Annotated in this window: 47 protein-coding genes and 9 pseudogenes (2 of these 56 running past the window's edge); 19 read left to right on the top strand and 37 right to left on the bottom strand. The window is 65.8% G+C overall.

The window, feature by feature from the left end:
- Window positions 1–501 (top strand): annotated as a pseudogene (locus tag IE326_RS20030) (transposase); its annotated part reaches 322 nt to the left of the window's first position; the annotation flags it as partial.
- Window positions 502–562: 61 nt separating this feature from the next.
- Here the strand turns inward: IE326_RS20030 and IE326_RS20025 are convergent.
- Window positions 563–1,309: a hypothetical protein gene (locus tag IE326_RS20025; protein ID WP_190042468.1), complete on the bottom strand. Its 747-nt coding sequence runs from the start codon at window positions 1,307–1,309 to the stop codon at window positions 563–565.
- 35 nt (window positions 1,310–1,344) lie between these two features.
- Window positions 1,345–1,740 (bottom strand): annotated as a pseudogene (locus IE326_RS20020) (IS5 family transposase); the annotation flags it as partial.
- Window positions 1,741–2,172: 432 nt separating this feature from the next.
- On the opposite strand from IE326_RS20020, the gene IE326_RS20015 reads away from it, so the two are divergent.
- The 3 genes from IE326_RS20015 (at window position 2,173) to IE326_RS40765 (ending at window position 3,542) form a co-directional block, all read left to right on the top strand.
- A complete protein-coding gene (locus IE326_RS20015) occupies window positions 2,173–2,484 on the top strand; it encodes a hypothetical protein (protein ID WP_190042467.1) in 312 nt (103 codons plus the stop codon).
- Complete coding sequence (locus IE326_RS40770; protein WP_229915519.1) at window positions 2,481–3,008, top strand: zeta toxin family protein; 528 nt, start codon at window positions 2,481–2,483, stop codon at window positions 3,006–3,008. Before IE326_RS20015 ends, IE326_RS40770 begins: the two co-directional genes overlap by 4 nt.
- Before the next feature lie 240 nt (window positions 3,009–3,248).
- Entirely contained in the window at window positions 3,249–3,542 is a 294-nt protein-coding gene (locus tag IE326_RS40765; RefSeq protein ID WP_229915518.1) for a hypothetical protein, read from the top strand.
- Between the two features lie 199 nt (window positions 3,543–3,741).
- Here the strand turns inward: IE326_RS40765 and IE326_RS20005 are convergent, their stop codons facing one another.
- The 7 genes and pseudogenes from IE326_RS20005 to IE326_RS19980 form a co-directional block, all read right to left on the bottom strand.
- Window positions 3,742–5,517, bottom strand: coding sequence for a pentapeptide repeat-containing protein (locus tag IE326_RS20005; RefSeq protein ID WP_190042466.1), 1,776 nt, complete (start codon window positions 5,515–5,517; stop codon window positions 3,742–3,744).
- 184 nt (window positions 5,518–5,701) lie between these two features.
- Window positions 5,702–6,151: a hypothetical protein gene (locus IE326_RS20000; RefSeq protein ID WP_190042465.1), complete on the bottom strand. Its 450-nt coding sequence runs from the start codon at window positions 6,149–6,151 to the stop codon at window positions 5,702–5,704.
- A gap of 325 nt (window positions 6,152–6,476) precedes the next feature.
- A complete protein-coding gene (locus IE326_RS19995) occupies window positions 6,477–6,857 on the bottom strand; it encodes a toxin Doc (RefSeq protein ID WP_190042464.1) in 381 nt (126 codons plus the stop codon).
- 2 nt (window positions 6,858–6,859) lie between these two features.
- A complete protein-coding gene (locus IE326_RS19990) occupies window positions 6,860–7,111 on the bottom strand; it encodes an antitoxin MazE7 (protein ID WP_190042463.1) in 252 nt (83 codons plus the stop codon).
- Between the two features lie 492 nt (window positions 7,112–7,603).
- Window positions 7,604–8,191: pseudogene (locus IE326_RS19985) on the bottom strand (zeta toxin family protein); the annotation flags it as partial.
- Window positions 8,192–8,203: 12 nt separating this feature from the next.
- The gene (locus tag IE326_RS41500) at window positions 8,204–8,338 is read right to left on the bottom strand and encodes a hypothetical protein (protein WP_268983030.1); all 135 of its coding nucleotides are present in this window, start codon (window positions 8,336–8,338) and stop codon (window positions 8,204–8,206) included.
- Window positions 8,335–8,631, bottom strand: a complete 297-nt coding sequence (locus IE326_RS19980) for a hypothetical protein (protein WP_190042461.1) — start codon at window positions 8,629–8,631, stop codon at window positions 8,335–8,337. Before IE326_RS19980 ends, IE326_RS41500 begins: the two co-directional genes overlap by 4 nt.
- Window positions 8,632–8,953: 322 nt before the next feature.
- On the opposite strand from IE326_RS19980, the gene IE326_RS19975 reads away from it, so the two are divergent.
- A complete protein-coding gene (locus tag IE326_RS19975) occupies window positions 8,954–9,565 on the top strand; it encodes an SMI1/KNR4 family protein (protein WP_190042460.1) in 612 nt (203 codons plus the stop codon).
- 81 nt (window positions 9,566–9,646) lie between these two features.
- Here IE326_RS19975 and IE326_RS19970 read toward each other — a convergent pair whose 3' ends face one another.
- Window positions 9,647–10,561 (bottom strand): transposase family protein, encoded by a 915-nt coding sequence (locus tag IE326_RS19970; protein WP_190043426.1) that lies wholly within the window; start codon window positions 10,559–10,561, stop codon window positions 9,647–9,649.
- Window positions 10,562–10,732: 171 nt separating this feature from the next.
- Window positions 10,733–12,355, bottom strand: a complete 1,623-nt coding sequence (locus tag IE326_RS19965) for a penicillin-binding transpeptidase domain-containing protein (RefSeq protein WP_190042459.1) — start codon at window positions 12,353–12,355, stop codon at window positions 10,733–10,735.
- A 253-nt stretch (window positions 12,356–12,608) separates the two neighbouring features.
- On the opposite strand from IE326_RS19965, the pseudogene IE326_RS42035 reads away from it, so the two are divergent.
- Window positions 12,609–12,807, top strand: a pseudogene (locus IE326_RS42035) (helix-turn-helix domain-containing protein); the annotation flags it as partial.
- 74 nt (window positions 12,808–12,881) lie between these two features.
- Window positions 12,882–13,685 carry an IS5 family transposase gene (locus IE326_RS19960; protein ID WP_190042458.1) on the top strand — a complete coding sequence of 268 codons (804 nt, stop codon included), beginning with the start codon at window positions 12,882–12,884 and terminating at the stop codon, window positions 13,683–13,685.
- A gap of 321 nt (window positions 13,686–14,006) precedes the next feature.
- On the opposite strand, the gene IE326_RS19950 is transcribed toward IE326_RS19960, so the two are convergent.
- Together IE326_RS19950 and IE326_RS19945 are read right to left on the bottom strand one after the other, a co-directional pair.
- Complete coding sequence (locus tag IE326_RS19950) at window positions 14,007–14,924, bottom strand: hypothetical protein (protein WP_190042457.1); 918 nt, start codon at window positions 14,922–14,924, stop codon at window positions 14,007–14,009.
- 742 nt (window positions 14,925–15,666) lie between these two features.
- Window positions 15,667–16,077 carry a peptidase inhibitor family I36 protein gene (locus IE326_RS19945; RefSeq protein WP_190042456.1) on the bottom strand — a complete coding sequence of 137 codons (411 nt, stop codon included), beginning with the start codon at window positions 16,075–16,077 and terminating at the stop codon, window positions 15,667–15,669.
- A gap of 550 nt (window positions 16,078–16,627) precedes the next feature.
- Between IE326_RS19945 and IE326_RS19940 the strand changes: the two genes are divergently transcribed.
- A complete protein-coding gene (locus IE326_RS19940) occupies window positions 16,628–17,377 on the top strand; it encodes a transposase family protein (protein ID WP_190041439.1) in 750 nt (249 codons plus the stop codon).
- 137 nt (window positions 17,378–17,514) lie between these two features.
- Here the strand turns inward: IE326_RS19940 and IE326_RS19935 are convergent, their stop codons facing one another.
- The 5 genes from IE326_RS19935 to IE326_RS19915 all read right to left on the bottom strand — a co-directional run bounded on the left by IE326_RS19935 (window position 17,515) and on the right by IE326_RS19915 (window position 24,404).
- On the bottom strand, window positions 17,515–18,420 hold the full coding sequence (locus tag IE326_RS19935) for a hypothetical protein (RefSeq protein WP_190042455.1): 906 nt from the start codon (window positions 18,418–18,420) through the stop codon (window positions 17,515–17,517).
- A gap of 53 nt (window positions 18,421–18,473) precedes the next feature.
- Window positions 18,474–18,932 carry a hypothetical protein gene (locus IE326_RS19930; RefSeq protein ID WP_190042454.1) on the bottom strand — a complete coding sequence of 153 codons (459 nt, stop codon included), beginning with the start codon at window positions 18,930–18,932 and terminating at the stop codon, window positions 18,474–18,476.
- Window positions 18,933–19,420: 488 nt separating this feature from the next.
- A complete protein-coding gene (locus IE326_RS19925) occupies window positions 19,421–19,819 on the bottom strand; it encodes a hypothetical protein (RefSeq protein ID WP_190042453.1) in 399 nt (132 codons plus the stop codon).
- Between the two features lie 88 nt (window positions 19,820–19,907).
- Window positions 19,908–23,906 carry a golvesin C-terminal-like domain-containing protein gene (locus IE326_RS19920; RefSeq protein WP_190042452.1) on the bottom strand — a complete coding sequence of 1,333 codons (3,999 nt, stop codon included), beginning with the start codon at window positions 23,904–23,906 and terminating at the stop codon, window positions 19,908–19,910.
- Between the two features lie 192 nt (window positions 23,907–24,098).
- Window positions 24,099–24,404 carry a hypothetical protein gene (locus IE326_RS19915; RefSeq protein WP_190042451.1) on the bottom strand — a complete coding sequence of 102 codons (306 nt, stop codon included), beginning with the start codon at window positions 24,402–24,404 and terminating at the stop codon, window positions 24,099–24,101.
- 476 nt (window positions 24,405–24,880) lie between these two features.
- On the opposite strand from IE326_RS19915, the gene IE326_RS19910 reads away from it, so the two are divergent.
- The 4 genes from IE326_RS19910 (at window position 24,881) to IE326_RS19895 (ending at window position 30,789) form a co-directional block, all read left to right on the top strand.
- Window positions 24,881–25,399: an AMIN-like domain-containing (lipo)protein gene (locus IE326_RS19910; protein WP_434093740.1), complete on the top strand. Its 519-nt coding sequence runs from the start codon at window positions 24,881–24,883 to the stop codon at window positions 25,397–25,399.
- A 70-nt stretch (window positions 25,400–25,469) separates the two neighbouring features.
- Entirely contained in the window at window positions 25,470–26,012 is a 543-nt protein-coding gene (locus IE326_RS19905) for an AMIN-like domain-containing (lipo)protein (protein WP_190042449.1), read from the top strand.
- A gap of 72 nt (window positions 26,013–26,084) precedes the next feature.
- Complete coding sequence (locus tag IE326_RS19900; RefSeq protein WP_190042448.1) at window positions 26,085–26,594, top strand: AMIN-like domain-containing (lipo)protein; 510 nt, start codon at window positions 26,085–26,087, stop codon at window positions 26,592–26,594.
- A 112-nt stretch (window positions 26,595–26,706) separates the two neighbouring features.
- Window positions 26,707–30,789: a golvesin C-terminal-like domain-containing protein gene (locus tag IE326_RS19895; RefSeq protein ID WP_229915517.1), complete on the top strand. Its 4,083-nt coding sequence runs from the start codon at window positions 26,707–26,709 to the stop codon at window positions 30,787–30,789.
- An 89-nt stretch (window positions 30,790–30,878) separates the two neighbouring features.
- Here IE326_RS19895 and IE326_RS19890 read toward each other — a convergent pair whose 3' ends face one another.
- From IE326_RS19890 to IE326_RS19880, 3 genes are all read right to left on the bottom strand, one after another.
- Window positions 30,879–31,262 (bottom strand): hypothetical protein, encoded by a 384-nt coding sequence (locus IE326_RS19890; RefSeq protein WP_190042447.1) that lies wholly within the window; start codon window positions 31,260–31,262, stop codon window positions 30,879–30,881.
- 463 nt (window positions 31,263–31,725) lie between these two features.
- A complete protein-coding gene (locus tag IE326_RS19885; RefSeq protein ID WP_190042446.1) occupies window positions 31,726–32,247 on the bottom strand; it encodes a hypothetical protein in 522 nt (173 codons plus the stop codon).
- 245 nt (window positions 32,248–32,492) lie between these two features.
- A complete protein-coding gene (locus IE326_RS19880) occupies window positions 32,493–34,325 on the bottom strand; it encodes a hypothetical protein (RefSeq protein ID WP_190042445.1) in 1,833 nt (610 codons plus the stop codon).
- A 505-nt stretch (window positions 34,326–34,830) separates the two neighbouring features.
- On the opposite strand from IE326_RS19880, the gene IE326_RS19875 reads away from it, so the two are divergent.
- A complete protein-coding gene (locus tag IE326_RS19875) occupies window positions 34,831–35,265 on the top strand; it encodes a hypothetical protein (RefSeq protein ID WP_229915516.1) in 435 nt (144 codons plus the stop codon).
- A gap of 156 nt (window positions 35,266–35,421) precedes the next feature.
- On the opposite strand, the gene IE326_RS19870 is transcribed toward IE326_RS19875, so the two are convergent.
- The 5 genes from IE326_RS19870 to IE326_RS19850 all read right to left on the bottom strand — a co-directional run bounded on the left by IE326_RS19870 (window position 35,422) and on the right by IE326_RS19850 (window position 39,924).
- A protein-coding gene (locus IE326_RS19870; protein WP_190043423.1) for an IS5 family transposase occupies window positions 35,422–36,353 on the bottom strand; the annotation gives its coding sequence in 2 pieces (ribosomal slippage) (window positions 35,422–36,017 and window positions 36,017–36,353; 933 coding nt in all).
- 177 nt (window positions 36,354–36,530) lie between these two features.
- Window positions 36,531–37,769 carry an IS701 family transposase gene (locus IE326_RS19865; RefSeq protein ID WP_190042315.1) on the bottom strand — a complete coding sequence of 413 codons (1,239 nt, stop codon included), beginning with the start codon at window positions 37,767–37,769 and terminating at the stop codon, window positions 36,531–36,533.
- A 29-nt stretch (window positions 37,770–37,798) separates the two neighbouring features.
- Window positions 37,799–38,830 (bottom strand): hypothetical protein, encoded by a 1,032-nt coding sequence (locus tag IE326_RS19860; protein ID WP_190042443.1) that lies wholly within the window; start codon window positions 38,828–38,830, stop codon window positions 37,799–37,801.
- A gap of 8 nt (window positions 38,831–38,838) precedes the next feature.
- Window positions 38,839–39,231: a DUF2690 domain-containing protein gene (locus IE326_RS19855; protein WP_190042442.1), complete on the bottom strand. Its 393-nt coding sequence runs from the start codon at window positions 39,229–39,231 to the stop codon at window positions 38,839–38,841.
- Between the two features lie 162 nt (window positions 39,232–39,393).
- The gene (locus tag IE326_RS19850; RefSeq protein WP_190042441.1) at window positions 39,394–39,924 is read right to left on the bottom strand and encodes an AMIN-like domain-containing (lipo)protein; all 531 of its coding nucleotides are present in this window, start codon (window positions 39,922–39,924) and stop codon (window positions 39,394–39,396) included.
- A 364-nt stretch (window positions 39,925–40,288) separates the two neighbouring features.
- Between IE326_RS19850 and IE326_RS19845 the strand changes: the two are divergent.
- Window positions 40,289–41,116: pseudogene (locus tag IE326_RS19845) on the top strand (IS5 family transposase).
- Here the strand turns inward: IE326_RS19845 and IE326_RS19840 are convergent.
- Both IE326_RS19840 and IE326_RS19835 read right to left on the bottom strand, forming a co-directional pair.
- Complete coding sequence (locus tag IE326_RS19840) at window positions 41,087–41,485, bottom strand: hypothetical protein (protein WP_190042440.1); 399 nt, start codon at window positions 41,483–41,485, stop codon at window positions 41,087–41,089. The pseudogene IE326_RS19845 and the gene IE326_RS19840 overlap by 30 nt on opposite strands.
- Before the next feature lie 384 nt (window positions 41,486–41,869).
- A complete protein-coding gene (locus tag IE326_RS19835) occupies window positions 41,870–42,811 on the bottom strand; it encodes a squalene/phytoene synthase family protein (protein ID WP_190042439.1) in 942 nt (313 codons plus the stop codon).
- 3,021 nt (window positions 42,812–45,832) lie between these two features.
- Here IE326_RS19835 and IE326_RS19830 point away from each other — a divergent pair.
- From IE326_RS19830 to IE326_RS19820, 3 genes are read left to right on the top strand one after another with little or no spacing between them, the layout of a single operon-like run.
- Complete coding sequence (locus tag IE326_RS19830) at window positions 45,833–46,285, top strand: hypothetical protein (protein WP_190042438.1); 453 nt, start codon at window positions 45,833–45,835, stop codon at window positions 46,283–46,285.
- Window positions 46,278–47,558 carry an MAB_1171c family putative transporter gene (locus IE326_RS19825; RefSeq protein ID WP_190042437.1) on the top strand — a complete coding sequence of 427 codons (1,281 nt, stop codon included), beginning with the start codon at window positions 46,278–46,280 and terminating at the stop codon, window positions 47,556–47,558. Before IE326_RS19830 ends, IE326_RS19825 begins: the two co-directional genes overlap by 8 nt.
- A 48-nt stretch (window positions 47,559–47,606) precedes the next feature.
- Window positions 47,607–48,905: an FAD-dependent oxidoreductase gene (locus IE326_RS19820; protein ID WP_229915515.1), complete on the top strand. Its 1,299-nt coding sequence runs from the start codon at window positions 47,607–47,609 to the stop codon at window positions 48,903–48,905.
- An 80-nt stretch (window positions 48,906–48,985) separates the two neighbouring features.
- Here IE326_RS19820 and IE326_RS19815 read toward each other — a convergent pair whose 3' ends face one another.
- From IE326_RS19815 to IE326_RS19780, 8 genes and pseudogenes are all read right to left on the bottom strand, one after another.
- A complete protein-coding gene (locus IE326_RS19815; protein WP_190042436.1) occupies window positions 48,986–49,348 on the bottom strand; it encodes a hypothetical protein in 363 nt (120 codons plus the stop codon).
- Between the two features lie 36 nt (window positions 49,349–49,384).
- Window positions 49,385–50,140 (bottom strand): annotated as a pseudogene (gene istB, locus IE326_RS19810) (IS21-like element helper ATPase IstB).
- A gap of 5 nt (window positions 50,141–50,145) precedes the next feature.
- Window positions 50,146–50,826 carry a Mu transposase domain-containing protein gene (locus tag IE326_RS19805; protein WP_229915514.1) on the bottom strand — a complete coding sequence of 227 codons (681 nt, stop codon included), beginning with the start codon at window positions 50,824–50,826 and terminating at the stop codon, window positions 50,146–50,148.
- Between the two features lie 401 nt (window positions 50,827–51,227).
- Complete coding sequence (locus IE326_RS19800; RefSeq protein ID WP_190042435.1) at window positions 51,228–51,935, bottom strand: hypothetical protein; 708 nt, start codon at window positions 51,933–51,935, stop codon at window positions 51,228–51,230.
- A 285-nt stretch (window positions 51,936–52,220) separates the two neighbouring features.
- Window positions 52,221–52,907: pseudogene (locus IE326_RS19795) on the bottom strand (transposase); the annotation flags it as partial.
- A gap of 74 nt (window positions 52,908–52,981) precedes the next feature.
- Window positions 52,982–53,542, bottom strand: a complete 561-nt coding sequence (locus IE326_RS19790) for an SUKH-4 family immunity protein (RefSeq protein WP_190042434.1) — start codon at window positions 53,540–53,542, stop codon at window positions 52,982–52,984.
- 266 nt (window positions 53,543–53,808) lie between these two features.
- The gene (locus IE326_RS19785; RefSeq protein WP_190042433.1) at window positions 53,809–54,108 is read right to left on the bottom strand and encodes a hypothetical protein; all 300 of its coding nucleotides are present in this window, start codon (window positions 54,106–54,108) and stop codon (window positions 53,809–53,811) included.
- Between the two features lie 146 nt (window positions 54,109–54,254).
- Entirely contained in the window at window positions 54,255–54,485 is a 231-nt protein-coding gene (locus tag IE326_RS19780; protein WP_190042432.1) for a recombinase, read from the bottom strand.
- Between the two features lie 63 nt (window positions 54,486–54,548).
- Here IE326_RS19780 and IE326_RS19775 point away from each other — a divergent pair.
- Window positions 54,549–55,823: pseudogene (locus IE326_RS19775) on the top strand (IS701 family transposase); the annotation flags it as partial.
- A gap of 853 nt (window positions 55,824–56,676) precedes the next feature.
- A pseudogene (locus tag IE326_RS19770) lies at window positions 56,677–56,870 on the top strand (IS5/IS1182 family transposase); the annotation flags it as partial.
- Between the two features lie 72 nt (window positions 56,871–56,942).
- Here the strand turns inward: IE326_RS19770 and IE326_RS19765 are convergent.
- On the bottom strand, window positions 56,943–57,671 hold the 3' portion of the coding sequence (locus tag IE326_RS19765; RefSeq protein WP_190042431.1) for a hypothetical protein. Its footprint extends 270 nt past the window's final position; the window shows 729 of its 999 coding nt (coding positions 271–999); the start codon falls outside the window, past its right edge; its stop codon occupies window positions 56,943–56,945.

Genomic DNA, 57,671 nt, shown 5'->3' with positions numbered 1-57,671 from the left:
CCACAGGGCTCCGCGTCAGCAAACACCTCATGTCGGCCCTGGAGGAAGCCGCGCAGGAGCAGGAGACAGCCCGGCAAAAAGGGGCGGCAGTCAGGAACAGAACGGACAGGCCGATCGCCGGCGCATCCGGCGCCGACGCAAGCTCCGCCTAAAGCAAGCCCTGCTCGGCCTGTCCCGGGGCGGCCTCACCAGCAAGATTCATCTCGCGGCGGACCGCAGATGCCGTCCGCTCGCGTTCGTCCTGACCCCCGGGCAGGCCGCGGACAGTCCGCAGTTCATCCCCGTGCTCGAGAAGGTGCGAGTCCGTCTCCCGGTCGGCCGTCCCCGCACCAGACCCGGCGCAGTTGCCGGCGACAATGCCTACTCATCGCGCGGAAACCGCAGTTACTGCGAAAACGCAACATCAAAGCAGTCATCCCGGAGAAGAAAGACCAGGCCGCACACCGTAAGAAGAAGGGCTCACGAGGCGGCCGGCCCATCAGTCACGACGCCGGCCTCTATAACTGATCGTTTCAGAATGACCAGGTTGCTGAGCGGAGCTGAGTGTAGCTCTGTGAATCGGTTATGAGGGGCTGAGTGCTGCGGCCCAGACATCGCCGCCACTGGCCCAGGTCCACAACCATTGCCGCAGTGATCTGGTTGCGTGGCGCAGGCCGTCATGGGGGCCCTCGCCCCAGCTTGGCACCCAGCCGTCTGCGTCATAGAGCAGCACAGGGTTGCCGGCTGCGAGCAATGACAGATGCCACTGCATCGTGCAGCCGCCCGACGCCAGGTACAGCCATGAGCCGGGCAGCCCTGCCGCACGGTCGCGTTCGTGCCGGGTGATCGAACAGGGCCAGTCGATCAGGTCCCCCGGAGCACGCCGACCGTCGGTAAGCGAGGCCAGACCGCCGTCAGGCCCGAAGCCGCCGTCGCCGACCTCGGTGTAGATCCTCCGAAGGAGTGCCGGCAGCGGACGCCCGATGATCTCCTCGGCGGCTTCGACTTCAGGTGGCGTGACCGGCGGAAACAACGGTCCGCGCGGAGCGCCAGCGAAGTAGACCGCCACCTCCTCGGCTTGCGACTTGAGCACGATCATCCCGTTGCTGCTGGAGCCGACAGTCTGGCTCCGAATGCGATTCAAATGCTCCGGGCCGAAGTGCTCCTCGATCCACGAGCGTGGGACCGGTGCCGTGTCGAACCGTCGGCCCGGGTCCCACGCGCGAGTACACAGCATGTCGATCAGCGCGTCGTCGCCCTCGGCAGCACCGGGTTCGCCAGGGGGTTCTTGACGGGACGACTCGGAGTCGCCGTGCGCAGGGGACGTCATGCGCCGGGATCCTACTGCTGGCGGCGGAGAGCCTTTCAAAGGCGTCGCAAACAGATGATCGTGCAGGCCAATTCCAGCAATCCCTGGTGGAGGTCGGCGCGTCGTTCGTAGCGGGTGCGGAGTCGTTTGAACTGGTGCAGCCAGGCGAAGGTGCGCTCGACCACCCAGCGCACCTTGCCCAGTCCGGAGCCGTGGGCGACGCCGCGTGGGGCGATGAGGGGTTTGATGCCGCGTTTCCACAGCAGGCGGCGGTACTTGTCGAAGTCGTAGCCCCGGTCGGCGTACAGCCGCCGAGGCTTGCGGCGGGGGCGTCCGCGAAGTCCCCGGATCGGAGGGACGGCGTCCAGCAGCGGCAGGAGCTGGGTGACGTCGTGCCGGTTGCCGCCGGTGAGCGTTACCGCAAGCGGAGTTCCGTGCCGATCGACGATCAGACATCCGATGCGGTTAAGGAGTCAAGCCGCAGTCGCGAGGGAAGGTTCGGGTCGAGGCGCACGCCACCCGGTCCGCCGTCGGAAGGCCGAAGGTCACCGTCTCCATCCTCATGCCCGCCCTGCCCTAGCTGGAGCACAGGGCCGACGCTGGCACGGAGGACTACCCGCGGCCGGTCTCCGGGTGAGCGCGGCCGCCGGCGCGCCGCGCTTGGACCGGGCGGGGCCGTACGCGTAGACGGTGCACGGATCTACGGTGCCCGGCGAGCCACCGCGCCAACCCGGGGCTCCTCCTCACAACGAGGGGGCTCCCGTGCCGCAGCGCCTCAGTGATCCGTAAGAAACTGCCGAGGATCTGTCCGGGCGACACGGGAGAGAACCGTCCCGGCATGGCCCTCGTCCACCACAATGATCAGCGTCTTTGAGGAGGCCTGCATGACCACACCCAGCAACGGAATCTCCATCACGCACGCGTTGGAGCCGCATGACTGGTCCAACGAGGAGACGGCCGCGTACGAGGCCGCGATCGAGGCGGTGAACGGCGCGGTCGGCGCCTACAGCGCCCGCATCGCCGCAGAGGAGGCCAAGCCGCACCCCGACCAGGCGGTCATCAAGGAGGCGCGCGCCGCCCAGACCCGGCTCGCCCGCGAGCGCGAGGAGCTGCGCTCCAGCGACCGGGAGCAGATCGCCAACGCCCGGCAGCACTACGCGCGGCTCGCCCGCGAGGTCCGGGAGGGAACCGCGTGATCGACCCGGTTGAAGTCGAGCGCTACCGGTTATCGGAGGCGGAGAACCAGCGGATCTTCCGCGAGCGGATCGTCCCCGACCTCCTGGAGGGACGCACGCCGCAGGAGACGCCCACCGTGGTCTTCCTCGTCGGCCAGCCCGGCGCCGGCAAGAGCAAGGTGACGGAGATGGTCGCGACCGCCCTCAACCGGCACGGCGGGTTCGCAGACATCGACAGCGACCTCTACAAGCCCTACCACCCGACCTACGACGCGCTGATGGCGCAGGACGACACCCTCATGGCCGCCTACACCCGGGCCGACGGGCGGGCCTGGATGGCCCAGGCCGAGGAGTACGTCCGATCCTACGGGCTCCACGCGATCATCCAGGAGACCTCGCAGAACGCGCAGGCCGTGGAGGACAAGATGCGGGCCTACCGGCAGTCCGGCGCCCGGATCGAGGGCCTGTTCATGGGCGTGCCGAAGGCGCTCAGCGACCAGGGGATCGTCAACCGGTACTTCGAGCAGCTCGCCGACCGGGGGTAGGGACGTCTCACCGTCCAGGCCAACGTCGACGAGTCCTTCGGCGGCACCCTCGACCTGGCCGACCGCGTCGACCGAGGTGCCCTGGTCGACCTGGCGAGCGTCTATCGCCGTGGCGAGAGCAAGCCCCGCTACACCAACAGCCTGGACATCACCGGGCGGTGGGCCGTCCCGCCGGCTCTGCGAGACGCGGTGGAGACCGAACGCACCCGCCCCCTGGCGGCTGCGGAGAGCATGGGGTTCGTGGATACCCAACTGCGGCTGCGCGAGGCCAGCAGCGGGCTCGGCGGGGAGTGGCCGGAACGGATGGCCCGGATCGAGCAGAGCGCGGCCCCGATTCTGCTGCCCGCCGACGCCCAGCGCCTCACCCCGCCGGCGGCCCGGCCGTCCGCGTCGGCCGCGCGGTCCCGCAGCACCACCGTCACCCGGAAGCCGGACCAGGCGAAGCGCGGCCCGGTCCAGGACGCCAGCTCCGGGCAGCAGCCGCACCGACGGCGGCCGGACGGGCCCGAGACCGGGCGCGGACGAAGTCGATAGCTCCGACGCCGGTACCTTCGGCGGTGGGCCCGGCCTGAAAGGCCGGGCCCACCGCTTCCTCCTCGGGCCTCGGGGACGGAGCACGAAGGGCTGTTCCGGACCCTGCGCTCGTTGGTCTAGATACGGCCGCGGGGAGTAAGGGTTCGGTGGACAGCGGGTGGGTGTTCAGTTTGCCGAACAGTTTCTCGGGTCGGGCCGGTCAGCGTTTGATGCGTCCGCGGATGGCGAGGACGGCGAGGGCGAGGAGGGCGGGTTCGAGGATGCGGGAGGTCATCTCGATGTAGGTGCCGGCGGTGGTGAGGTCCTGTCCGCTGGAACGGAACACCACCGAGTTCAGGGTGACGCTCAGGGCCTTGTCAAAGCGTTTGGTGCTGAACCGGTCCTTCACGGGGTTCTTCGGGTCCTGCTTGTCGATGACGAAGGTGACGGTGCCGCCGCCAGCCGGGACGGTGCCGGTGGCCTCCTGCTTCGGAGAGGAGGCGGGCAGGCCGAAGGCCATCAGCAGCAGAATCGTGGTGAGCATGGCAGCGGCGAGCCAGCCCAGGGCACGCGAGGCTCGTAGGCCGTAGCCGGAGAGCACCCAGTATGCCCACAGCAGGCGGCGTTCGGCTGTCGGGGTGCCGGTGCGATCGTGGCGGCGCATCTCGCACTCGCCGTAGTAGAAGTCCGCCGCGCCAGGCTCGTTCTTGCCGTCCTCGAACGCCTTGCGCAGCTGCCGGTACAAGGCGGCGACATCGTCGGGGTCAGGTGTGCGGGCGGGGTCGGGGTGGTGCGGGCCGGTACGCCACCGGCGGGGCTCTGGCGGAGTGCCGGCGGGGACGGGTGGCTGTCCGGCAGTCTGTGCGCGCCAGTGGTGTTCCTCGGCCAGGGTCCGCCGGCGGGTCCAGTGGATCGGGGCTATGCCTCGGCGGTGGAAGCCGGTGGGGGTGGGGGCGAGGATGGTGCGGCCCTCCAGGCGGAGCTGGTCGAGGTGGAAGGCGCCGGAGAACAGGCAGTCGGACAGGTCGGTGTCGGTCAGGACCAGGTGCGCGGCGTCCACACCCTGCACCGAGGTGACCCGCACCCGGTCGGGGCCGGTCAGCAGGCTCTCGTCCACAGGCGCACCACTGCGGTCGGTGAAGGGGGCGGGATGGGCGGTGAGGGCGACAGGGGCTGTCCATACCGCGTAGCCGAGATCCACCTTGGCCCGCCGCACCCGCACCGTGGCCGTCGATTCCCAGCGCGTCCGCACACACGACACCCGGTTCGCAGCGATTTCCAATGTCACCGGTGCCCCGAACACCGCACCCGACAGATCCACCCTCTCGTCACACACCAGAGGCCCCCACTTCCCGGCCGTCAAGAACTGCGCCTCGCGGAACTCAGCGTTGCCGGAGAACTGCGCCCCTTCGAACCGGGCGACGCGGGAGAACTGCGTCCCGCGGAACCAGGCGATGCCGGAGAACTGGGCCTCGTCGAACCGGGCGTCGCCGGAGAACTGCGCCTTGCTGAACCAGGCGACGCCGAAGAACCGGGCCCCGCCGAACCGGGCGACCCCCGAGAACTGTGCCTTGTCGAACCGGGCGCCGCGGGGGAATCGCGCGCTGTCGAACGCTGCGATCCCGGAGAACTGCGCCCCGCCGAACCGGGCGACCCCGGAGAACCGTGCCCAGTCGAACCGGGCGTCGCCGGAGAACTGCGCCCTCTCGAACCGGGCGGTGCCGAAGTGGGGGTGCGGGGTGGAGAGGTCAGTGAGGGCGGCCAAGAGCTGGTCGAGGAGGATTTCAGTGAAGGGGGTGCCGCGGTGGTCGATGTCGGCGCCCGGTGCCAAACCAGTCAGGTACGCGGTGCGGTCGGTGTCGTTCAGGTGGGCAAGGCAGGCGGTGTGCCCTGGGACGTGGATGCCGCGGCAACCGACGGGATCGGTGACCGGGTCGGCGCCATGGGCGCAGTGCGGCCAGGACGGTGCTTCCGTCGGGGGCGGGGGCGTGCTCATGGCGGGACGGCTCCAGACGGGAGAGGCTGCGTACCAGCGGTCGCCGGACGGGTGACGGACGTCGGGAATGCGGGTGGCGCCGGATCAGACGCGCCGGGGACGGAATGGGTTGTACGCGGTGTACGGGTCCTGGTCCGTCTTGCCGTGGCACTCCACCCAGCAGGGTGAGGCGGCCTGGGGCGCCTCACCCTGCTGGGTGGAGTGCCACGGCAAGTTCTTCCTGCGGGTGAACTCGGCGTACTCCAGGTCCAACTCGGCGAGCCGACGGCGGCGCTCGGCCCGCGGGTCGTCGCCGACACAGACGCCGGTCAGGTCGTACGTTCCAGGCGCGGCCGAGTTCGTCCACGTCGAAGGCGATTCGGCGCAGGATCGCGGAGATCCGGGCGGAGTCCACCACAACGTTCGCACGGTCGGGGAAGTCGGCCTCGGGGCAGAGGTCGGCGACGGGCGGGTAGGACTCGCGGTCCAGGTGGTCGATCCAGTCGGCGCACTGCCGGATCCATCCCACCTCGTCCACCAGCCGCTCGGCGACGCTCGCGCGGCCGGAGAGCTCCTCGTCGTCGCTGTTCTCCGGGTCCTCCGGTGCTGGCCCAGGCCGCCGCTCGGAGCCCGCCCAGCACGACGTCCAAGGCATCCAGGTCGGCGTCCTTCGTCAGCTGATGCACCCGGCTGGGCGACAGCCCGGCCGCCTCCGCGGCCTTCCGCACCGACACCCCCTCCACCCTGGCTGCCACCAACGCCCAGACCCGCTCCCGCTCCGCCTGCTCCAACCGCCAGGCGGCCCTGCGCACCTGGGCCAGGACATGCCGCTCCCGCCGGAACTTCCCCAGCCAGTCACCCTTCATCCCGCCCAGCCTGCCAGCCCTCGACCACCCTGTACGGGCCGTCCAACAAACTGAACGCCCCACCGCCACCCTCAGCGGCATTTTCTGTACGCCGACTACTCGCGACCGGTTCCGTTACGTCCCGGGCTGCATGGACCGCAGCCGGTCCGCAATGTCGTACACGGACAGCCGGAGCCCTCGGATGTCGCGGACTAGGGTTTCCCATGGCTCGAAGGCGTCATCGACGCTTTGGCCAGAGGCGCGGATGTAGGCCACGGCCACGCCGTACGCGAAGAAGGCGTTGCGGGCAGGTAGGGGGCGAAGCAGTACGAGGGCATCGAGCAGCGCGGCGGCGCGCCAGTAGGCGTCCGGCTCGCCGGCGTCGAGGCCGGGGGTGTTGACCTTGTGGCGGGCGACGGCGGCCACGAGGCCGGACCAGTCGCGGACTCCGAGGTCCTTGCCGAGCAGGTCCTCCTGGCGGTCGAGGAGCCATCGGAGGTCGACGTGCAGCTCCAAGGTCAGGCCGCCTGGCGGGCAGTGTCCCGGGGAGCCGGGGCGTCGTCGGGGAACGCGGCGTCGAACGCCTCGGCGATGCCCGGTCGACGGGTGACCTCGCGGAACTCCGCGGTCGCCTGGGTCAGCCGCAGGTGGTTCTCCTCCTGGTCGGCCAGGCTCGCCAGGAAGGCGCGCAGGCTCACGCCGTGCGCGGCCGCGACGGCGGCCAGCCTGTTCTTGGTCTCGGTGCTGACCTTCACTGTGGTGTCTGCCATGTTCCCGAGTATGCACCGATAGGTACCTTCGTGAATACCTTCGGAGGGAAAGAAGACGGCTGGCTTGGTCAGCACCGAGGAACCCTGACAACCTCCTCCGAGGGGGACACCCCCGTGCCCAAGGCTGGGGCTGTCCCCTCATGTCATGCGAGACCGAACTGTTCAGCGCCCGCGTCCCTGGCGCCGGTGGGCACCGGCTTCCGGTGTCCTGGGCGCCTGAGGGGCTGGAGCTCCAGATGGCTTCCGGGCCGCGGTCATGGATCGACTTCGTGCCGTAACCGCCCGAACCTGCGGAGCTGGCGCAGTCGGCCACAAAGGACCGAGCGAGCGCCTCAGCAAGGGGTCCGCAGCGGCATGGACCAGGGGACGGGCGAGAGTGGCGATCTCGCCGATCTCGCGCCGGACCTCCGCCCGCATCGAGATCGGCAGGGTCTCAATCTGCTGCAATGTCTGCTCCATGCTGTAGGCGAAGACCAGGGACTCCTGCTCGCTTCAGAGCCGGTCACGTTCCCTCACCATCACGCCCGGATTGTCCGGTTTCCGCGCCCACTGCCCCTGGGGATCGAGGTAGTTGCCGTAGACGACGGTCGCATCCCTCCTCATCACGAAGGCAGCGTGAGCCAGCCGCTGCTCGTCGATCTGTCCGGAGCCCCGGACCACGCCGTGGTAGCACGCGTCATGAATCTCGTGGTTGATCTTGCACCCGATGCCGAACACCTGGACCTGCTGAATCTGACGGTCCAGCGCGCCCTTTCGGCTCGTGGCTTCGGGAACCGCAACGATCGGAACCTCCACGCGGGCGCCTGCGGCCCGGAAGCGAGCGGCGGGCTCCTCGAAGTCCCTCGGCGCCCGCATCGCCGACTCCATCACGACGTCGAAGCCCTGCTCGATGGCGTAGGCCTCGGCCTTCTCCATCCACTTGTGCCCGTCGATGCTGGTGTACGCGCCGGCCGTGTTGTCGTCCGCCACCATGAACTCGTCGAAGAGCGGGTGATAGGGCTTGTAGGTGTCCAGGTTGATGTTCACCGGCTCCCCTCGTGCCGCCAGAGCCGTCGTCACGAGGGACGTGATCGCGGTCTTCCCCGCGCCGGTCTACCCTGACACGATCACGACCCGCGGCTGTTCCTGCGGGGTCCCTGCGAGAGTGTCGGGAACGATCTCCTCGCGGAAGATGCGCTCGTTCTCCTCCTCGGGCAGGGCGTACCTGGTCCTGTCGACGTCCGTCACCGGGCGCCACCACGGAGACTCGCCAGCACCTCGGCCGCCTCCGCGGTGAGTGCGTCGACCGTTCTGCGGTCCACCGGGCTGAGCGAGCGGCGCTTCTGGCTCCAGGCTGTCCGCTCCTGAAGGAAGACGCGGACCCCTTCACTGTCGCCCGCAGCACGCGCCTCCCGGATCCGGCCCGAGTAGGCTCCGACCACGTGGTTGATGCCTTCGAGAGCCACCTCGTAGGCCGTTCCGTCCTCCGCCGACCAGGTAGCCGCTCCCATATTCGCCAGCACCGAGTTCTGCTCTCTCACCGAACTCCTCCTTTCCGATGTTTCTGGGCGACGCCGCAGCGGCATGCCGCGGCAGGATGACCTCCAGCTCTGCCCGATGGCCTGGCCCGAGGACACCCTCGGTTCTCCTCAACGAGTACCTACCCACCTGGTCCCGGGCACGGCCTCTCGTAGTTCTCCAGCCGTCCGTCTGTTGTCCAGGAGACCAGCCCCCTGGACAACTTGTCCGGCACCAGCCGCTGCATCATCTCCATGCCCTCACAACGAGGGCCCCGGCTGACCGGGGCCATGAGATGTGGTCGATGCTGTCGGAGACGTTGCCCGACAGCATCTTCGAGGAACCATGACCGACTACCTGCAGGCCGTCTTCGACATGCTCGGCCCGGCGGAGAGCCGATATGCCGATCCTGCCGCGTGGCTCCGCCTGGAGCAGGAACTCGGCAGAGAGCTCCCCACGGACTACAAGGCGTTCGTCGACGCCTACGCACCCGTCCAGCTCAACGGCCACCTCTACCTCTCATCTCATCCGGCTTGCGCATGGCGGGAGCTGGGCGAGGAGATCCGGTCGACCTCGAAGGTCTGGGCGGAGAGCCGGTGGGAGTCCCACGACCTGGAGCCCGACGAGGACCCCCGCGTGATCTGCAACCGCCCACAGATCACCTTCGGCACCCCCGACGGGCTCATCCCACTCGCCAGCACAGACCAAGGAGCCGCCATCTTCCTTGCCCCAGAGGTCCACGGATTTCCCGACGGCGTCGTGGTACGAGGGGAAGAAGGGGAATGGGCCGGCCACCCCATGACCTTCGCCGAGTGGCTGTACCGCTACCTGATCGGCGAGGAGATGACCGGCTGGGACAGCGCGACCTCTTACCCCGGCCCCATCCGGCTCGAGTACCTGCCCACAGGACCGGGAGAACACACCCGCGAGGTATACGGGCCAGAGCTCGGCATGTGAGGTTCGCACCACGTGAGACGACTTCTTACGAGTTGGTGCGTGATAGCGGGCGAGGCGTGTTCGCCCTGTTCACGGCGTCCGTCAGGTGGTGGTGTTGCGGTCGGAGACGAGGCCGGCGATAGCGCGGTAGGTATCGGGGAGGCGGTCGCGACGGTGGATCCAGCGCTGGAGCTGCTTCCAGCGCTTGTGGTCGGCGAGGGCGTGTTCGACGGTGATCCGTTGTGAGGAGTGCTCGTGTCGCTGGCGTTCGTTGTGTTCGAGGAAGGGAAGTGTTGCGCCCGGCCGTAGCTTGCGCGGCTGAGTGAGGGCCTTGCCGCGATGGTCTCTGCTCAGGCCGAGGTAGCCGTCATCGAGGAGGACCTGGACCAGGTCGAAGGTATGGAAGCAACTGGCGATGCCGGCCGTGCGGGCGGCGGTGGCGTCGTGCATGCGGCCTGGCCGCAGGGCGTCGGTCCACAGGGTACGGCCGTGGTGGTCGGCGATGACGGTGGCCTTCATCGTGTTCTGCTTCTTCTTGCCCGACACGAACGCCCGCCGTCCGCCCCGGCTCGCGGTGGGCCTGCGAACCTGGACCTCGGTGGCGTCCAGCCGCAACAGGACCCCTTCGGCCTGGGCGTAGACGAAGACGTCTTCCAGGGTCCGCAGTCGCAGCCCGGGCCGCTTGGGGACGGCAAATCCTCTCCCGGCCAGCAGACGGCGCACCTCACCGACCGCACGGGTCATGGTGGAACGGTCCACTTCGTAAAGGAGGGCCAGGACCGTGTGCGGGAGGTCGTGACGCAGGTGGATGAGCGTGGCGACAAGCCGGTCCACGAACACCAGCCGATGGCGGGCACCCGCTCCCGGCGCCCGCTTCCTGGCCCCGCCTCGAGCCTGGTGCCGGCGGCCTTCGACCCCGGCCACCCACGGCCCTGCCAACTCCGCGACCAGCGAAGACAGATGACTCCTCGAGACACCTGTGAACAACGGATGCGCCAGGACCGAACGGTCCACCATGCTTTTCACCAGCAGAGCATGCCCACCCGCTATCACGCACCAACTCGTTAGAGCGGCGTTCTCGGCCTCCAACGGCGTGGGGGCTCGGCCAGCACCCCCGCCCTGCGTCCCCGGCCGGCCCACGCCGGCCGCCCGGACCCAGTTCCACAGCGTTTCCGGGTTGACGGGGTTTCACCCTGCACGCAGCACCTGCGCCACGACGGGTCCGGCTGCGTCACCGCCATGTCCGCCCGACAACACAACAGCGGCCGCCGCAAGATCATCGGAGAAGCCTGCGAACCAGCTGTTGGGGTCAGGCTGTCCGTCGACCTCGGCAGAACCGGTCTTCGCCCCCTTGTCGCCGCCGACTGGGGCCATCGCATTCGCGGCCGTTCCGCTGGTTGCAGTGTCTCGCATCATGTCGCGCAACTGTCTGGCCACCGCCTTATCCAAGGGACGATCAGCAGTGGCAACGACGCGGTCGTCGAGGCCCGGGGAGGTGAGATAGGGCTGCTTGAACGCGCCAGCTTTAGCGGTGGCGGTGATCGAGGCCACAGTGAGCGGGTTCATCTGAACTGTGCCTTGGCCGATGTACTGCGCGGCTGCCTCGCCGCCGACTTCCGCCGGGATCCTCCCGTCGAAGGATGCGATACCGGTCTTCCATTCTTTGCCTATGCCGAACACCTCACGAGCTTCCTTGCCGAGGGCTGCATCGTCATGGACATCGTCGATCTTCTTGATGAAGGCAGTGTTGCAAGAGCGGGTAAAACTCCTCTTGAACGGGACGGCGCCAAGCTCGAAGCCGTCAAGATTCTGGAAGGTCCGCCCGTAGTACATGGCAGTCTTCGGGCACTCGGCCGGGTCGTCTGCCGTGACTAGGCCTTTCTCTAGGAGCAGCGCGGCTGTCACTATCTTGAGGGTGGAGCCAGGGGCGAGGCGGCCGAGGAACGCGGTGTTGTTACCGCTGGCAGGGCTGTTGGCGACTGCCCGTATCGCTCCCGTTGAAGGCTGTACTGCGACGACCGAGGCGTTCCCGTACCGCTTGACCGCCTGCTCTGCCGCCGCCTGCACAGCCGGGTCGATGGTCGTCTCCAGGCGTCCCTTCACGCCCTCGCTGAGCGTCAGCAGTGTGGTGTCCGTCACCGCTTCCGACCCGGAGTCGATCCAGGTCTCGATCCCGGGTTCTCCTCCGACTCGCGTGCCGTACCGTTTGCGCAGCTCATCCAGGATTGGTCCGAGTGAAGGATACTTCTCCTGCGTCAACTCGACACCGTCACGGTCCACAACAGCAAGCGCAGCCACCTTCGCATCGCCGGTCCGCAGGGTCGCCCCCTTACTCAGCTTCGGGTGCACCACGGTTGGCTTCCAGTCCACTAGCGGTCGCCCCGTGGTCAGCCCGCGCACCACAGTCAGCTTCGAGACATACGACCATGCCTTGGTGTGTCCCTCGTACGAGACGGTGGCGCGCACCGTGAACGGTACCGTGGCCCCTTCAGGGCTGCCCGGCACGATGTCGACGCTCGCGATCATGGCGCCCTCCCGGTAGGCGAGCAGCGCGGGGCCTGCTTCTACTGGGTTGTTGGTCAACTGCGCGGCCCGTTCTGGCTCGCCGCTTGCCCACGCCGCCAGGAACTCCTTCGCCGTTCCGGTCACCTCCTCGGAGGTAACTGGTCCCGTCTGCCGCTGCTCGACCTCATTCTTCGATGGAGAACCCCCAGTGACTCCGTTCCAGAGGTTGTACCCCCCGTACCCCACGCCGCTCGCAACGACGAGGAAGGCCCCTCCGACGATCGCCAGTTTGACTCCACTACGCATCTCCGCGCGCCTCTCTCCCCGACCAACTCCCGGAGAGTAGCCCGGCTTGGCACTATCCAACGCTTTCGTGAGATCGCAGACCCGGAATGGATGCGAATCGGCCGGAACTGATCGGCGCAGCCTCCGAGACAACTGACGCTTCGCGTACTCCAGCTTCGTGACGAAGCCACGCGACACCTCTCATGGATGGTCCTTACCGTTGAGGTTGAAAGGGTGGGGTGACAGTCGGCGTTGGCGGTGCTACATCCTCGTCATGAGGTACGTGGATGGCAGCGGGCTGACTGCCGCGGGGGCGGGCGAAGCGTGAAGTGGTGCGCTTTGAAGCCGCGGAGATGTTCGGGCAGGAACTGCGGGCGCCGGAGGTGGCCCGCAGGTTACGGGTTCCGCGGAAGTCGGCGTACGCCTGGCACACAACCTGGCGCGGCGGCAGCAAGTCGGCCCTGTTCTCCAAGAGTTCGTAACAGGATCTTGTTGAACTGTCCTGGTTGGCTGTGTCTGGTGTGTCGATTCGGCCGTTCGGGATGGTGTGACTACCCAGCCGTGGATCGTGGACGATGGCCTGTGGGCGCTGATCGAGTCGCTCCTGCCGCGCTGGCCCGAGAAGGCTCCCGGTCCACGGCCCGTGCCGGACCGGCTGTGCCGACAGGGCATCCTCTACGTCCTGTACAACGACATCACCCTTGAGTTGGGTTTCGGTTCTGGCCAGACCTGCTGGCGGCGTCTCGAGCGCTGGCAGCGGGCCGGAGTCTTCGACCAACTGCACCGTGTCCTGCTCGCCAGGCTACATGCGGCCGGTGAGCTGGACTGGTCCCGAGCATGTGTCGACGGTTCCCGCGTCCGTGCGAAAAAAGGGGGAGCCGACACCGGCCCGTCGCCGGTCGACCGGCGGAAGACGGGCAGCAATCATCACCTGATCTGCGACGGACGCGGCACCCCGCTGAAGGTCATCACCACCGCCGCCAACGTCAACGACGTCACCCAGACCCTCGCCCTGGTCGACGGCGTCCCGTCCGTCGCCGGCCCACGCCAGCGGCACTCCGAGGCCCTCCTCGGAGACAAGGGCTACGACTCCAACCCCAACCGCCGCGAACTGCGCAAACGCCGGACCCTGCCGGTCATCTCCCGCAAGGGCTCACCGAGCATCAAAGGGCTGGGCAAGCTCCGCTACGTCGTCGAGCAGACCTTCGCCCTGCTCCATCAGTTCAAGCGCCTCGCCGTTCGCTGGGAACGCCGCACCGAACTCCACGACGCCTTCGTCTCCCTCGCCTGCAGCCTCATCTGCTGGAGACACCTCAAGAAGACCCAAACAAGATCGTGTTACGAGCTCTGAGTACCTCGTTCTCCTGCTCCAGCAGTCGGATCCGCTTCCAGGCTTCGCGCAGCTCGGCCGACTCCCCCGACACCGGCGCGAGCTTGGCCCCCTCATCAGTTTCGGCACGGCGCAGCCACTTCGATAGCGTGATCGGGTGGACGCCGAATTCGGCGATGATCCGGTCCAGCGTGACGCCGGGCTCTCTATTGCGCGCAATCCATACGACGCCCTCGCGGAAATCTGTCCCTCACGCTGGAAAAGTGCTCAGCCAGCGACTGGTGAGTACAGCTCATCCTTTTTATAGACGCCATAAACCGTTATTCACATTCCATCGCGTCATTACACCCCGGAATGTATCCGGGAGATATTATTCATTAGAATTTCTATCTTCCTTTTACTTCCCTTGAGTATATTCGCTTTATCTCGAAGTAGGGCCTTTTGATTCTCGACCTCAACGGCGTGCCATTTCTCGGCCAGCATGACTTCACTCTTGCATCCAATGTCGGCGATAGCCGTTGCGATCTCCCTTTCGGACGGATCTTTCTCCCGTTGCCAGGCGGAGTCGCCCACCGCTTCCTCGAGGGTCTTGTACTGGTACCCTGCCTTGTTCATGCAGGTGCTCCAGCGTGTGACGGCGTCAATTACGATCCTGCTATTTCGCGCCCTGTCCCATGCTCCATAGCGCATTATGTCGATAGTTGTGGAATCAAATCCCTCCGGGGGAAGCCCCAGTTTTGCGTATGCGCTACCTCGGCATCCGCCACGTGGAACTACTCTTCCTTTGAGAACATCTACGCCTTCGCCGGTGTAAACGTTACGCACTTCCTGGGGTAGCCTCCTAGTCCTTTCGGTGTTATCTCGCGCGATCCTCGAAGCCTCTTCGGAATCCATTCCATTTGGGAGTGGAACTCTGTATCCAAACTTTTCCGCCTGACGGAGATCGATTACACCATAGCGTCGCGAGTTTTCTGCTGCGAGGGATTTCTCCTGGGTAGGGCGTGGCCATTTGAGGCCAAAACTTCTCATGCATTCACTCGCAATTTCATACACTGCTTCTTCGAAATCGCCGCGCTGGGATCGAGTTAGCACATAGGAATCAAGTGGAAGATTTATCTCGCGCCCCGTGTAATAAGACAGATCGCGAGTTACTTCAAGCGTTCCCTTGGCTCCCTGGAAGGAACCTTCACTGCTTGCGCATCCAGCAACTGTGAAGCAGGAAATAGCAAGTGCAGCAAGATTGTTCCTTGTGTTGGCCATGTGTGTCTACCATCATTGGTCTAGGTGGTTAGATTCAGGGTGAGGAAACCGCAAGCGGGAGCAGGTATCCAAACGGCACTCCACAGGAGTGGGGGGCTTGAGGTCGCCATGGCCTGCTCAACGAGTGCGCCGGCCTTTTCACGCAGGTCCGGCTCACTGGCCTACTGACTGCGCTCTTTCAGAGTGGCCGCCGGCCGGGTGACAGGGTCCATGAAGCGCTACAGGGCAGCGGCGTGGAGCAGCCCCCCCATGCAACCCCAAGCTGAAAGAGTTCATTGATGGAGAGCGGTATCTATCACCCTCGGCACGGAGTATGGACCTTGCCGCCAAGTGCTCCAATGGCGCTTAGCCCGGCGCGTTCAGCGTCGACCGGAAGGGAGCCGGCACCAAGAAGATCGACCGCTTCGGGCGCGCAGTGACGAGTGATCGGGGTTCTGCCACCGTGTCCGGCCGCGACTTAGATGTGAGGGTATTCCATCCACCCTCAGTCGGGTATGCGGGAGGCCCTGGCAGGCGGGGCGCAGGCACCCCTAAAGAGGGCCGATGGGACGACGTTGGCGCCGCCACTCCTGGGAAAGGAAATATAAGGTAGCTCTGAATTGCTGATGCCGGATCGGCTGGCGAGCACATGAAGCCCCCTGGTGGAGAAGGCGGCCGAAGGGCCATCCACCAGGGGCTTCACCGCATTTCCAGCTCAACCTCCAAAGCCTGTACCTAAGACGGAAAGAGATTTATGGCAGCCCTAATTGGGGCAGGAGGGATTACTCTCGAAACAGTGCGAGGAAAACACGTTATTGAAGCCCATGAATTCCCAGCTGTGCTTGTAGCCGCCCGCCTGGCCTATGGCCCCTCCGGTGTAGTTCGGCATCCCGTAGAACGTGACCAATGTATCGGGGTCACGGTTCCACGTCGAGCTTACGGTATTGTCAATTGGGGTGTTAGTGCCGTAGTAGGTGCCGGTGTACTCCGACTTGCTGTAGAGGGTGTCATATACTGCACCAGTGAAGTTGGTAGTGTTGTATAGGCACACCTCCCCACCGTTTGAGCTCTCACACACGCCGTTGTAGCTTCCTGCGGCGGCATTTCCCGCGAAGGCTGCCGTGGTCGTGATTGAAAGAATCACTGCCGTGAGAATTGCTCGCATTTTTGACATGCGGATTCCTTCTGTCGTAGCGCTATAGTCTTCTTGCGATGGCTGTTCAAACCTTGCGACGGGAGTCTTGTGCACTGTTGTCCCGGTCTTGATCTGACCGGCGTCAATCAATCGCAGTCTCCTGCCGGTGCACTCGGAGCTAAGCCTATGATCCCTGCCATGGTCGTGGCGAGAACGGCGAGTGACGCGATAGAACGACGCATTTCAGCTCTTTCCTGAATAATGGCTGCGAGTGATCCCGATACCGAGGTACGTGTAAATATGGTGACATCGATGGCCATAGCTCCAGAAGAAGACCCTGGAAAATAAGAGCAGCGGCTCGCGGGACAGTGATCCTCTTCCATCCTGACCGCGGTCCGATCTCTCGAGCGCTGCTGACCTACAGCGATGCTCTTGATCTTCATTCTCGGAACCCCAGGATGAAAGAGGCTCAGTGAGCTTCTTCAGAGTGGTCACCGATCGGGTGACGGCCAAAGGTGGATAGCAGACGAGGCCTTCGGGCAGTGGTTCGAGATGTCTGACGTCTCAACCGCTGCGACCGGAGGCCTCGTTGGTCATCTATCCTGCCGCACTCGACCTGCCGCACGCGCTCGTGGAGTGGGTCACGATGCTGATCGTCACCCGTGAAGGTGATCGCCGGTGCAAGCTGCGACCTTCGCAACGCGCGATCATCACCCTGGTCTACCTGCGCGAGCACACCACCTACGCGAAGCTCGCCGCGGGTTTCCGGATCAGCGAGGGCACTGCCCACGCCTACGTACAGAGCGTGATCAAACTCCTCGCCTCCAGGGCACCGTCCCTCACGCAGGCGCTCCGTCGCACACGTCCCGAGTACGTCCTGGTGGACGGCACCATCGCCGAGTGCGACCGGGTCGGCGACCACGAACGGGACTACTCGGGCAAGGCCCGACGGCACGGAGTGAACATCCAGGTCGTCACCGATCCCGCGGGCGGGTTGATCTGGTACTCGCCGGCGTTGCCGGGTCGTACGGTCGACATCACCGCCGCCCGCACCCATCGAATCGTTACGATCTGTGAGCGACTGCGGATCCCGGTGCTGGCCGACAAGGCCTACGCCGGAGCCGGCGGCACGTTCCAGGTCCCGTTCAAACGCCACCTCGGACGGCCCCTCACCACCAGACAGGCAGCCGTCAACCGAGCACACGCACGGCTCCGCTTCCCCGTCGAGCGAGCCTTCGCCCGCCTCAAGGCCTGGCGGATCTTCCGCAAAGCGCGGATCAGCCCGAACCGGCTCACGTCAATCGCCAAGGCCGTCCTCACCCTCGAGAGACGACGCTGAAGATCCTTAGTGAGCTTCTTCAGCGGCCACCCCAGCGGGTGAACAGCTCTCCCCGGTTGACCCGACTTCTGAGCTGCGACAGGAGCCGACCCTGACAGATGCAGCTGTCACCCGATCAGTGGCCGCTCTGAAAGAGCTCAGTGAGCGGCGGTGTTGATTACCGATGCGGCGGAAAGGGTGCTGTCTTTTCGGGAACGGGCTTTGTCGAGATTCGACTCGTTTTTCTTGATGAGCTGCTTCTGGATGGTGGTCTCTTCATCGAACCAGACCTTGACGAGGTTCGTCGTGGTCTTGCATTCGACGTCGGCTGTCGCGAGCTCGATCTCCTCGGAACTAGCGGTGTCGGCGGCGGGCGAGTGCAGTTTTTCTGTGTCCCAGACATCGTTGACCTGATAGCCGCGGTCCTTCATACACAAGGACCACTGGCCCATGGCTGCCTTCACGGCGGTGGTCTTCTGGGAGCGCTCGAAGCTCTCTGCGCTGAGGCGCTCGACCAGGTTTGCGTCGAGGGTGCCGACCTTGCGGTCGACCTCGCCGGTGCATCCTCCTTCAGGAAGGGCTTTGCCCTTGAAGGAGGTGACCGCTCCGTCTCCTTGGCGGCCCTGGAGAACCGTGACGGCGTCAGGGGCGTCGAGCTCCGGCGGCGGGGTGCTCTCCCGGCCGGGGTGCGGGGGTCGGTAGCCGTATTCCTTGGCCTCGGCGAGGTCGGTCAGTCCGTACCTGCGGGGCATGTTGGAGGCGTTGGCGGCGAGCGGAGGCGCGGTGCCGAGGTCCTCGGTACGCCAATTGTCGAATCCGTAGCGTCGCATGCAGGCGATCTCTGCGGTGTCCCTCGCCTGCTGAACGGCGATTTCGTCGGCGTAGGAGGGCATATACGCCTCAAGGGGCAGTGCCAGTCCCTTGGCGAGGCCGCGCGTGGGCACCTTGTCCGGCCAGTTCTCGCGGAATACCTTGGGTCCCGGCTGCGCGGGGTCAGCCGCGGGCGCGGGCGTCTTCTGGGCCGGCGGGGCGTCGTTCGTCTGCTGCCCGCAGCCTGCCAGCATTACTGCAAGGGAGGCGGCTGGGAGTGAAAGGATCCAGGGGTGTCTCATGGTCATCACAGCCTCGCACTGCTTGCGTTCTCATTCTTCAGGGCGGAGATCAGGTTTTCGTTGCTGCCGACCTCGATGGTCTGGTACGTCCCCTGCTGGTTGCTGTAGTAGAAGATCCGGTGGGAGCGGGTGTCTCCGTTGGAGGCTCCAGCGGCGTTGTTCTTCACGCTCCAACCGGATCCGGGATCCGCCCCCTCACACTTACTGCTGTTCGGCAGTGGTTCGTCGAACCCGAAACCGTACCCGTAATTGAACTGGTACCGGACCTGCTGCATCCCTGAGGAGGTCAGGTAGTCATAGCCGAGGTGCGAGTCCTCGGTCTTGTTGGTGATGAAACAAGGACTCCTGAAGACTCCGCTGTTCTGCAGGCTGTTGAAGAAGATGGCCAGGCAGCGCGTGGACGAGCTGCACTGATCGTCGGTGTAGGTGGTGTAGGCGTTGGCTGGCGAGGCCGGAATGATCACTGCAGCCAGCGCCGCGGCCGCGGAAGCGGATGCTCCTAATACTCTCCGTCTGGGCAAGGGGAACCTCGATTCATCTTTCTCTGATTCCTGGTGCTGATGGGTGAGGCGGCATCGGATCAGCTTTTGGAACATTACTTCGATCTCGCGGCGAGAGCGCCTGCATGACCGGATTCCATCGGCAGGACGGCCGAATCAGCACGGTGTGGCTGACGTGGATGCGGCGGAACTCGGCATCCCGCTTTCCTGGAAGGAGTGGGTAAGAATTAACGCTAGCTGATTGTTCTGGGCGTATCGGCCGGGGGCCGAAGAAGGTGGCAGTGCGCCCTGCTTCTGACGGGCAGTCAACCAGAGGGGCCCGCTTGGTCGACGGCGCGCTGGGCTGTGAGACAGCCGGCAGTTCGTCGTCCCAGTCTCCTCATGGACCGAATTCGTCCTGCGGGCAGCTACGGCTGCCCGCAGGACGTGATCGGCTTCAGCCGCCGGTCTCGTCAGCTCGAGGTGGAGCCAGCCACGGTCCCGCAAGGTTCCTTCGGCCTGTGGGCCTTGACCCGGGGTCCGGAGGGACCGGTGGACGGCAGGTCGATGGTGAAGCAACGGGTGGCCATGGTGTCGGCCGGACCGAAGAGGACCAGGCTCCGTTCGTACGGGCGGGAGAACTGGACCAGGAGCCGGGTGCCGTCTGTTGTGGGGCGTGTCTCCACGAGGACCCCGAAGCCGGGTGTCTCGTCAAGGGCGTCCCGGATGTCCTGGTCGGTCGGGGTGCGGCCCTTGTTGGTGAGGAGGCGGGCAGCGAAGAGCCGGGCGTCCTTCTGAGTCGCCTCGAAGGCGTCGTGCTCGCGGTCGGCCTCGCTGCGTCCGCTGACGGCGAACGCAGCGATGAGTGCCACGACCGCAGCGAGCAGGACCGCGCCCAGGGCCTTCGCCCAGAGCGCGGTCCTTCCTTTTCGCTCTGTTCTCACAGGGATCCTGTCGCTACTAGGGGAGATTGCTCACCGCGCGGCCGAAGGCCGCGGAGTAGGCGGAAGTACCCGTGCTGTTGGGATGGTAGCTCTCACGGCTGACGCACCAGGTCCACGGGCCGGGGTTGGTGGGTGAGCATGTGAAGTCGCCGGGTCCCTGCCCCGCAGCTACCGTCCTGTGGATGCCCTCGGGGTCATCGCAGGCTCGCCGCCCCTGAAAGTCCGCGTCGGCGGATTCGAAGAAGACGGGCAGACCCTCCGCCCTGAGCTTGTCGGCGACCGCCCGTTGCTTGGCCTCCATGTAGACGGCGTTCTTGTTGATCCGGGTTCTGTCTGTGCCGCCGATGACGCCGATACTGCTGAAGCAGGTGAGCGATTTGTCGTTGAAGAGCTGCGGATAGCTGAGGAGGAGGATCTTCGCGTGGCCGCCCGTCTCGGAGTTGATGCGTCGCAGGGCGGACTCGACCCCGGGCATGGCACCGTCGATGCCCCGCTGGACGTCCTCTTCTGGCGGGCAGGCGATGGTGGCGCAGTACTGCATGACCTGAGGGAAGCCTGCGTCGTTGCCACCGATGGTGAGTGTCACGAGGTCCGTGTCACTGCTGAGCACGCCGGAATCGACCTGGAACCGCTCATGGAAGTTGCCATCAGTCCCCCAGGTCTCGTTGCCGTCCTTGTCGACGGCGTGCCCTGTCATCAGCTGCCAGGAGCGTGCTCCGGAGCAGGAGACGTTCTGGAACTCTAGCTCTGCGGAGAAGTTGTCGGCGAGAGTGCCGATTGATGCGGAGCGTCCCGGGAGAGTTGTCTTGCGGGCCCAGGAGTCGTTGCTTCGGCGGCAGGCGTTCCAGCGTGAGGTGTTGTTGATGTCGTTGTCGGAGTCCTTGGCGTACGAGCCGGCTCCCTCACCAGAGGAGTATGAGTCGCCCATCTGGACGACCTGCTGGGGCTTGCCCGGCAGTGGCTGGAAGGCGACGGCGTCGAAGGCGACATCGTCGTCTCCGGTCCCGTCTTCGGTCTCTGTGGTGAGCCGCACCCGGGGCACGCCGTTCATCTGGAACGCGCCGAGGGACATCCAGCCGTTGGTCCCGCGCTTCTGGTTGACGTATCGGTGGCGAGAGAATGAGCCGCTGCCGGTATCAATGTCGTAGCGCGCCTGTTGGGTGTGCGCGCCGTGGTCGGGCAGGTGCACGAGGACGCGCATCCAGCCGGTGCGTGGTTGGTTCAAGGCCCAGGTGCCGGTGAAGTTGAGGCGGTTGCCCTTGGCGTCGTCGTCTCGGGTGTGGCCGAAGTAGAAGTGGCCGCCGAAGCCCGCGCCCAGCTGATGAAGGTCGATTTTTCCTGGGTAGACCGTCGAGGCGGTCTTGTCGTGCGCGATGCCCGATTCACCCGGAAAGTCGGCAGTGAAGGTTCCAGAGTTGGTCCATTTGCTGTTGTCGCAGGCTGGTCGGATGGATGGGGTACCGGTGGGAACGTCGTCGACGATGAGTGCACCGGAGGGCAGGCCATCGCGGGTGCAGTTGGGTGGGTAGGCGGTGCCGTCGGCCTGCTCGGTGTCGTAGTTCGGCGAGGTGAAGCGGAAAAGTTCGTTGCCGCAGGAATAGGAGCAGTCGTTCTTCCATTGGACGGGCAGGTGGAACCAGCACTTGTGGTCGGCGCGGGTGCAGGGTCCTGCGCCCGGATCGTTGGAGGCGCCATCGGAGATTTTGGACGGCTCGCACCAGTTGTAGACGCCGCAGAAGAGGTCTTCCGGCGGCTTCACGCGGGCTCGGTTCCACTTGGCTGATCCCTGGATGGTGGCGTCCTCGGTGGTGCCGTTCCACCAGGCGGCGCGGAACGCGGCCACCATGACGCCTGGTGACTCCAGGAAGGACGGCGGGTGCGCGGCGAAGCCGAGGACCTTCTCGGGGTACGGCCAGTGCTGCGGGCGCGCGGCGGCGGAGGCGTCTTCGTTGCCGAGGCGGTCTTCCATGAAGGGCAGGCGGCCGGCGTCCCATTCGGGATTGGCAGGGTTGTTGGCCCAGCCGACGCCCCAGGGCTCGTTGGCGTTGACGTTCTCGTAGAACCCGGAGTTGTAGGCCCAGAGGGCGAAGAACCAGTTCTCCAGCTTGGCGGGATTGCCGTCGTGGACGACGAGGCCGGCACGCTTGGTCTGGTTCCACTTCTCGACCAGGATGCGGAGGCCGGCGGCGACGTTCGTCGCGTAGTCGAGGGCGACGGCACGCTGCATCTGGTAGTCCCAGGCGGCCCCGCCCTTGCCATGCTCACGGCCGGCGAGACGCATGTGGTCGGTGACCTGGGCGACGCCGTAGCCGCAGTCGCCGGCGGACCAGTTGACGTTCCAGTCGTTGTCCGAGTTGCCGTCGTAGTAGTCGACGCCGTAGTAGTTTCCGATCAGTGGGTTGCCGGTTACGCCGGGGACGGCCGAGCGGGAGGCTTGCCACATGTTCGACTCCTGCGCGGTGATGCCGAGGAACACCTGCGCGGGGACACGGCCGCCGCCTTCGAGGATGGGGTTCGGGAAGAGTGCCTGCGGGGAGTACGCGGGCATGCCCAGGTTCTTCCAGTTCGCAGGGCGTGAGGCGCCGATGTCGAGTTTGCCGGTGATGGCCTTGTCGACGGCCCACTCCACCTGGCGGGGCTTGGGCTGCATAGCCTGGTTGCGCGGGTCGTTGCGGGGCACGGAACAGATGCGCTCCGATTCGACAAGCTCGCTGCTGGACCCGGATGTGGTGGACGAGGCGGTCGTGGCGTCGAGGGAACGTAGACCGGCGCTCTGGGCGCTCGGGCCATCGTCGTCGGTGTCGGCACCCGCGTTCTTTCGGGTCCTGAGTAGCGGCGACGGTGCGCGGGAGGATTCCCACCCGTCGGAGATGACCGCAATCGGCCTGACGGTGAAGCCGATGTTCTTGCCGGTGTCGCGCACAGTGGTGTCGATCTTCACCGGGCGCGCGTCGGTGACCTCCTGTGGCTGGAGGTACTTCGGAGAACCTTTGCCGTCGGCCCAGACGGTGTGCTGGACGATCGCGGCGCCCATGGTGGACAGGGTGGCGTCCTTGTCGACCCCGTCCAGTCGCGTGACCGACCGCGGCAGGCTGACACCGGCCTCGGCGGTGACGTCACCGGTCAGGTAGACCTGCCCGCCGACCCGCGTGAGGCCGGTGTCAGCGAGGGGGCCGTGACCGAGCTGTGTGACCTTTTTGTCGGCCCACCGGCGGACGAGCGCGGTCTCCTTGTTCTGGAGGCTGCCGCGCTGGACGCGCTCCAGGAAAACGTAGCCGCCGTCCGCGTCCTTGCTGATGCGGTAGGGGACGGTACTTGTGGTTGCGAGCTGCTTCTTTACGCCCCTGTTGTCGATCTCGACGAGGGCGCGTCCGGAAGCGGCGGCGATCCTGCCGTTGCCGACGGGTACAGACGAGGTGATCTGGCCGTCGACGACGACCGGATCACTGACCTGGCCTGTGGCGGCGTCGACCCGGAAGAGTCGGGTCTGCCTCTTGTCCTCGCCGGGAGACTGTGTGAGGACCGCTTCCTCTCCGGCCCCACAGCCGGGGTTGTAGTACGACAGCGAAGCGTTGAGCTTCAGCTTGGTGACAGCGCCGGTGGTGAGATCCACGATGGCGGTGAAGCCGCCGCGGGCCATCAGGCGGGGGTCGTTGGTGAAGGTGCGCGGGGCGTAGACGACGACGGCGCGCTTGCCGGATCCGGTGACGCAGGCGTTGCCGATCCACTGGTCGACGTCGAAGCCGGGTTCGGCGAGTGACGCGAGCGTCTTCCAGGCGTAGCCGCTCTGTTCTGTCGCCGTCAGCAGGTGGAAACCCTGGGCGTCACCCGTGGAGGTCCAGGCGACGTCCGTGGAATTCTTCCAGTTCGGGCCGAGGACCTCAGCGCGATCTGACGCCGGCACACGGTCCGTCGCCGGGGTCGCGATGGTGGCGGGCGTCGACGGGTCGGCGGCTACGGGTTGTGCCCAGGCCGAGGCATAGGGAAGTCCAGCCAGTAGCGCTCCGACAGTCACTGCTATCAGGGGCGCTCGTTTCTTTCGGAGTAATCTCAACTGCGCTCTCCTTGGCGACTCATAAGGTGCGGACGCCTCACCCTGTGCAGAGGTGGGCACCTGTGCCAGGCGAGGTCACGGTCATGACGTGACCGTGTCGAGGGGCGTGCCTGGCACTATCGGGGCGTCCCGACGGGCCTGGTTTCCGGGTGCCTAGTGTGGTGGTCGGTCAGAATGAGCCTTGCCGACAGTGGTGCGGATGCCGACAGCGTCCTCGCTGGACCCTGCGATGCGCTTGCCGATTTCGGCATGCTGCAGAGCAGCTTTTGTGACGGACGAATCCTTGTGACACCGTGCGCGCTGTGGCAGGTCGTCGTCGGCGTTCATCGGCTCGCCGCTCGATTCCTCAACTGTGCTGGTGTCCCTGTGTCGCCGCTCCTTCTGAGCATCGCAACGATAGGCGTACGGGCAGTGCAGCGGTCTGGACCGGCAGAGAAATGGCGAGAAGGTGCCGTCCATGGAGTTCCTTGTTCCTGTTTGAGTCCCACGCCAAGCAGTATCTTTTCAGCCATGCCACCGATCGACACGGCAGGTAAAGATCTCAGATGCATAAGGTGGGGGCCAGGTTGCAATCTTTCCTCTCGTTGGGCCTGGCTGGATTCTTGCCCTGTCTGTGAGCCACAAGAACGGTGTCCGAAAAATGAGACGAAGCGGCTGGAATCCATCGGGCCATATAGGGAATCCAGCCCTCCGCCTCGAGGGTCCGCTTTAGAGTACTAATACCGCATATGCGGTCCCACTGCATGGGTTTTTACATTCCTCTTTCCGATATGTCTTTCCGGCCGGAGAGGGGTGGTGGATTATTGATGAAACGAGCCGATTAACTGTCGTTTTTGGTCAATCTAGGGGAGGTGACTATCCGAAGATGAGGCGAATCGCCTTGGCTTGAACGGTCCGCTCCCGTCCTCCGTATAAGGAACCGGAGACCTGACGCTATGAGATTTACGCGACGTTCCCAGTTGCGAGCCTTCACTCCACTGACAGCCGCGGCTCTTCTCGCGTGCCCAGCCGCACCCGCCGCATCAGCGGCCGAGGCGCGGACAGAGGCTTCCAGTAGCGACACATGCACCCTGGGGGTGCGTGCGGCTGCTCACCCGGGCCGCGATCGCGTCGTGCTCGACCTCGGCGAGAGGACTCTGCCGGAGGTCTCGTCCTGGACGAGCACGACGGGTTCCTACCACACGCCTGCCGACACGACGCAGTACATGACGGTCCGCGCCACCTCCTACCTGTTCCTCAAGCTCTTCCTCGCCCACTTCTACGACTCCGCCGGCAACCCCACGTACAAGTCGCCAGACGTTCAGCCGTTCGGCCTTCCCGCAGTCAAGGGGGTTCAGGTCGTGGACGGATTCGAAGGGCGTGCCGAGTTCGCGCTCTCGCTCGGCCCATCGACGCGCTACTCCGCATTCACGCTCACGCAACCGAACCGCGTGGTCATCGGCGTGTACCGGTAGACCGCACGGCCGCAAGGCCCGGCATCGCCCACGTTCACCCGACAACCTTCCGAACAGGAGTTCTTCCATCATGCGCACCTCGCCTCGTACCTGGGCCCGTATCGCTGCACCTCTCGCCGCCGCCGTGGCAGCCTCGGTGCTCGCCCTTCCCTCGGCATCCGCCGCGCCGCCGTCCGAGAGCGGTACCGCGAACGTGACCCCCACGTGCTCCCACACCTGCGTTCTAGGAACACGCGCCGCGACACACACTGGCTACGACCGGCTGGTTTTCGACCTGACGTCGAGCACGCAGGTCACGACGGAGACGAACACGACGGGTGCGTTCTATCCGTGGAGCGGCCAGCGGGAACTCCTGCAGGTCCGCGGCACCTCGTACCTCTTCATCACGATGGAGAACGCCGACATCTATGACAATGCGAGGAATCTGATCTTCACGAGTCCCAGAGTGCAGAGCTTCGGCCTTCCTTCCCTCAAGGGAGTCCAGGAACTGGGAGCGTTCGACAACCGCTTCGAAAAGCGTGTCCAGTTCGGCATCACACTCGGACCGTCGACGAGCTACCAGATCTTCCAGCTGACCCAGCCGAACCGCCTGGTCATCGACATCTACCGATAGGCCACGGGCAGCCGCCCTCCTCTCCTCGGCCTTGTCACCCCTCTCTCGTTTCGCACAAGGAGTCCATTTGTCATGAGCAGATCGCTTCGTAGATGGGCCCGCGCCACCATGCCCCTCGCCGCCACGGCGGTCGCCTCGGTGCTCGCCCTGCCGACGGCCACCGCCGCCACCCCTGCCGAGACCGCCACCACAGCCGTGACGTGCTACGACAACCCCTGCATCACAGGCATCCGTGCCGCAACGCACACCAACTACGACCGGCTCGTCTTCGACCTCACCGCCGGCACCCTGGTCACGGACACATACACGAACCTCTCAGGCGAATTCATTCCGATGGATGGAGACATTCACTACCTGAAAGTCAAGGGAACTTCTTACCTGTTCCTCAAGATGGACCCAGCACACCTCGCCTCCGAATTGGAGTTAAGCAAGGCGTTCAACCTGCCCACGATCAAGGGAGTCCAACTGACCAGCTTCCACGCGGCCAAGGCCCAGTTCGGCCTCTCGCTCGGCCCCTCGACCCGGTACAACGTCTTCCGTCTCACGCAGCCGGACCGCATCGTCGTCGATGTCTACCGGTAGCCACGGTGCGCACCAGAAGAAACCAGAAAAGACAGCCGATAACAGGCTCACGAGTAAATCCAGGAAGAAGGGGAAACGCGCAGTGAGGCGACGACGGGCATCCACGTCTGTGGTGATCACCACGACGCTGGCGCTGTTGGCGACGTTACCGACACAGGCCATGGCGGAGGTTCTGCAACGGCCGGACGACGTCAAGCAGCAGCAATCGGCTGAGCCCTGGACGCAAAAAGCAACGGAGGGCACGTCCCCGGGCGCGATTCCGGAGGGACGTCGTGCATCGGTCCTGGGGAACGGATACGCCGTGTCCGAGGACGTCGCGTGGACCACCTCTGGCGACGCGGAAGGGTTCCACATTCTGGTGGCGGACGCTGCTGCCGGGTACGAGTGGAAGACCGCGGCCACGCTTTCGGAGCCGGGCTTCGACGCCGACAGTTGGATCGGGAACGCCTGCGTCACGGAGTCGGGAAAACGGGCGGCGGTGGCGTACGCGCCACGGACCTTCACCAACAAGCCCGAACTGATGGTGAGGGGAGCGTTCACCGCGATCGTGAACTTGGAGACAGGGCGGGTCGTCAAGCTTCCTCACCAGGCATCCCTGGCGTACTTCTCGCCGGGCTGCGGCGAGGGCGAGGACGCAATCTTCAGCCAGCTGTCCCACGAGAAGGACGAACAGACCGGCACCCGCCTCATCACAGTCGATGCCACCGCCGGCAAAGCCGGAAAGCCGCTCTTGTTACACGGGAACGTGACCTCCGCGATACCGACACAGGAGGGCATCGTCGCAGCCGAGGGTGCGAGGCTGGTCCGAGTCGAAAAGAGCGGGAAGCGGAAGACGATTGCACGGACGAGCGGTGTTCCGTTCCAGCTCCGGACCGACAAGGACGGCGGAGTCACGTTCATCGAGCGGCTCCCCGCTCCGGCCTCAGAGAAGACGGAAGACGGCGACAGCCAGGCCCGCCGGGTGACCGCCGGGCAGATCAGGAACGGCGAAGCCACGCCGTCCACGCTTGTGCGCGGCGCTTTGACGGAGTGGGACCTCGCCTCCTCGGCTGACGGCACCGTGCACGTCACCGGCAGGGCGAAGACGCTGGGGACGCTACCGAGGACCGTCCGCAACCGTGGTGGCCTGGCGAAGGACGACCGGATCTCCACCCGGGGCGAAACCGCCGTGGCGACCGCCTGGGCTGCGGGGAAGGACTCTCCCCTGATCACTCCGGACGAGGACGGTGCCCGGCCGGTCCGGACCGAGCTCCGCCTGCTCGCCACCGGGAGGACCGAGGTCCTGGAAGCCTTGCCAGGAGGCAGCCCACTAGGTACCACCAAGGATCGGTCCGCGGGAGGAGCTTTGTCGCCCGTGCTGTCCGGTGGCGGAGGGACGTCGAAGGCTTCGGCGGCGATGTCCGCGACGGCCGACCCGTCGCCCACGGATCCGGTCGAGGCGGAGCGTACATGCGCTGTGCCGCGCAACGACGTGCGCAAGCAGGCGTTCCAGCCGACTCCCCGGCAGGTCGAATGGGCCGTGAACCAGACGGTCGCCGGAACTTTGAACAAGCACGTCTCCCGGTCGGCCAACTGGAAGAACACAGGCATGGCGGCCTACCAGCCGCAGACGCTGTTCCCGCCGACCCTGCTGTACGGAGACGGCAATGGCATCCCGGACCGGGTCAACGACTGGCACATCCCCTCGCAGGTGCTGCTCGGCATCACCGCACAGGAATCCAACATGTGGCAGGCCACACGCTTCGCCGTACCGGGCGTCACCGCCAACTCCCTGATCGGAAACTACTACGGCGTCGAGTACACGGCCGGTGGCGGCCAGCCGGACCCCTGGGCCATCAACTGGGCCAAGGCCGACTGTGGTTACGGGATCACCCAGGTAACCGACGGCATGCGGCTGGCCGACCAGGGCATCAAGCTCAGCAGGACACAGCAGGAGGCAGTCGCACTGGACTACACGGCGAACATCGCCGCTGGCGCCACCATCCTCGCCGAGAAGTGGAACCAGACCAACAAGGCAGGCCTGACCGTCAACAACGGTCACCCGAAGCACATCGAGAACTGGTTCTTCGCCCTCTGGGCCTACAACTCGGGGTTCTACGAGAAGGGCAGCGACTCCGCAGGGGGCGACCACTGGGGAGTCGGCTTCACCAACAACCCGGCCAACCCGCTCTGGAAATATAACCGCACGCCCTTCCTGGAAAACGCAAGCGGAGCCGACGACTACTCCCACGCGGCACACCCGCAGGACTGGCCATACCAGGAGAAGGTGATCGGCTGGGCCGCCCGCCCCATCGCCGCCTTGTTCGCCCCTGGTGACATGCAGGCCGGCTACCGGGCCGCGTGGTGGAACAGCAACGGAGACCGCACGCGGGCCAAGCCGCGGCTCGACCTGTTCTGCACTATGGAGAACAACAACTGCTACGCGGGGCGCATCGGCGAGAACGACTCCAACGACCCCGGTCAGGGCGCCTGCACCCTGGACCAGGAGGCGACGACCAACCCGCACTGGCTGCACTGCTGGTGGAACACCTCGGTGCAGTGGAAGGACTGCAACCTCCTCTCAGAGTGCGGGAACGCGGTCCACCGCTTCAACGACACCTATCCGGAACAGCCGGACGCGAACTCCTACCCGCCCCAGTGCGGGACGGGCGGCCTGCCTGCCGGGACGAAGATCATCGAGAACACCCCAGCCGACGTGACACCCGCCGGAAGCACAAGCAGAACCTGCGGCCCCTCCGCATCCGCCGGGACCTTCGCGTTCAGCTTCGCCGGCTGGAACGGCACCTACGCGGGCAAGATGGACCTGCACCAGATCGGAGCCGGAAGTAACAACCACTTCTGGTTCTCCCACACCAGGGACCAGGACACCCTCGACGGTGCCCGGACGTTCATTACCGGCAAGTGGACGCTCGACGAGTCCGCCATCGGCTGGAGCCGTGTTCTGGTGCACATGCCCGACCACGGCGCGCACACCCGGCAGGCCGCCTACGTCGTAGGCGGTACGGACTCCACCTCACCGGTCCGCGTCGTGCCGCAGCGCACTCGCGAGAACCGCTGGGTGAGCCTGGGAGTCTTCCGCTTCACCGGCACACCGACGGTCTCCCTGTCTACCCACGCCGAGGACGGCGGCACCGGCGAGGACATCGCCTGGGACGCCGTGGCGTTCCAGAAACTGCCGGGCAAGCCGGCCCACCAGATCGTGGCCATGGGTGACTCCTTCTCCTCGGGCGAGGGCGCCTCCGAAGGCAACGCCGACTACTACAAGGAGACCAACTACCGGGACAGCCAGAACGAGCCGACCCGCAACGCCTGCCACCGCTCGAAGAAGACGTGGTCACGCCAGGCCAAGACATCCGCCGGAGCGTACGAGTCCATCGGCGAGCTGGCGGATCGCTGGGACGCGAGCATGGACTACCACCTGATCGCCTGCTCCGGCGCGCGCACGTACAACATCCTGCGAGACCCGGAAAACGGCGAACTCGCCCAGATCCACAAGGGATATCTGGATCAAAACACCACCATGGTGACGATCTCCATCGGCGGCAACGACTCGCGGTTTTCGTACGTCATCCAAAAGTGCCTTATCTCCTACGGCTCCGGAAGCTGTAAGGACAAACTGTTCGACGACCACGACCCGCGTATCGACCGGGACGTCGACGGAGACGGGTATATCGAGACGAACAGAGACGGCCGCTTTACAGGCCTCCCGTTGGAGACTGCTCTGCCCGATTTGATCACCCAAGTGGTGAAAGTAGACATCCTCGCCGCTGTCGAGGAGATCCACCGCAAAGCTCCCAACGCCAAGATCCTCCTCATGGGCTACCCGAAGCTGGTCTCCGGCAATGCGAGCTGTCTGCGACTCGCTGGCCTGGGCCTGTCGGAGGAGTCCAACAACTGGCTCAACACCGTGGCCGCGCATCTCACCGGCGAGATGAGGAGCGTGGGAGAAATGGCCCGGAGCAAGGGCATCAACGCGAGGTTCTCCGACCCCACCTGGGCCTTCGAGAACAAGGGCGTGTGTGGAAACCCCGAGAGCATCCACGGCATGGTCAAAACCTTGACCGACAGCGACAACACCCTGACCGACTGGCCGTTGCTGAAGGCGTACGGCCTCTCCGCCCAGTCCTTCCACCCGAAGATCAGCGGCGCCCGGCTCTACGCGAACGCCATGGAAGCGACCATCGACGGATGGTAGGAGAGGGACGCATCGTCTGAGACGAAAGCGAAGAGCCGGCCGGGGAACGTACGTGACGCCCCGAGCCGGCTCTTCGGCTTCCCGTCCCGCTACGAGCGGTACAGCCTGTGGTACCCCGACGTGAGGGTCCACGCGTACAGGGTCCCTGGACGCTTCCGTATCACGGCGAGGGTGAGGTCGGCGGGATCGGACACACAGGTGGCGAGGACCGCCTTGTGGTCGGGGCATGGTTCTGGCACCTTCGCCCCCGCTTCATCACCGGGCGCGTCCCAGCGCAGGTCCTCCCCTCCGGTACGAGAGCCGATCGACGGAGGATAGGTGTACGGCTTCTCATAGGTCTTGTTCTCGTAGTACCGCAACGCGTTGTCGATCGAGTCCCCAGACCACCTGGTGGGGGCGCTCATGGAGCGGAGGTCCTGGAGGATCTGGGCTACAGGACGGTCGACGACGAAGTACAGATGCAGCCGCATCATGCAGGACAGGACGGGCTGCTCCGGCGCATTCTGATCAAGATAGTTTTTGCCCCCGCCCCGGGCACAGGTGTCCACGACGGTGGTCCGCAGCGGCGGACCCCAAGGAGAGGAGGCTCTGATCTCATCGGCCCGTGCCCGCAGATCGCGTTCGGCCGACTCTCTCTTTTCCCGGACCTCATCCGAAGTGGCGATCTTCCTGAGTTCACTCTGACTGGGGCCCCTGGAACAGGCACTGAGCCCCATGAGGAGGAACGCGAACAGAAGGGAAGCAGCCTGGCCGGTCCGCTGGCGTAAAGGTGAGGGCATGACCCGAGTCTCCTACACGTTCGGCCGACTCGTACGGAGGCATTGAGACGGAAGCCTGGGAACTGGCAGATCCCTGGTGGTCGGCTGTGCCGAGTGGACTCGACACAGCCGACGACCGGGGACCCGCTGACTGGTCAAGGGAATGGACGGTAAGCGGTCAAGAGCTCTCGGCGATCCCCCCGCCACTCACCGACAGTTCGTATGTCCCTACAGATTCGGGCGTCGGGCCGGACCTCCGCAGAAACGCGTGCGTACCTGCGGATACGTAGAGGGAACTGACGACCTGTCGGCGTTCCTTGGTGTAGAGGGCGTCGACCTGCTGCTTCGCCGTCTTGAGCCACGCGGTCGCACCCTTGGCGTCCCACCCTGGGATTCCCGTGTCTACACAGTCTTCAAGGAACGTTCCGGCCTTCGCCTGGTCGGCCTTCACCATGCAACTGAACAGGATGATGTCGCCCTGCTGCGTCGGAACGCCGGCGATGGCCATCCGCCGCTCGCCGTCACGGGGTACGCCCCCGGAGAAATGCCACACCTTGCGACCTCGCGGTGCGTCGATCAGGCGTGGCTCGCCGAGAGGGATGTCCCACCGCGCGGCGAGACCGGCCAGGAAGTCATCCGCCCGGTAGCCGGGAGCGATGACCTTGCTCTCCCCTAGCTCGGGCGCCTGGTCGGCTGGCACGGCTCGGTCTGGCCAGTCCGCGGCCGACGGTGGTTTCGTGACCGCCGTGGCAGGGGCGGTCGTCGAGGCTGTGGAAGGCCGTGGAGCGGATCGGGCCGGGGCGGGAGCCGCGGGTGTGCCGACGGACCGGGAGTCAGAATCGGGCTTGGCCGTCTGTTCTTGCTGTGTGCAGCCGACCAGGGTGGCGGCAGCCGCGAGAGCGGCTGCCGCCACGATCTGGCGGCGCATCGAGTGCGCGCTTTCCATCACTGTCCCATGTTGCAGTTGCCCTTGTCGGGCGTGGTGACGGGGACGAAGGCCACGGCGTCGAAGGCGACGTTGGCGTCCCCGGTGCCGCCGTCAGGATGGACGTTGTCCATCTCGACGCCGCCGCCCTTCCAGAAGCGCCACGAGCCCAGCTTGAACCAGGAGTTCTTGCCCTGAGTCCGGTTCGCCTGGCTGATGGTGCAGGTGTCCGGGCCAAGTCCCTCCACGTTGGGGCCGGGCTTGGTGGTGTACCGGACGGTGGCCTCGGCGCCGTGGTTGGGCAGGTGAATCCATACGGTGAATCGCTTGCCGCCGGGCTTATCCCCGGACGGAAGGTAGCCCGGGTTGAGCTGCCAGCGCCCTGTGACCTTGTGGAAGTAGTCGCTCGACGGATAGTTGTGTGTGAAGAACACGTGGCCGTTGTAGCCCGCGCCGAGCTGGTGAACGTCGATTTGCGCGATGTACGGGGTGGCACGGAACGTACCGTCGTCGCGGTTCACGATGAGGTTGTCCCCGAACTGAAGCGAGAACTTGCCTTGATCCTTATTCGGGAAGGCCCCGCAACCATAGACGTCCTCGCGCCCGTTGAGGTCGTCGATGACGATGGTGCCCGGAGTGCCGTCGGGCGTCGTCATGCACGGCCCCGAGGGGTATTTGGCGACGAGTGCCGACTCGGGAGAGCCGACCGGGAACCTCAACTGTTCACGGGACGCGTTGGTTTCGTTCTGGCCGGTGATCCAGGCGACGCTGCCGGCCCAGCGGCAGGTCTCGTTCATGGCCGGGCAGGGGTTGGCCACTCCAGGCGTACAGTTGTTCACCGAGGGGGAGCAGAACAGGCCGTAGTTCGTCGGCAGGTTCAGCAGGGCCGTGGCGCCAGGGAAGTCGGGAACCATGTATGAGGGTTCCCAGTTCCACGTCTTGTGCGGGGTCTCCGCCCAGCCGAGGACTTTCTCCTGGTAGGGCCATTTGGCGGGGTGCGCGGCGTCGTCGAATGTCGCCCGCAGGAAGCCCTGCCGGTCAGGTGGGTACTGCGCGTTGGCCGGGTTGTTGAAGAAGCCCAGCCCCCGGGGCTCGGCCGGATTGGTGTAGACGCCGCTGTTGTAGCCCCACAGGGCCAGGTACCAGTTTTCGATCCACTGTGGGCTGCCGTCGTTGGCCTCCATGCCGAGCGCCTTGAGCTGGTTCCACTTACCAGCGAGGATTTGCATCCCGGCCGCGATGTTCGTTGCGTAGTCGGTGGCGATGGCCCCGGCCTCGGTGGAGTCGAACATGTCCGCGCCGTCGAAATCCCGCATGCCGGAGGTGACCTGGGCGATGCCGTAACCGCAGTCGGAGTTCAACCTGCTCGGGTATCTGTGGATGCTCGCCCCGTTGCCGAACCAGTCGGCCTGGAGCACGTTGCCGGCGGTTCCGTTCACCGAGTGCCAGGACGCCTGCTTGAAGTTCGACTCCTGAGCCAGGATGCCGAGGACGACCTGTGCCGGGATGTCACCGCCGCCGGTCAGATTCGGCTTCGGGAACAGTCCCTGCGGGGAGAAGGCTGGCAGGCCGGTGTCGTGCCAGTTGGCCGGGCGCTGGAGGGTGAGCGCACCGTGTACGGCTTGGTCGACAGCCCACTCCACCTGGTTCGCGCTGGGCTGCTGTGCCTGCCGCTTGGGGTTGTTCCGCTTCACCAGGCAGGGAATCTCGAAGTTGAAGATCTGAGATTCGTCGTACGTTCTCGTACCCCCGGAGATGCACTTCGCTTCCGGGTCGAGGAGGTCGCCGCAACTGAGCGGTTCCACGTCGTCCCGTGGCACCGGGCCCGCTCCAAGTGTCCTCGCCTCGCTCATGGCCGCACCGGAGACCGGATAGGCTGCTGGTCCCATGGCTAGGGCGCCTGCTGGAGACGCGGCCTGTGCGTCTGGCTTTTTGATGACGGAGTGGGTGTCAGCGTCGAACGCGACTGCCGCCCTGGCGCCGGTACTGATGGCCGTCGCCTGGATGCGGATCAGGCCGGCGGCGAGGCCATCCTGCGTGGCGGTCGCTTCCGGGGTGCCGAGGGGAGCCGTGACGCCCTTCAGTTCGTCCGAGATGACGGAGGTCGCGACTAGGACTTGTCCGGGCGATCTCGGCCATAGGCTGAGTGCGGCACGATCAAGCCGAACAGGGCATGGGGTAGGGGGTAACGGGTTGGGCCGGCAGGAGAGGTATCGCAAGGTATTCAGACCGCTGTTGCGAGCCGGGCTCGAGGTGATACCCGATGCGGTTCCGGGCTCGGCGATACCGCATGTCCTGGGGTACGAACGAGAGCGGGTTTTCGGGTTCTGCCTGGTCGAGTACGAGGACCCGCGATTCGTGGAGCGGCTCAACAAGGCCTGGTACGACCTCGCCACCTCCTCTGGCCTGATCGACGAGAATCGCGAGTTCCTCCTCATGCTGCCCAGGGGAACCTGGACCGCCGTAGAAGACCGTCGGCGGCGCACGATGCACGTCTGGCACCGGGTCCGCCTGCTGGAACGGTGGGACATCATGGGGGCCGGCGCGGCGACGTTCCTCGGCATCCGCGCTGGCCACCCCGGCTTCGCCATGCTGGCCCTGGACAACAGCGTCTGGCTCCTGGCCGACACGTACGAAACGGGTGCGGCCGTGTACGCGGTGCGCGATCCCGCCAACTCTCCAGGGGTCCTGCGCGAGCTGGAGTGGGAGTTGGAGTGGCTCGCTAAGAAGGACGAAGACCTGGAGTTCCGACGTGAAGTCAGCGTTTGGCTGGAGAGCAGGCAACAGCGCTAGACGACAGGTTCGGACATGGTCGGGGAAGAGGCCAACAGTTGCGGTCCGAGTGAGCTCGGGGCAACCGACGCCGAGGTTCTGGACAGGAACGAACGCCCGGCGCCGTGTGGGCGACAGAGGCAGGCCGAGAGCGGTCTCGACCTGCGCCCCGGATCATCAGGTCCGAAGCCAGATGACCACGGCTGCCGCTGTTACGGTGCCAAGGAAGACGTAGCCGCGCTTGTCGTAGCGAGTAGCTATAGCTCGGTACTGCTTCAAGCGGTTGATCGCCCGTTCGACGGTGTTGCGCTTCTTGTACCGCTCCTCGTCGAAGCCCGGTGGCCGTCCGCCGCGTGAACCCTTGCGCTGGCGGGCGGCCTGGCTGTCGGTCTTCTCTGGGATGGTGTGCCGGATACCGCGGCGCCGCAGGTAATCGCGGCAGGGTCCGTTGCTGTAGGCCTTGTCCGCGGCGAGACTGTCCGGCTTCTTGCGGGGCCTGCCCGTCCCAAGCCGGGGGACGCGGATTTTCTCCAGCACCGGCTTGAACTGGGTGCAGTCCGCTCGCTGGCCTGGTGTGACCACCAGGGACAGCGGACGGCAGCGGCCATCCGCACTCAAGTGGAGTTTGGTCGTGAACCCGCCGCGCGAACGGCCCAGGCCCTCACCTCCAGCACCACCTCCGCCAGGCGGGCAACGAGACTCTGCCACGGCGTCTCGTTCTGGTGTTCTGCCGGCACGTCCCCTTTTGAGGAGGGAGGCGGTGGCGGATCGGTGCGCGCGCCGGCGGCATGCTGGTGCGCTCGCACGATGGTGGAGTCGACCGAGATGTCCCAGTCGATCTCACCTGCTGCATCGGCCTCGGCCTGGACCTGCTGGAGCAGGCGTTCCCAGGTTCCGTCGGCCGACCACTGCCGGTGTCGTTCATAGACCGTCTTCCACGGTCCGAACCGTTCGGGCAGGTCACGCCACTGCACGCCGGTCCGCACTCGGTGAAGAATCCCGTCGATCACCTGCCGATGATCCCGCCACCGCCCGCAACGTCGATTGCTGACCGGCAGGAAGGGCCGCAGCCGTTCCCACTCGGCATCACTCAGATCACCCCGCCCCATGTTCACATCAACGATACGAGAACGGACCAGTCACATGATCGCCCGGACAAGTCCTAGTAGTGCTTCGTTAGGTTCTTCGTCTGGTTCTGTTGCGGGGCAGGGGTTGGCCGCAGGTGGTGCAGGTGCCGGTCCAGCACTGCAGCAGGTCCTGGAGGGTGTCGAGGACCTGGTAGAGGGTCAGGCCGGCGTGTGGGCTTTTGGGGCGAGCCGCCGCAGGGTGAGGAAGGCCTGGGCGGCGGTGACGAGGGTGACGTGGTGGTGCCAGCCGCGCCAGGAGCGGCCCTCGAAGTGGTCCAGCCCGAGGCCGTGCTTGAGCTCGCGGTAGTCGTGCTCGATCCGCCAGCGCATCTTCGCCCAGCGGACCAGGTCGGCGACCGGGGTGGTGGCGGGCAAGTTCGAGATCCAATAGCCCGTCGGCGCGTCCTGACCGTCAGGCCACTCGACCAGGAGGGTCCGGGCGGGCAGGACACCGTCCCACCGGGTGCGGCCGCCGCCCGCCTGTTGGGCCGCGGCCAGGGACTGCTTGCCCGCCGGCCGGACGGTCAGGACGGCGAACCGCGAGGTCATCGGGCCTTTGCTGCCCTGCCGCCAGGTGACCTCGGTGAACTGTCCCGCACCGGTTTCCTCCGCGAGAACACTGACGGCTCGGGGCGGGGTGCGGTAGCGGGGCAGGGTCGGCGGTCCGAGCCCGCCGTAGGCGGGCCGGTGCGGCTCGGCCTCTTCGGCATGAGCGACTTCCTTGCCGGTCAGCGCGAGGACATAGGACAGCCCGCGTTCCTCCAGACCGGTCCGGAACGGGGTGCTGACGCCGTAGCCCGCGTCGGCGACCACCACCGGCACCTCCACCTCCCAACCGGCGAGCGTGTCGAGCATGCCGAGCGCCAGGCGCCACTTCTCCTGGTGGGCCATGGCTTCGTCCGGCACCCCGGCCCTGTGGCAGCGGTCCGGCTCCTCCGTCCACTCCCGCGGCAGATACAGCTGCCAGTCCAGCGGGCAGGACGCGGTGTCGGTGGCGGCGTGGACACTGACCGCGACCTGGCAGTTCGCCCGTTTCCCTAGCGCTCCGCAGTACTGCCGGGCCACCCCGACCGAAGCGGTGCCGCACTTGGGGAACGACACATCGTCGATCACCCACACCTCCGGGCGGATCGCCCGGCTCAGCCGTTCGGCGATCCGGCGCCGCACCGGCAGCGGATCCCACGGCGACTGGTTCACGAACTGCTGCAGGGCCTGCATGTTCCCGTCCGGCAGCCGCTCGGCCATCGGCTGGACCGACTTGCGCCGCCCGTCCAGCATCAGGCCCCGCAGATAACACCCGCCCCACCGCCGCTGATCCCGCCGCGGCAACGAGGCGAACACATCGGCAACGAACTCCGATATCTCACCCCGGAGCCGTTCCACCTCCCCCAACCTCATGACCAGAAGATGCCCACCACCAGCCAAGATCACCCAACGTAACGAAGCACTACTAGCCGCCCTTCGCGGGAGACGGCCGCGATCGTGCCGGTGAAGGGCTGGGCCTTGAGGCCGGGCGCGCGCGAGATGTCCACGCCGGCGACGTCTCCCACCGCCAGGGAGCCCCCCTTGCGGGGGAGGAGCTTTAGCTTCCCGATCTTGCCGGAACCCAGCGGGGAGAGCCTTCCCCGATGCCAGCGGCTGATGACGCTCTTCTGGTCGCTCACGAGCCCGAGGTCGAGGTTGCCGCCGCCCGAGGAGGTCAGGGCGAAGACAGGACCGTTCAGCTCGGCCTGCTTCTGTGCCCGGGTGGCCTTGCCGCGGCCGGTCAACTTCACCAGGTCGCCGTTGAGGATGCCGTAATCCCCCTGCGGGGTGGGCAGCATGTGGGTGAGCTGGCCGGTGATGGTGCGGTCTGCGACGGCCTTGCCCGTCGTCGCGTCTGCCTCGATGACGGTCGTATCTCCGGCGTCGGTGTCCGTGGCCGAACTGGTGGAGAACAGCACTCGATCGTCTTCGCCACAGCCCGGCGAATAGTAGGAGAGCTGCACGCCCTGGGCGACTTCGGTGACTTTGCCGTCACTCAGCCGTACGACGGCGGCGAACGCGCCGCGGTAGACGGCCCCCGGCTTGTTCGTCCACAGGGAGGGCATGTACACGGCGGCCGCATACCGGCCCGAGCCGGTGGTGCAGACGTACCCCGTCCACGGGCCCGCGTCGATGTCCTTGCGCCGTAGAGAGGTGACTTCCCGGAAGGCGTAGCCCTCCCGCTCCGACGCCGTCACGATGTGGAAGCCGTCCGAGTCGCCGGTACCGCTGACGATCAGGTCGTCGGATTTCTCGTAGTCCTTGCCGAGGTCTCTCTCCGGCGTCCCGAAGAGGACATTCGTGGTGGCGTCCGCAGCCTCGGCGGGTGTGGTCGAGCCTGTGAACGGGACCAGGGCCATGGAGGACGCCAATAAGCCGGTCGCTGCGACCTGTGCGGCGAGCCGCTGTCGTGGCTTCCATATGCGCTTCAACATGCTTCCTCTCACTGCCAAGCCGTACAGTCGCCGGTCGTCCGGGGCATGCTGCCGCCGGCTCCTTCGTAGTGCAGGGGCGCTGGATCCCAGCGAGCTCCCACGTTGTTCCAGCAGGCTTTGTTGGTGCCCTGCCAGTCACCCATCAGGGTGTGGGCCTGCGGGAGGTCGCGTGTCAGATACTTGGTCGTCCCGTGCGCCCACTGGGCGCCGCCGCCGGTCGGCGTGGACCACAGTTCCACGTACAGCGACTCGTTCCCGGTGTAGGCGGGGTTAAGAGTGGCCCGCGCCCAGACCGCGTTGCAGCTGTACGAATAGACCAGTTGCACCTCGAGGTCGTTGCCCTTGTTGAGCTGCGCGATCGGCTCAGCGTCCCAGTCGCACCCGGCGACGTACGGATCCACTCCCTGGCAACTCTCCGCTTGGCATCCCGCTTCGGTTCCGCCTGCCGACGCCTCCGGCGCCGCGAGCGTCTGGGAGAGACAGAGAAGCGCCAGCGCGCCCCCTACCCGTCCCCATCTTCTTCTGTGCATAACACTCTCCTTGAGTGATACGACGGAAAGGGACTACCGGTAGATGTCGACGACGACTCGATTGGGCTGGGTCAGCGTGAAGACGTTGTAACGCGAGACGGGGCCGTCAAGTGTGATCCCGAAGTCGGTCGCTGGGGAGAACCCGAGAATGGAACCGGTAGTAAACAGGAGTTGGGTCGCCTTGGCCGTCGGCAGGTTGAACGACTCCACGTGAGGGTTCGTCTGAGAGAAGTCCCCGGCTTCGGTTTTCTTAAAGCTCAGGAAGAGATACGAGGAACCGCGGGTGAGTATCTCCTTCGGTTCTCCTCCAGGGGTCATGTACCAGGGAGATGCGCCGTAGGTGGCCTCGACGGCGGGCAGAGGGCCGGCCCCCAGGTCGAACACCACACGGTCGTAGCCGCTATGGGCTGCAGCGCGGACCCCGTCGACACAGATGTCTTCACAGACCTCCGCGGCATTCTGAGATACCGCAGCCGCGGTCGTGGGAACGGCGCCGAGCGTCGCGAGGACGGCTACGGCAGCCGGAATGACTAAGCGTGCGAGAGCACTTCGCGTAGCGTGCATGATGTCTTGTCCTTCCGAGATGGAAAGTCACAGAGTATGTCAGGTCCCTGACATGCGAGCCAAACAAGGCGGCTAGTACGTCACGTCTCACCACCCCCATGACGTTATTTGGCCACTTCACAGAGCCCGGCTTTCTTGCTCCAATCACGCCAGAAGCCGCATCCCCACTCCTCTTGAAGCTTGTGAGCCGAGCAGAGATCTTGGCTGGGTGATCTTCCGGTCACCCGCGCGCAAAGGCATTCCGCCTGGTAGCTGGGGGTTCGGCCTCCTTCCGGGAGTGCCTGTTGTCGTTGCTCAGAACCCCTAATGAAATGATCTTCGAGGTGGTGGGATCACCCTGGGAGCGTTGACCGGGGGGTGTGGGGTGGCTCGGCGGAAGCCGTGGGAATTTGATGACGAGTTGTGGGCGGTGATCGAGCCTCTGTTGTCCAGGGTTGAGCGTCGGGGCCGGCATCCGGGGCGCAAGCGGCATCCGGACCGGCTGGTGTTCCACGGCATCCTGTTCGCCCTGCATACCGGGATGGCCTGGGAACTTCCGCAGGAGCTCGGCTTCGGTTCGGGCATGACGTGCTGGCGGCGCCTGGCTGATTGGACCGAGGCCGGCGTATGGCTCCGGCTGCACGAGTTCCTCCTCGCCAGGCTCCGCAGCGCGAACGCCCTGGACTTCTCCCTGGCGGCGGTCGGCGGCTCCCGCATCCGGGCGTTAAAGGGGGAGCCAAGACGGGACGAAGCCCTGTCGGCCGGGGCAGGGTGTGCAGCAAGCATCACCTGATCACAGATGCCGCCGGCATCCCGCTCGCCGTCACCCTGACCGGCGGCAACCGCAACGACGTCACCCAGCTGAATCCCACTGCTCCAGGCTGCGCCGCCCATGCGGGGCAAGTGCGGCAGGTCCCGGCGCCGACCGGACGCGGTGCTCGGTGATCGCGGCTACGTTCACGACAAGTACCGATGGCTCGTATGGGGCTTCGGTGTGAAACCGCTGATCGCCCGCCGGGGCACCGAACACGGCTCCGGGCTCGGTACTCAACGCTGGTTCGTGGAGCGCGCGCTCGCCCACCTGCACTGGTTCCGTCGCCTGCGGATCCGCTGGGAGATCTGCGACAACATCCACGAAGCCTTTCTCACGCTCGGATGCGCACTCATCTCCTGGCGACGCCTGTCACAGCAGGTCCGAGCCCTCACGCAGTAGCCATTCTCTGACCGAAGGGGCACAGTCAAGCAGCTGGCTGACCTGCATGCCTTCTTCGCGCGAGGTCACTCTCGGCAGCGGGGCGAAGTCGTCGGGAAGCACGTCCAACAGGCTCACCACGCGGTCTCCCGCACGCAGACTGATCAAGAGCTCACACCGCAGCTGGCGCGGAACGTCCGGGCGGTGGGACAGGCTGTTCCACAGGGCCGGCCACAGGTAGTGGGTTCCGTCGGGCGCCGCATTCGCTTGCACCCACGCCGGGTCCAACCGCTGGTTCAGGTTGAGGGCACACGCACGCTCCTCCAGCCCGAACAACGAGGCCGAATCGATGACCTTCACCTCGCGAGGCAACGGCTGATCGAAGTCCATCGCCCCATGCTGCCCAACAACACCCCACGCCGGCCAGCCGACCCCCAGAAAGTCATTCCGTTAGAAGTTTTTAGGCACCCATGCCGTCGCGAGGGTTGCCCTGAGCAGCAGCCCGTAGCCACCTCGCTCGACTCCTGGAACAGGCGGTGTGTGGGTGCAGTCGGCGAACCGGTGCCCGGTGGGCCGTGGCGACCCGTTCTTGGTCGGTGCCGGGAAAAGTGCGTGCAGGGAGCATTCTCCCAACGCGTACTACGAGCAGTCCCAAGCGCATCCCCCCTGGGGCCCGTTTCAGAAATCTGGAACGGGCCCCGGGACGTCGTGGGGATCGAAAGTGTGAGCAGCGGCCCGTGCCGCCCTCACCGCCCAGTGGGGGGGTTCGCAGCATCACCACGATCGTCCGGGCCGTCCTCGTCCCTCGTCACGCCTCAGCATGAGGAAGGAAAGGTTCCGCCTCGTGGTCTCCTTGAGTAGTAGTAGGGCGGCGGCCGGTGCGGAGGGGCCTGAGGGGGAGATGGCCAGGGAGGTACCGGCGTGGCGTACGGCCTTGAGGCGGAGGCGTTGGACGCCGATGAGGGCGCGGATGAAGGGGCGGTGTGCGGGGGCTACGAGGGTCGGGAGGGGGATGGCGGCTGTGAGATCGGCGGCGGCGCGGCCGGCTTGTTCTTCGACGAGTCGGCCGAGTGCAGGGCCCGGCCGGGTGAGGTCGGCTCCGTGGCGGGTCACCGCGTCAGCGGGGACGCCGTGGCGGCCGGCGCGTACGTCTTCGGCCAGGTCCTCAAGGAAGTCGATGCGTTGCATGGCGCGGATGAGCAGGTGGCAGCCTTCGGTGAACGCCGTCCGGGTGGTCGCATCCTCAGGCGAGAGGAGGCAGGCCGTGAGCATCAGCGCGGGAAGCGAGTAATCCCGTACGTACTGCTGTAGTTCTGTGTCGTTGGCGATAGTTCGCCAGGCGACCTCCCGCTGGCAGCCCTGCAGGAACTCGTTCACGTGGGTGCGCAGATCGGGGTGGTACTCGGCGGTGTGTGCCAAGCAGCGAAGGACGGGCAGGGGGGAGTCACCTTCGGCGAGGGCTTTGCGTACAAGGCTGTCCCACTCGGCGAGCGCGGCAGCCCGATCGTCCGGCGTGCCCCGGTCGATCCGGTCGTCGGTGTCGTGCATGAACGCGACGGCGGCCACGACGTGCGGCAGGATCGCGGCAGGGAGAAGGAGCCGCGCTGCCGCGTATTCGGCCGTCGCGAACCTCTGGACCACCCGTCGTTGTTCGGTGTAGTCCCGTCGCAGCCGCGGTTGTCGCACCCCGGCCCGGTTAAGGGCCCGCTTCCACATGCCGGTCAGTCTCCTGTCGTCGTCGGCTTTGAGCCTACGGCCTCTGGCGCGGAGGTGCCCCAGCCGTCGGGGAACTGCGGTTTCGCCCCCGGGCTCAAGCGGGGTAGGCAGGGCGGAGGATCGCAGACGCCCGCCTTTCGCCCTCTGCCACCCGGCGGCAGGTAGAACTGAGCCTCTTCAGCGGCCACTCCAGAGGGTGAACGCCTCCTCCTGGTTGACCTGGCCGCTGAGCGGCGGCAGCACCCAGCTCCGACGGATGTGGCCGTCACCCGATCGTGGCCGTTCTGAAGAAGCTCACTGCTAGTCAGGAGCACTGCTCCCCCACGTGCGCGAGGATGATCCCCAGTTCGTCCAGCACATGATCGAGACGTCAGCTGCTCCCCCTTGCTATCGGGGGTCCGCATGATGGGTCTGTACAACGGGCTGATCACGCAGCCGCAGGCCACGCCACCCAGCCTCGTGAATCTGCGGCTGAATGCCACGCTCCACGTTCCGCAGGTGTTGTCTGGAAGGTCTATGAGCAGTCCAGAGTCGGCTCGGTGGTGTCGATGGTGGGCCAGTCTGCGGCTAGTCAGCCTGCGAAGGTCAGTAGGTCACCATAAGGCACGCTCCCGTGCCTCACAGACGGCCTCCCACTCGGCGTAGGTCTGGCAGTTCTCTGCGCCGCGTGCGCGCCAGGCTCTACTGGCCTGTGTGATCGACGCGAGGATTCGGTCACGGATGACGAAGGCCGGTATATCCGGTTCCGGTTCGACGGGCAGGGGCGTGTTGAGGCGCAGGTGGTTCAGGGCCCCCAGAAAGGCTTGGTTGGGAGGTACACCCATATGGGGTTTCTCCGAGGTCTGCGTGACAAGGAGCGACGGCGCCTGATCGGTGAGTCTGCGCCCGCGAGCCAGGACCAGGCCGACGGCGGAGCGAGGCCGTCGGGGGACGTACCAGCTGGCTAGTTCGACGGCGATCTCAGCAGCGGAGCGGCCGGTGCGGATCCACGGCCTCAGGGCGAAAGCCAGCCGACGGAGACCCTCCCCCTGGGTCCAGGGCACTCGGGCGCGGACGAAGGCGGCTACCGATACGGCTTGAGCGGCCTGGATCGGATCGGAACGAAGGCTTTCGGGTTTCCTCCTCGGGCGTCGGGGGTGCGAGCGAGCCCTCGACAGAGCGCTGGTGTTGTTTTTCTTCCCCCCTCCTTTAGCTCTACCTCGTGGGTGGTTGGTCTTACAGGAAGGGGTGTCACAGCGCCCGTTGCGACTCGCACGCGTGCGGGCTTCGGCGATCGCCAGGTCACGGCCGCGGTCGGTGAAGCCGATGTGTCGCGCCTGGTAGCCATGACCGCTGACACGGTGGCCGACGGCCTCGTCCCATGCCGGGGGGACGACGGCGGCATAGATGGTGGCGGTGCCCGCCCACTCACCGGTGCCGGCAGGGCGCGTGTTGGTGCGGCTTCCGTGAACGCGCCAGGCCAGTAGACCGAGCTGGCGCAGTATGGCGACATGCCGCTCCAGGGTCCGGCGGCTGATGCCGAGACGTCGGAACATGGCGTCACGGCAATAGGCAACGTGTCCGTCGGCGTTCAAGCGAGTTGCGAGATCTCTAGCCACCCTCAGAGTCGTCTCACTGGCCTTCGGGTGCAGGCGGGAGGCGACTGCCCAGACCGCGGCGCGCAGAAAGTCGCCTCTGCGGGTACGGCGGGAATCGGTCGTATCCACTTCCTGGTCAGCGGGGTCAAGCACCAGGGTGAAGCGTCTGTTCCACCCGTCCTGGTGATGAGTATGTGTGCGCGCTGGAATGGCCGTTACTTGGACCGGCGCGCGGGCATGCTGCATCATGAGCAGAGCACGCCCTCCTCTCGGGCATGCGATGGCCTTGTTTCGACGAGGCCAGGTTCTTCGGGAACCAAGAAAAACGCCCCTGGTAGGGACGTGACGCCCGGTGTGAAGACCGGGTTCTTCACCTGGCGAGCTGGACACTCGACAGGTGGTGGCAGGGATACGGCGGGCGAACCTAGGTGCTGGACACACCGAGGGCGCTCGCCGTTGCGGGCTTCAAGGGGGTAGCCCGTCGTTAGGTCATGCGGTCATCGAACTCCGGTTGTGAACGTCGGACTTGGCGATCGGTGGCCCATAGCGGTGTGATCACAAACCGAGACATCGGAGGTCTCGGCCTGTGATCGCAGTTGCTGCGGAGGAGAACAAGCCCCTCCCCCACAGCATGTTCACTATTGTCGACACCCTACTGGAGCCGCACGGCTGTTTACGCGTCGTCGTTCGGCCATCTCGACCGGATTGGCGACGGCAGGAGTGCCGGCAGTGGCGTCAGAGTGGCAATCCTGGGGCGGGGGCCAGGTCAGCTTGGCCGATTGCTGACAGATCGCAGCGGCATGTCCGTTCTTGGCCGTATGTCTGCTCGCTGGTCATGAGCTCCGCGAAGACGACACTGCGCCCGGCGGCAACCTCGAAAACTTGTACAGCTCCAGCTGATACGAAAGCCCAACTGTGAGTAAGTTATGGCGGGCGCACGCACCGAGCGCCGTACCAGTGTGCGATGCCTTACCAGAACACTTGAACGACTCCCACTGGAGGTGGCCATCTCATGAGAACCGCGAAGAGGGTTCTCGGCGGTCTTTCCGGTGCGGCCCTGCCGGCCGTCGTCACCGTCGGCACATCGGGAGCTGCACAGACCGAGTCGAGCTGCTGGCGTGCTGTAGCGGCCGCGCCTGACTGAGGGGTTGCTTCCCTGTAGTCGCCGCAGAAGCCTGACCGGATCTGATCCGCTCCACCCCCTTGGCGACAGCCAATTCCCCGCGCCTCCCTTGGTATGGCTTCAGGCGTCGGGCCATGGGGACTTGCCCTTCGACATCGTTGTGACCAACAGGAGAGACCCGGGATGCCGCAGGATGACCTTCGACGCTCAGGCTTACCCGAGCGTCGAAGATCTGCATGGTGGAGAACCCTGGGCGAACAGAGCCGCTTGTGGTCAGCGGCGCGACACGCGCGGCGTCTGATCAACCGCGACCTGGGCCTCATGGGGGCCAGCGACCTCGCCGGTGTGGTCAGCTTCATTGAGGAGAAACGGGGTCGGCGGATCGTCGTGCGCCGCATCCCGTTACCACCAGAGGTGAGTGCCTTCTGTGTACAAGGCATGGAATTCGACATCGTCGTCGTCGACTCCAGCGCTGGTGAGCTGATGCAGACTCACGCGACCCTGCACGAGCTCTACCACCTCTGGGAGGAGCACCCCGCCGAGGACGGAGACCACGACCTCAAGATGGATGAAGAGACGGTCCGTCTTCTCCTCCCGGGGCTCAGACCAGAGGCCGTACTGAGAATCCTCGCCCGCTCCCACTACAGCAAGACGGTCGAGCGGGGCGCAGAGACCTTCGCCACGATCATGTTGCAGCGTCTCCGGCTGTCGGGTGGATGGAGTAGTGATGGCTCCGTCGCATCGACCATGTCCCACAGGAGCGCAGGTGTCTGAGACGACGACCAACTTCATCTACTTCCTCGTGGCACTCATCAATCTGCTCATCGCGTGCTGGAAGGGCCTCGCGCTGGTCCGTGAGCGGTCGGTGACACTGGCTTTGATCACTCTCAGCTTCTTCATCTCGGTGTTGGTGTACATCACCGCCAGCCCTGCTGGATATCGCCGCCTTGGTGAGATCACGGGGCGCCCCAGCGCCGCGACTCTCCCCGTGTACATCGGGATCGTCGTCTGTTACGGGATCACGCACGTACTCACCACCCTCTGGACGGTCACCACCACACCCGAGGAACGTGCACGCGTAAACCGGCGAGCAACCACGTGGGCCGGAGTCTACGGGCTCGTGATCACGGCCATGACGGTCACGTTCTGCGCGGCGGACCTGGCGGGTTACCCCGCCGACCCCGTACGCTTCAACACCGACTTCGCTGAGGGTCAGCCGTTCGTCCAGATCTTCCTCGTGCTCTTCCTGGTCACCCTCTCCTGTGCGACCCTCAGCACCGGGCGGCTCGCCCGTCGTACACGTCCGCGAGAGCCACACCTCCGCCACGCGGTGCGGTGCTTCAGCCTCTCGATGGTTGTTTGCTTCGGGTACGTGCTGTGCAATGCTCCGGCGGTCCTCCTTGCGAGCTTCGGCAACCACGCGCTCGACGACATCGGTGTCCTGGGGTCGCTGTTCGGCACCGTGGCAGCCTGCATCACGAGCTATGGAATGTGTGGCGCGGCGATCAGCGCGTGGCTGCGGGAGCGTCGTGACATCAAAACACTCCAGCCCTTGTGGCAGCTCTGTGTGATGGAGGTGGACGGCAGGCTGGCCCTGCACCCCCGTGGGAGCGGCCTTCGTCTCGCCAACGTGCGGTTCACTCTGCATCGCCGGGTGATCGAGATTCTGGACGGCATGCGGGTGCTCAGGATCTGGACCTCGGCGGAGGCGACTGAAGCCATCCGAGCCTACGTGGAAGCGGAAGCGGACCAGCTCTTCCCGATGGAACGAGAGGCCATCGTGACGGCGGCTGTGCTGCGCGACGCGGCGGAGCGGTTGACGGAGACGCGACGGCAGGCTGAGAGCACCGGGCAGATACGCCCCATTCCGCCGCAGAATCCCACTGGTCCCCTGCCAGGCCACGGCACCGCCGCCTCCGAGGAGCGGGGCAGACTCCTCCTGGTCGCTGCTTGTCTGCGTCACCCACTCGTCGCGTCGGCACTGCGAGAAGTCCGGGAGCCAGACCAGGGGTTGTACCGGAGCCAGGCTCGCCAGAGGGCACGGTAGTGTCAGGGCGGATCGTTTCGGCAGTCGTGGGCTCAGGTGGGGGTTGATGTGAGGCGAGCCATCGTGATGGGCGGGAGTTATGCCGGCCTCTTTGCGGCCCGCGTACTGAGCGACTACGTCGAGGACGTCATGGTCGTGGAGCCGGACGAGATAGGCGCCGATGGGGTGGGCAGGCGGGTTCCCCAACGTCTGCAGCTTCATGCCCTGTTGTCAATGGGGCACACACAGTTGGAGCGCTGGTTCCCGGGAATCACCGATGAGCTGGTCAAGGGCGGAGCCCGGCTGGGTGAGGGCAGGGACGTACGGTTCTACGTGGACGGGCGTCTCAAGGCTCCGGTCGCCGGAACGCGGATGCTCGGCGCCACGCGGCCGTTTCTGGAGAGCCACGTGCGGCGGCGGGTCGACGGACTCCCGAACGTCCGCCTTGTTCAGGCTGAGGTGACGGGGTTGGTGTTCGACGGTTCCCGGGTCGGCGGCGTCGTCACCGGGGACGGTGAGATATGGGAGGCCGAACTCGTCGTCGACGCGATGGGGCGATCCAGCCGACTGGTCGAGTGGCTGACGGGGCACGGGTGGGACGAAGCGCCCGTGGATCGGATGCGGATCGACCTGGGATACGCCACCGCCATGTTCCGCCGCGGGGACGAACTGGACAGCCTGGTCGTCGCCCACTCCAGTCCGGGCCCCGCAAGCGATTACAGCCCGGAGGTGACCGAACCCGGTGCCCTCACCGCTGTCGAGGGCGACCGGTGGTCGGTCGTTCTGGCCGGCTACGCCGACTACCGGCCCGGACCGGACCCGGAGGAGTTCCTGAGGCGCATGCGGCGCTGCGTGGCACCGCTTCGGACGGTGGCCGACGACTGCGCGATGATCGGTGACGTCAAGACGTACCGTTTTCTCGAGAGCCGTCGCCGCGTCCACTCCCGTCTGAGCCGGTTCCCCGGCGGTCTGGTCGTCCTGGGCGACGCCCTGGCGAGCGTCAACCCAGTCTATGGGCAGGGACTGACGTTGGCGGCACTGGAAGCAAACGCGCTCGCTGCGTATCTGCGGTCCGGTTCACCGTGGCGGGACCCCGCGTGGGGGTACTTCCGGCTTGCGGAAGCCGTGGTGTCGGGCGCGTGGCAGCTATCGACGGCCGCCGACCTCGCGCAACCCCACGTGACTGGGCCGTACCCCCGTGGCTACCGCGTGCAGAAGTGGGTCGCCGACAAGCTCACCGAGGCATCCGTGCTCGACTCCGTCGTGAACACGGCCTACATGGGGGTGGTGAACATGCAACAGCCGCCGACTACCCTCACCGATCTGCGCCTCCTCGGGCGAGCCGCACGCGTCCTGCTCCGCCGCTGAAGAAGGGGACGAACCGGCTCAACGGGCACGGGGTATTCCTGCCTGTGGGCGATGGCGCAATTCCTCAAGTGCTGTGTCTTCTACCTGTCGACCGACCACGTCGTGTCGCCCGGCGGGATGCCTGCTGCGAGGATGTGGTCGACGATCCGCAGTGGGTCAGGCAACGGCACTGTGCTCTCGTCGCGCTGGCCCCTTGCCAGAATGAAGCCCTCGCTCCAGCCGGGAGCTTCCGGTGTGACAGCATGCTCGCCGGGATCGCCCTCGTCATCAAGCAGCATCACCATCGCGCGCTCGGCGTTCGTGATGACGGCCAGAAAACGACCATGCGAACTGGTCAGCCATGTTTCCAGCTGTCCGGCATCGATTTGCTCCCGAAGCACCACCAGCGTCGCCGCAGGCGACGCTGGGACGGCGCCATCGCTGAAGATCCAGGACTCGGCCATGCGGATGACCTTCTCATATGCCGTGAGCGGCCTGGCCTAGCTGGTCGACGGTTTGGCAGCAGGAGACCTGGGTCGCTTGTTGGGGCGGTAGCTGGGGCGGTTCATGATCACCTAGTGGCTGGTGTTGATGAGTCGGTCCGGGAGGGATTCGAAGACGATGGGGTTGGGGAAGAGGAGATACCAGTCGCTGGGCGCCCTCTTGCTGGTGATGATCAGCGAGCGTCCCCGCCGCTCGGAGACGAGTTCGTAGAGGTCGTCGGCCTGGGTCGCGGACAGCTGGCGCATGGCGAAGTCGTCGAGGATGAGGACGTCGGGGCGGACGAGTTCGCGGATCCGTTTCTCCCAGGTGCGGTCCGCGTGGCCGCCGGCGAGGTCAGCGAGGATGCGGCTGGCCTTGGCGAAACGGCCGTGGGCGCCCTGGCGGACGGCAAGGTGACCGAGGGCGTGGGCGATGTGGGTCTTGCTGACGCCGAGGGGGCCGAAGAGGATGACCGACTCGCCGGCATGGAGCCAGCGCAGGGCGCCCAGGTCACGGATCTGGGCGGCAGGCAGTTTCGAGGAGGCGGTGAAGCCGAACTACTCCAAGGTGACCTGATGCTCGAACTTGGCTCGTTGCAGATGGTGTTGGAAGGCGGCGGTCTCGCGGCGGGTGATCTCGTTCTGGCAGATGGCCTGGAGGAAGTCGAGGTGGCCGAGTTCGCTGCCGTGGGCCTGGACGAGCCGGGCGTCGAGAGTTTCCAGCATACCGGACAGTCGCAAGGCCTTGAGTAACTCCCGCAGGGCGGCGCCCATCAAGGTCAGCGCGTTTCCACCTCGGCTTCGTCGTGGACCTGGTCGTTGTGGTCGTCGTCCGTCGTGTTGGGGGTCGCGGCGGTGACGAAGAGCCGGGCGGGGCCGTGGAGGAAGGCTGCGGCCCCGGCGTCTCCGCTGGTCTCGGGCTCGGGGTTGGTCTCGGTGCTGGCGATGAGGATGCCCTTGATGGTGCGGTAGCAGGGGTCTCCGACCGAGATGGCCCTCGCGCAGACAGCCTCCAGACACGTGTCGCTGTACTGCTTCCGCAGGCCGAGGACCCCCTGGGCAGCGCGGAGCCAATAGAGGACGTTGACCTCCAGCAGTTGGTCGATGACCTCGCGGCAGGCGTCGCCGACCTCGGACGCCTGGCTGCGACACCAGACCGGCGTCCGCATCTGAAAGGCGGTCTTCTCCGGCGGATAGTCGCTCTTGTCGGTGCGTTTACGCTGGTCAAGGACCGCATGTGTCTTGACCAGGGAACCGTCGTGGAAGAGCTGGACCATCGTGGCGGTCGAACGGACACCGATGCGGCGGCCGATCAGCTTCCACGGCACCGAGTAGAGGGTGCGGCCGACCTTGATGTGGATGTCCGGCCCGATCGTGGCCGTCGACCAGTAGGCCAGCACGAACGGAGTTGGCGGCAGAGACAGCAGTTCGGCCGCCTCCAACGCATCGAACACGGTCATCGGGGCGGCCCGCCCAGCGGTCGGCACTTACGTCGCCCGGCAACCTGCTGGCTCCAGGTCACGGCCTCGGGCTGCATGTGCTCGATCGAGGTGAACTATCGTCCCCTCCAGAACAGGTCGCGGACATAGTGCATCGGCCGCTCGATCCGCGGCTGTTCTTTGGTTTCGCCGCCCGGACCGGATCGACCAGCGCGTCGTAGTGAGTGGCGAGTTCCGCACAGGCTTTGTTGATCTTCGGGTCGTAAGAGAGAACCGCGGCCAGGATGAAAGAGGCTCAGTAGGAGAATTCCGAATGGGGAATCACATGACGCTCAAGCCGCCCAACCTGGGGAAAAATTTGGACGTCGACACTACCCCATGAGCTGACTGGCAAAGAGAATCCGGCCTCTCTGGGCCGCGCGCTATGGGAGGGGATGGCCCAGCAGCCCGCGCATCTTATCGATGAGGCGCTTTCGAGGTGTCGGGGGCAACGCACGGACATGGTCCGTGATCTCGCGGAGTTCCTGGTCCTGGGCGTTGTCCGGCTCGTCTCGCGACTGGACGAATGCCTCAGTCAAGGCCCTCTGCAAGGGGCCCGCAAGCCGGATGTCAGCGCCTTCGATACTGCTACGCATGGCCAACTGCCGGATGCCTTCACCCCGAAGTCCGTTCAGCGTGAGAAGGCTGGCGTGGATGGGCCGTAGGGCGCGTGCGAGCGCCCTGCGGCCGCTGGTGCTCAGAAAACCGGGATCGGCACCGAAGAATTCTTCCAGCGACGCGGCCACCGTCCTGCCGGCCTCCCTCTCGCCAGTGAAGAGAGCCCAGACCATCCCTCGGGAGACACCGATCTTGCCTGCGATGTACGCGTAGCTGTACGGCTTGCCGTCGGGGGCCGACCGGGTCTCACGTAGGAAGGCCAGACGATCGGTGAAGCTGAGGTTCAACTGGTTGTCCGGGACCTGCTCACCACGGAGCAACGCGAGGATCAACTCCTCGGCAATTCCCGTATCAAAGCTGACCGCCTCGAGCTCCAGGTCGCCGTGCGTCATGCCTACTAGAGGCAGCAGCTCGTTGATCGCCGTTATTAATGCCGCGAGTTCGCCCCCCGGCGGCGCGTCAACGGCTTCCATGCGGCGGTCTCCATGAGTTGAGCAGGAACAGTGCTTGTAGGTTATCCGCCCGCGACGGCCCGCGTCACGGGCACCCGCACCGATCAGCCACAAGCCAGGCTACTGACACCACTGCGTGCGGCACGGATGAGGTCCTCGGCCCGTGCCAGCCGAGGTGCCGCAGTCCGTCGGTGCGGTCGAGGGTCTGTCCATCGGACGGCTCCGCCTCACATTAGGTGGTGCCGGCGAGTCATGAAGGGGTCAGGTAGGGCATCTACCACGAAGCTACAGATCGTCTCCTCCACTGAGGATCTTCCAGGTCTTCATGCGGGCGAAGGTGTGCTCGACTCGGGCGCGGACTTTGCGGTGGGAGGTGTTGTGGGCTTCCTTCCAAGCCGGTAGCTCGGCCTGGCCGGGGTCTCGGCGGTGCGGAATGATCAGGCCGGTGCCGCGGTAGCCGCCGTCGGTGATCACGGTAGCGTTGCCGACCGAGTTCTTGGCTCCGGAGAGTTCCCATGCCTTGCAGTCGTTGCGGTTGCCGGGCACGGGCCGGCCGACGGAAACGACAAGGCGTGAGTCGGCGTCGATGACGACCTGGTGGTTGGTTGAGTAGCGGTAGTTCTTGGACTGCTCGGCCACGCTGTGGTCTCGTGTCGGCACCAGGGTGCCGTCCACAATCAGCACCGTGTCTCTGCGGAAGCGGCTCCGCGGCCGCAGCGCGAGCAAGGGCCCGAGCTGGCTCACGATTCGGCCCGTGGCCGACTTCGAGATCCCGAACAAGGGAGCGAGCTGCCGCAAGGTCAAGTTCGTCCGCCAATACGCGGCTACCAGCAGAACCCGATCTTCCAGTGGCAGACTCCACGGTCGGCCACGGCAGACCAGGTGCGGACCTCCGCGCCGCAGCATGGTGATCAGTTTCCCGAACTGCTTCGGACTCAACCCGGAGTACGGCGCTATCCATGACGGCTCCGACGCCGTGATCACAGCCCCCACATGAAGATCATCCCAGTAGTGGGCCTGGTTCCTGCACGGTCCAGACCTACGGATCCTGGGTCTACCGGCCGAGGTCAGTAGAGCCAGCGGTCCAGGAGCCCGGGCCAAAGCAACCCCTCGCAGCCGTTGAAGGCCGTCGGGTCGATCTCCTTCAGCTCCTCGGCCAGCCGGTTCAGCTCAGCGAAAGCCCGTTCTTCCTCCTCATCAGAGAGGTACTCCTCGGGCCCGTCCGGCTCGCTGAGAAGCTCTGAAGCTGTGACCCGACTGCCGTAGTGGTGCAGGACGTCGAGCCACACGCCGACACCCGAGTTGGCGAACCATGCCTCCCCATCCGGCATGACGAAGTAGACCGCCCCGGTCTCCGGCTCGACGCCGAACGATGACCGCTCGGCCTGATCATCGGGGTCCGTCTGCTCGGTAAGACGGTAGAGCGGACCGCGAGACGTGAGCAGAACCGGCTCAGCCTCGCTCTGCATCACGACTCGTTCGATGAGGCGCGGAGCCAGCGGGATGCCCACCTCAACGAGCTGTGCCTTCATGAAGCCCGGGATCCGCCAGCCGGCCACAACGTTCTGTCCGGCTCGCGTGACATGCCCCAGACCGGCCCACTCGGTCAGCTGGTCGTACGTCGTCATCGAACGATCCTCTTCCGTCGGCTGGGGTCCTGACCCTATCGACCCGGCCTCAGTCACGGCACGGCCGCACTTGCGGGACAGCCCTTACCGAAACTCGCCGACCTCTTCGGCAAGCGCGGCTACGTCGACCACTGCACCGCCGCCCGGGTCAACGACAAGGGCGAGGTCACCGCCGAACTCTCCGGGCCCGGTTCCGTGCTGATGGAACTGGACCTTCTCTGCACCAACGCGGGCGCTAGACATCCGAGCGAGCGTGGCACGTCGAATCAGTGCCGGAATCGGGCGACTTCCCCCTCGATTTGAATCAGGAACTCCGTGATCGGGGCTCCGCTGCCCTCCGGAACGAGGGCCAGGTCTTGGGCGTAGATCGTCTCGTCTGCGGCCAAGGCAGCATCCTCGTCACCGCGGCGCCAGGCATCACGGGACGCGGCGAAGAGGGGAGCAAGCTCTTCCCACGCCGGACCTGGTTTAAATCGACAGTCAGACCAGAACATATCGCCGCTTTCAAGGGTCAATGTTCCTACCAGTCGCTCACCTTGTCTGAGCTGCCAACTCTGCTCCGTCATGTTCCCCTCCCGCGGTGCGACGGGCACTCTAGCGTGCCGCGACCTGAGACGAGTGGGAATGTTCTAGAGGTGGCTGTCGGACTGCTTGGATCTCGTGTTCGTAGTCCTCTCTGTGGAGACAGCGCGCTTCTGGTCCACGCTGCTGATCATTCGGTTGTGGGTCGGCTGTGCGGGAAGGAGGGGATGCCCAAGTTCACCAGGGGCAGCTGCTGCGACCTGTGGACCTGCGCCCGCTTGGAGTGGAGGAAGGTCAAGGTCAGCTCGATGCCTTCGACCTCGCCCTTCCAGCCCTGGGCGATCGCGTGCTGGCGGCGGGTGACCAGATCGCCCTCCAGCTCGTCCAGCCGAGGCAGCATCGTCGGGTTGACTGAGAGCATCGGGCATCTAGTAGTGCTTCGTTACGTTGGGTGATCTTTCCTGGTGATGGGCATCTTCCGGTCATGAGGTTGGGGGAGGTGGAACGGCTCCGGGGTGAGGTATCGGAGTTCGTTGCCGATGTGTTCGCCTCGTTGCCGCGGCGGGATCAGCGGCGGTGGGGCGGGTGTTACCTGCGGGGCCTGATGCTGGACGGGCGGCGCAAGTCGGTCCAGCCGATGGCCGAGCGGCTGCCGGACGGCAACATGCAGGCCCTGCAGCAGTTCGTGAACCAGTCGCCGTGGGATCCGCTGCCGGTGCGGCGCCGGATCGCCGAACGGCTGAGCCGGGCGATCCGCCCGGAGGTGTGGGTGATCGACGATGTGTCGTTCCCCAAGTACGGCACCGCTTCGGTCGGGGTGGCCCGGCAGTACTGCGGAGCGCTAGGGAAACGGGCGAACTGCCAGGTCGCGGTCAGTGTCCACGCCGCCACCGACACCGCGTCCTGCCCGCTGGACTGGCAGCTGTATCTGCCGCGGGAGTGGACGGAGGAGCCGGACCGCTGCCACAGGGCCGGGGTGCCGGACGAAGCCATGGCCCACCAGGAGAAGTGGCGCCTGGCGCTCGGCATGCTCGACACGCTCGCCGGCTGGGAGGTGGAGGTGCCGGTGGTGGTCGCCGACGCGGGCTACGGCGTCAGCACCCCGTTCCGGACCGGTCTGGAGGAGTGCGGACTGTTCTATGTCCTCGCGCTGACCGGCAAGGAAGTCGCTCATGCCGAACAGGCCCGGCCGCACCGGCCCGCCTACAGCGGGCTCGGACCGCCGGCCCTGCCCCGCTACCGCACCCCGCCCCGAGCCGTCAGTGTTCTCGCGGAGGAAACCGGTGCGGGACAGTTCACCGAGGTCACCTGGCGGCAGGGCAGCAAAGGCCCGATGACCTCGCGGTTCACCGTCCTGACCGTCCGGCCGGCGGGCAAGCAGTCCCTGGCCGCGGCCCAACAGGCGGGCGGCGGCCGCACTCGGTGGGACGGTGTCCTGCCCGCCCGGACCCTGTTGGTCGAGTGGCCGCACGGCCATGAGACCCCGACGGGCTACTGGATCTCGAACCTGCCCGCCACCACCCCGATCATCGACCTGGTCCGCTGGGCGAAGATGCGCTGGCGGATCGAACACGACTACCGCGAGCTCAAGCACGGCCTCGGATTGGACCACTTCGAGGGCCGCACCTGGCGCGGCTGGCACCACCACGTCACCCTCGTCACCGCCGCCCAGGCCTTCCTCACCCTGCGGCGGCTCGCCCCAAAAGCCCACACGCCGGCCTGGCCCTCTACCAGGTCCTCGACACCCTCCACGACCTGCTGCAGTGCTGGACCGGCACCTGCACCACCTGCGGCCAACCCCTCCCCCGCAACAGAACCAGACGAAGAACCTAACGAAGCACTACTAGAGGATCCGGCCCTACCAGGGCTGCCGTGCAGGGGGCGCTGGGGCCTCGGTGGTGACGGAACCGAGGCGGCTCTCGCCCGGGATGTCCCACTCGATCAGAGCGCCAGGGAACCAGGTGACCGGCTTGGTGTCTCCACGAGTGTTCGCCCAGGCGGCGACTCGCAGGGCGGCCTGCCGCTCGGGCAGCAGACCGCGTTCATCGGTATCCACTCCGAGATGGAGCCTGCCCTCCTCGTACAGGTCGTTGCAGAGCCAGGTGTGGAGCAGGCCACAGTCGTAGCCGAGTACCTCCCAGCCGAGCTCGTGCCCGCCCTCGGCCACCTCCCGGGCGGGCTCGCCGGCGCCCTGACCAGCGAGGTGGGCGAGCAGCACCGGCTCGTCCGTCCCGGCCGCGCGGATGTCGGCGACGAATCCGCCTACATGTTCGGAGGGCACCAGCAGGGCGTACAGACGTGCCTCCACGGGCAGCTGGAGAGGCAGGCAGGCCGCGAGTGCCTCCTGCGCCGTGCCGAACCAGCAGCCATCATCCGGAAACCGGTTGATCAGGCAGTCGGACGCAGACGTCAGCCGCTCCGTACGGGGCAATCCCGAGGCCGTGAGCCGTTCGGGCACCGCAACGAAGTAGCCGGCGAGCAGCATCTCGCCGGGCACGTCAACATCGGAAGGAAGACCCTCAATCATGCCCGCACCGTACCTGACCTGCGAGGTCAGACTCCGGTGAGACGAGAGAACCATCAACGAATGAACCGAATGCGTTTCTGATCAATACCACCACCGCGAACAGCCCGCCTGCTATCAGCAGTTCAACTGCGACCACGCCCGACTGAGAGCCCCGGAGAACGCGCCTTCGCACAGCTGAAGTCGTGGCAGATCCTCCGCCGCGCCCGATGCTTCACCCGCCGCATCAGCACCATCGTCCAAGCCATCCACACGCTGCTGACCTGCAACTATTCAGGATGAAAACGGCTCACTGATCCGAAGGAGCAAAACGGTCCGTCGGAGAAACCGACGGACCGTTTCGAAAGACCGAGGTTACTGGCTAGACGCGACTGCCGACGCGTTCTTCCTGATGGCAGCTAAATTCTGCTTGACGGGGGACAGCCTCGTATTGTGCTTGGCGATGAGGCGGTTCTGTATGTCGCGCTCGGCCGCATGCCACACGTTAATGAGATCCACCTCCACCTTACAGGAGACGTCTGCGATCGCTGTGTCTATCTCCTTTGACGAGGCTACACTTCCCGTAAATCCACGGTCATTGTTGGCGTCGATGGGAGTGCTGTACACATAGCCCTTGGCCCTCATGCACGTCGACCATTTGGCGAACACCTCTACGACCCGCTCATCCTTGAGGGAATCTTCGTAGCTCTGGCTGTTCAACTCGGAGACGAAGGTGTCGACCAGAGGCTTTCCACCCGAGATCTTGTCCATCGCCTGACCGATGCAGCCTCCGTCGGGGACCGAACGGCCGGTGCTCAGGCGTGGTGCCGTCTTCTGATCCACCTCGGTCTGTTCCATGGGTGTGCCGGTTAGTGCAAGATACTCCTGTGGAGTCCACTCGCGGCTTTCGATACCGCTTCTCGGCACGGCAATCGCACTGCTTGCCGAGGTGGAGAATGCGGGCCGGTAGCCGGTTTTTGCCGCCTGGTCGGCATCGTAGGCGCCATACCGCCGCTCGTTGAGCTCGCCCATGTCGGCGTCCAGATCGGCGACAGGTGTCGGAACGAAATCTTTGAAGCCCAGACTAATCATGCAAGGCTTGGT

It is taken from the genome of Streptomyces filamentosus (genome assembly GCF_014654895.1).
GTDB classification, from domain to species: domain Bacteria; phylum Actinomycetota; class Actinomycetes; order Streptomycetales; family Streptomycetaceae; genus Streptomyces; species Streptomyces filamentosus.
The sequence above is the reverse complement of the archived record's forward strand: the minus strand, read 5'-3'. Positions and strand labels throughout refer to the sequence as shown.

Coding starts and splice junctions, on each gene's coding strand:
- IE326_RS20025 (WP_190042468.1), bottom strand. CDS start 1,309: ATGACGTCCCCTGCGCACGGCGACTCCGAGTCGTCCCGTCAAGAACCC.
- IE326_RS20015 (WP_190042467.1), top strand. CDS start 2,173: ATGACCACACCCAGCAACGGAATCTCCATCACGCACGCGTTGGAGCCG.
- IE326_RS20005 (WP_190042466.1), bottom strand. CDS start 5,517: ATGAGCACGCCCCCGCCCCCGACGGAAGCACCGTCCTGGCCGCACTGC.
- IE326_RS20000 (WP_190042465.1), bottom strand. CDS start 6,151: ATGCCTTGGACGTCGTGCTGGGCGGGCTCCGAGCGGCGGCCTGGGCCA.
- IE326_RS19990 (WP_190042463.1), bottom strand. CDS start 7,111: ATGGCAGACACCACAGTGAAGGTCAGCACCGAGACCAAGAACAGGCTG.
- IE326_RS19975 (WP_190042460.1), top strand. CDS start 8,954: ATGACCGACTACCTGCAGGCCGTCTTCGACATGCTCGGCCCGGCGGAG.
- IE326_RS19970 (WP_190043426.1), bottom strand. CDS start 10,561: ATGGTGGACCGTTCGGTCCTGGCGCATCCGTTGTTCACAGGTGTCTCG.
- IE326_RS19965 (WP_190042459.1), bottom strand. CDS start 12,355: ATGCGTAGTGGAGTCAAACTGGCGATCGTCGGAGGGGCCTTCCTCGTC.
- IE326_RS19950 (WP_190042457.1), bottom strand. CDS start 14,924: ATGGCCAACACAAGGAACAATCTTGCTGCACTTGCTATTTCCTGCTTC.
- IE326_RS19945 (WP_190042456.1), bottom strand. CDS start 16,077: ATGTCAAAAATGCGAGCAATTCTCACGGCAGTGATTCTTTCAATCACG.
- IE326_RS19935 (WP_190042455.1), bottom strand. CDS start 18,420: ATGCTGGCAGGCTGCGGGCAGCAGACGAACGACGCCCCGCCGGCCCAG.
- IE326_RS19915 (WP_190042451.1), bottom strand. CDS start 24,404: ATGGACGGCACCTTCTCGCCATTTCTCTGCCGGTCCAGACCGCTGCAC.
- IE326_RS19910 (WP_434093740.1), top strand. CDS start 24,881: ATGAGATTTACGCGACGTTCCCAGTTGCGAGCCTTCACTCCACTGACA.
- IE326_RS19905 (WP_190042449.1), top strand. CDS start 25,470: ATGCGCACCTCGCCTCGTACCTGGGCCCGTATCGCTGCACCTCTCGCC.
- IE326_RS19900 (WP_190042448.1), top strand. CDS start 26,085: ATGAGCAGATCGCTTCGTAGATGGGCCCGCGCCACCATGCCCCTCGCC.
- IE326_RS19890 (WP_190042447.1), bottom strand. CDS start 31,262: ATGATGCGGCTGCATCTGTACTTCGTCGTCGACCGTCCTGTAGCCCAG.
- IE326_RS19880 (WP_190042445.1), bottom strand. CDS start 34,325: ATGAGCGAGGCGAGGACACTTGGAGCGGGCCCGGTGCCACGGGACGAC.
- IE326_RS19865 (WP_190042315.1), bottom strand. CDS start 37,769: ATGAGGTTGGGGGAGGTGGAACGGCTCCGGGGTGAGATATCGGAGTTC.
- IE326_RS19860 (WP_190042443.1), bottom strand. CDS start 38,830: ATGTTGAAGCGCATATGGAAGCCACGACAGCGGCTCGCCGCACAGGTC.
- IE326_RS19850 (WP_190042441.1), bottom strand. CDS start 39,924: ATGCACGCTACGCGAAGTGCTCTCGCACGCTTAGTCATTCCGGCTGCC.
- IE326_RS19840 (WP_190042440.1), bottom strand. CDS start 41,485: ATGGACTTCGATCAGCCGTTGCCTCGCGAGGTGAAGGTCATCGATTCG.
- IE326_RS19835 (WP_190042439.1), bottom strand. CDS start 42,811: ATGTGGAAGCGGGCCCTTAACCGGGCCGGGGTGCGACAACCGCGGCTG.
- IE326_RS19830 (WP_190042438.1), top strand. CDS start 45,833: ATGGGGGCCAGCGACCTCGCCGGTGTGGTCAGCTTCATTGAGGAGAAA.
- IE326_RS19815 (WP_190042436.1), bottom strand. CDS start 49,348: ATGGCCGAGTCCTGGATCTTCAGCGATGGCGCCGTCCCAGCGTCGCCT.
- IE326_RS19805 (WP_229915514.1), bottom strand. CDS start 50,826: ATGACCGTGTTCGATGCGTTGGAGGCGGCCGAACTGCTGTCTCTGCCG.
- IE326_RS19800 (WP_190042435.1), bottom strand. CDS start 51,935: ATGGAAGCCGTTGACGCGCCGCCGGGGGGCGAACTCGCGGCATTAATA.
- IE326_RS19790 (WP_190042434.1), bottom strand. CDS start 53,542: ATGACGACGTACGACCAGCTGACCGAGTGGGCCGGTCTGGGGCATGTC.
- IE326_RS19785 (WP_190042433.1), bottom strand. CDS start 54,108: ATGACGGAGCAGAGTTGGCAGCTCAGACAAGGTGAGCGACTGGTAGGA.
- IE326_RS19780 (WP_190042432.1), bottom strand. CDS start 54,485: ATGCTCTCAGTCAACCCGACGATGCTGCCTCGGCTGGACGAGCTGGAG.